Source organism: Streptomyces sp. NPDC058812 (assembly GCF_042744565.1).
GTDB classification, from domain to species: domain Bacteria; phylum Actinomycetota; class Actinomycetes; order Streptomycetales; family Streptomycetaceae; genus Streptomyces; species Streptomyces thinghirensis.
Genome location: NZ_JBHYOB010000010.1, coordinates 142,554 through 199,187 on the forward strand (window position 1 = coordinate 142,554; position 56,634 = coordinate 199,187).

The 56,634-nt window shown below is 73.1% G+C and carries 48 protein-coding genes, 2 pseudogenes and 1 riboswitch (1 of these 51 cut by a window edge); of the genes and pseudogenes, 30 read left to right on the top strand and 20 right to left on the bottom strand.

Annotated elements, in window-relative coordinates:
* Positions 1–1,077, top strand: the 3' portion of a protein-coding gene (locus ACFW48_RS22150; RefSeq protein WP_386317071.1) for an MFS transporter. The gene continues 540 nt to the left of window position 1, outside the view; only the last 1,077 of its 1,617 coding nucleotides appear in the window; its start codon lies off the left edge, out of view; its stop codon occupies positions 1,075–1,077.
* 36 nt (positions 1,078–1,113) lie between these two features.
* On the opposite strand, the gene ACFW48_RS22155 is transcribed toward ACFW48_RS22150, so the two are convergent.
* From ACFW48_RS22155 to ACFW48_RS22180, 6 genes are all read right to left on the bottom strand, one after another.
* Positions 1,114–1,947 carry an ATP-binding cassette domain-containing protein gene (locus ACFW48_RS22155; RefSeq protein ID WP_386317346.1) on the bottom strand — a complete coding sequence of 278 codons (834 nt, stop codon included), beginning with the start codon at positions 1,945–1,947 and terminating at the stop codon, positions 1,114–1,116.
* A gap of 5 nt (positions 1,948–1,952) precedes the next feature.
* Positions 1,953–2,702: a cobalt ECF transporter T component CbiQ gene (gene cbiQ, locus ACFW48_RS22160; RefSeq protein ID WP_386317074.1), complete on the bottom strand. Its 750-nt coding sequence runs from the start codon at positions 2,700–2,702 to the stop codon at positions 1,953–1,955.
* Positions 2,703–3,041: an energy-coupling factor ABC transporter substrate-binding protein gene (locus ACFW48_RS22165; RefSeq protein WP_310870628.1), complete on the bottom strand. Its 339-nt coding sequence runs from the start codon at positions 3,039–3,041 to the stop codon at positions 2,703–2,705.
* Positions 3,038–3,733 carry an energy-coupling factor ABC transporter permease gene (locus ACFW48_RS22170; RefSeq protein WP_386317077.1) on the bottom strand — a complete coding sequence of 232 codons (696 nt, stop codon included), beginning with the start codon at positions 3,731–3,733 and terminating at the stop codon, positions 3,038–3,040. Before ACFW48_RS22170 ends, ACFW48_RS22165 begins: the two co-directional genes overlap by 4 nt.
* Before the next feature lie 29 nt (positions 3,734–3,762).
* Positions 3,763–3,948: riboswitch (cobalamin riboswitch) on the bottom strand.
* 104 nt (positions 3,949–4,052) lie between these two features.
* Positions 4,053–4,526 carry a potassium channel family protein gene (locus ACFW48_RS22175; RefSeq protein ID WP_386317348.1) on the bottom strand — a complete coding sequence of 158 codons (474 nt, stop codon included), beginning with the start codon at positions 4,524–4,526 and terminating at the stop codon, positions 4,053–4,055.
* A gap of 89 nt (positions 4,527–4,615) precedes the next feature.
* Complete coding sequence (locus tag ACFW48_RS22180; protein WP_386317078.1) at positions 4,616–5,980, bottom strand: chloride channel protein; 1,365 nt, start codon at positions 5,978–5,980, stop codon at positions 4,616–4,618.
* Positions 5,981–6,237: 257 nt separating this feature from the next.
* Here ACFW48_RS22180 and ACFW48_RS22185 point away from each other — a divergent pair, with 257 nt between their 5' ends.
* The gene (locus tag ACFW48_RS22185; protein ID WP_386317080.1) at positions 6,238–6,687 is read left to right on the top strand and encodes a hypothetical protein; all 450 of its coding nucleotides are present in this window, start codon (positions 6,238–6,240) and stop codon (positions 6,685–6,687) included.
* A 40-nt stretch (positions 6,688–6,727) separates the two neighbouring features.
* Here ACFW48_RS22185 and ACFW48_RS22190 read toward each other — a convergent pair whose 3' ends face one another.
* Positions 6,728–9,859 (bottom strand): FAD-binding and (Fe-S)-binding domain-containing protein, encoded by a 3,132-nt coding sequence (locus ACFW48_RS22190; protein WP_386317081.1) that lies wholly within the window; start codon positions 9,857–9,859, stop codon positions 6,728–6,730.
* Positions 9,860–10,054: 195 nt separating this feature from the next.
* Between ACFW48_RS22190 and ACFW48_RS22195 the strand changes: the two genes are divergently transcribed.
* The 4 genes from ACFW48_RS22195 to ACFW48_RS22210 all read left to right on the top strand — a co-directional run bounded on the left by ACFW48_RS22195 (position 10,055) and on the right by ACFW48_RS22210 (position 12,768).
* On the top strand, positions 10,055–10,447 hold the full coding sequence (locus ACFW48_RS22195; protein WP_386317083.1) for a cell division protein SepF: 393 nt from the start codon (positions 10,055–10,057) through the stop codon (positions 10,445–10,447).
* Between the two features lie 156 nt (positions 10,448–10,603).
* Positions 10,604–11,767 (top strand): ATP-binding protein, encoded by a 1,164-nt coding sequence (locus ACFW48_RS22200; RefSeq protein WP_386317085.1) that lies wholly within the window; start codon positions 10,604–10,606, stop codon positions 11,765–11,767.
* Positions 11,764–12,117: a nucleotide pyrophosphohydrolase gene (locus ACFW48_RS22205; RefSeq protein WP_386317087.1), complete on the top strand. Its 354-nt coding sequence runs from the start codon at positions 11,764–11,766 to the stop codon at positions 12,115–12,117. Before ACFW48_RS22200 ends, ACFW48_RS22205 begins: the two co-directional genes overlap by 4 nt.
* Positions 12,118–12,297: 180 nt before the next feature.
* Positions 12,298–12,768, top strand: a complete 471-nt coding sequence (locus tag ACFW48_RS22210; RefSeq protein WP_386317089.1) for a DUF6099 family protein — start codon at positions 12,298–12,300, stop codon at positions 12,766–12,768.
* Between the two features lie 40 nt (positions 12,769–12,808).
* Here the strand turns inward: ACFW48_RS22210 and ACFW48_RS22215 are convergent, their stop codons facing one another.
* Entirely contained in the window at positions 12,809–12,985 is a 177-nt protein-coding gene (locus ACFW48_RS22215; protein WP_386317091.1) for a hypothetical protein, read from the bottom strand.
* A 252-nt stretch (positions 12,986–13,237) separates the two neighbouring features.
* Between ACFW48_RS22215 and ACFW48_RS22220 the strand changes: the two genes are divergently transcribed.
* The 6 genes from ACFW48_RS22220 to fxsT all read left to right on the top strand — a co-directional run bounded on the left by ACFW48_RS22220 (position 13,238) and on the right by fxsT (position 25,844).
* Positions 13,238–14,161 (top strand): LLM class F420-dependent oxidoreductase, encoded by a 924-nt coding sequence (locus tag ACFW48_RS22220; RefSeq protein WP_386317093.1) that lies wholly within the window; start codon positions 13,238–13,240, stop codon positions 14,159–14,161.
* A 157-nt stretch (positions 14,162–14,318) separates the two neighbouring features.
* Entirely contained in the window at positions 14,319–15,809 is a 1,491-nt protein-coding gene (locus ACFW48_RS22225) for a 3' terminal RNA ribose 2'-O-methyltransferase Hen1 (RefSeq protein ID WP_386317096.1), read from the top strand.
* The gene (locus ACFW48_RS22230; protein ID WP_386317098.1) at positions 15,806–18,355 is read left to right on the top strand and encodes a polynucleotide kinase-phosphatase; all 2,550 of its coding nucleotides are present in this window, start codon (positions 15,806–15,808) and stop codon (positions 18,353–18,355) included. The genes ACFW48_RS22225 and ACFW48_RS22230 overlap by 4 nt, the downstream gene beginning before the upstream one ends.
* A 146-nt stretch (positions 18,356–18,501) precedes the next feature.
* Entirely contained in the window at positions 18,502–20,052 is a 1,551-nt protein-coding gene (locus tag ACFW48_RS22235; protein WP_386317101.1) for a hypothetical protein, read from the top strand.
* Positions 20,049–21,173 (top strand): MoxR family ATPase, encoded by a 1,125-nt coding sequence (locus ACFW48_RS22240; RefSeq protein ID WP_386317104.1) that lies wholly within the window; start codon positions 20,049–20,051, stop codon positions 21,171–21,173. Before ACFW48_RS22235 ends, ACFW48_RS22240 begins: the two co-directional genes overlap by 4 nt.
* On the top strand, positions 21,174–25,844 hold the full coding sequence (gene fxsT / locus ACFW48_RS22245; RefSeq protein ID WP_386317106.1) for an FxSxx-COOH system tetratricopeptide repeat protein: 4,671 nt from the start codon (positions 21,174–21,176) through the stop codon (positions 25,842–25,844).
* Positions 25,845–25,974: 130 nt separating this feature from the next.
* On the opposite strand, the gene ACFW48_RS22250 is transcribed toward fxsT, so the two are convergent.
* Positions 25,975–27,294: a cation:proton antiporter gene (locus ACFW48_RS22250; protein ID WP_386317107.1), complete on the bottom strand. Its 1,320-nt coding sequence runs from the start codon at positions 27,292–27,294 to the stop codon at positions 25,975–25,977.
* 180 nt (positions 27,295–27,474) lie between these two features.
* Here ACFW48_RS22250 and ACFW48_RS22255 point away from each other — a divergent pair, with 180 nt between their 5' ends.
* The 7 genes from ACFW48_RS22255 (at position 27,475) to ACFW48_RS22285 (ending at position 36,462) form a co-directional block, all read left to right on the top strand.
* A complete protein-coding gene (locus ACFW48_RS22255; protein ID WP_386317110.1) occupies positions 27,475–28,638 on the top strand; it encodes a hypothetical protein in 1,164 nt (387 codons plus the stop codon).
* Positions 28,635–29,768, top strand: a complete 1,134-nt coding sequence (locus ACFW48_RS22260) for a caspase family protein (protein WP_386317113.1) — start codon at positions 28,635–28,637, stop codon at positions 29,766–29,768. The genes ACFW48_RS22255 and ACFW48_RS22260 overlap by 4 nt, the downstream gene beginning before the upstream one ends.
* Before the next feature lie 99 nt (positions 29,769–29,867).
* Positions 29,868–30,107, top strand: coding sequence for a hypothetical protein (locus tag ACFW48_RS22265; RefSeq protein ID WP_386317115.1), 240 nt, complete (start codon positions 29,868–29,870; stop codon positions 30,105–30,107).
* A gap of 107 nt (positions 30,108–30,214) precedes the next feature.
* Positions 30,215–32,479, top strand: a complete 2,265-nt coding sequence (locus ACFW48_RS22270; RefSeq protein ID WP_386317118.1) for an aKG-HExxH-type peptide beta-hydroxylase — start codon at positions 30,215–30,217, stop codon at positions 32,477–32,479.
* Between the two features lie 64 nt (positions 32,480–32,543).
* Positions 32,544–33,767 (top strand): arginine deiminase, encoded by a 1,224-nt coding sequence (locus ACFW48_RS22275; RefSeq protein WP_386317120.1) that lies wholly within the window; start codon positions 32,544–32,546, stop codon positions 33,765–33,767.
* A 106-nt stretch (positions 33,768–33,873) separates the two neighbouring features.
* A complete protein-coding gene (gene argF, locus ACFW48_RS22280) occupies positions 33,874–34,881 on the top strand; it encodes an ornithine carbamoyltransferase (RefSeq protein WP_386317123.1) in 1,008 nt (335 codons plus the stop codon).
* Between the two features lie 135 nt (positions 34,882–35,016).
* Complete coding sequence (locus tag ACFW48_RS22285; protein ID WP_386317124.1) at positions 35,017–36,462, top strand: amino acid permease; 1,446 nt, start codon at positions 35,017–35,019, stop codon at positions 36,460–36,462.
* Here ACFW48_RS22285 and ACFW48_RS22290 read toward each other — a convergent pair.
* On the bottom strand, positions 36,419–36,904 hold the full coding sequence (locus ACFW48_RS22290; protein ID WP_386317126.1) for an ATP-binding protein: 486 nt from the start codon (positions 36,902–36,904) through the stop codon (positions 36,419–36,421). The two genes, ACFW48_RS22285 and ACFW48_RS22290, sit on opposite strands and share 44 nt — an antisense overlap.
* A 206-nt stretch (positions 36,905–37,110) precedes the next feature.
* Between ACFW48_RS22290 and ACFW48_RS22295 the strand changes: the two genes are divergently transcribed.
* Complete coding sequence (locus ACFW48_RS22295; RefSeq protein ID WP_386317128.1) at positions 37,111–37,938, top strand: enoyl-CoA hydratase family protein; 828 nt, start codon at positions 37,111–37,113, stop codon at positions 37,936–37,938.
* A 3-nt stretch (positions 37,939–37,941) separates the two neighbouring features.
* A complete protein-coding gene (locus tag ACFW48_RS22300) occupies positions 37,942–40,347 on the top strand; it encodes a bifunctional salicylyl-CoA 5-hydroxylase/oxidoreductase (RefSeq protein WP_386317131.1) in 2,406 nt (801 codons plus the stop codon).
* On the opposite strand, the gene ACFW48_RS22305 is transcribed toward ACFW48_RS22300, so the two are convergent.
* The 3 genes from ACFW48_RS22305 to ACFW48_RS22315 all read right to left on the bottom strand — a co-directional run bounded on the left by ACFW48_RS22305 (position 40,335) and on the right by ACFW48_RS22315 (position 43,876).
* Positions 40,335–41,225, bottom strand: coding sequence for a sulfotransferase family protein (locus ACFW48_RS22305; protein ID WP_386317134.1), 891 nt, complete (start codon positions 41,223–41,225; stop codon positions 40,335–40,337). The two genes, ACFW48_RS22300 and ACFW48_RS22305, sit on opposite strands and share 13 nt — an antisense overlap.
* 83 nt (positions 41,226–41,308) lie before the next feature.
* Positions 41,309–42,154: a PaaX family transcriptional regulator C-terminal domain-containing protein gene (locus ACFW48_RS22310; protein WP_386317137.1), complete on the bottom strand. Its 846-nt coding sequence runs from the start codon at positions 42,152–42,154 to the stop codon at positions 41,309–41,311.
* 15 nt (positions 42,155–42,169) lie between these two features.
* Entirely contained in the window at positions 42,170–43,876 is a 1,707-nt protein-coding gene (locus ACFW48_RS22315) for an AMP-binding protein (protein ID WP_386317350.1), read from the bottom strand.
* 89 nt (positions 43,877–43,965) lie between these two features.
* Between ACFW48_RS22315 and ACFW48_RS22320 the strand changes: the two genes are divergently transcribed.
* From ACFW48_RS22320 to ACFW48_RS22330, 3 genes and pseudogenes are all read left to right on the top strand, one after another.
* Positions 43,966–45,123 (top strand): acyl-CoA dehydrogenase family protein, encoded by a 1,158-nt coding sequence (locus ACFW48_RS22320; protein ID WP_386317140.1) that lies wholly within the window; start codon positions 43,966–43,968, stop codon positions 45,121–45,123.
* Positions 45,120–45,518, top strand: a complete 399-nt coding sequence (locus ACFW48_RS22325) for a RidA family protein (RefSeq protein WP_386317143.1) — start codon at positions 45,120–45,122, stop codon at positions 45,516–45,518. The genes ACFW48_RS22320 and ACFW48_RS22325 overlap by 4 nt, the downstream gene beginning before the upstream one ends.
* Positions 45,519–45,615: 97 nt before the next feature.
* Positions 45,616–46,064, top strand: a pseudogene (locus ACFW48_RS22330) (alpha/beta fold hydrolase); the annotation flags it as partial.
* Positions 46,065–46,082: 18 nt separating this feature from the next.
* Here the strand turns inward: ACFW48_RS22330 and ACFW48_RS22335 are convergent.
* Positions 46,083–46,292 carry a DUF5999 family protein gene (locus tag ACFW48_RS22335; protein ID WP_386317145.1) on the bottom strand — a complete coding sequence of 70 codons (210 nt, stop codon included), beginning with the start codon at positions 46,290–46,292 and terminating at the stop codon, positions 46,083–46,085.
* Positions 46,293–46,532: 240 nt separating this feature from the next.
* Between ACFW48_RS22335 and ACFW48_RS22340 the strand changes: the two genes are divergently transcribed.
* Positions 46,533–46,976: a DUF6299 family protein gene (locus ACFW48_RS22340; RefSeq protein ID WP_386317148.1), complete on the top strand. Its 444-nt coding sequence runs from the start codon at positions 46,533–46,535 to the stop codon at positions 46,974–46,976.
* 67 nt (positions 46,977–47,043) lie between these two features.
* Here the strand turns inward: ACFW48_RS22340 and ACFW48_RS22345 are convergent, their stop codons facing one another.
* The gene (locus ACFW48_RS22345) at positions 47,044–47,898 is read right to left on the bottom strand and encodes a hypothetical protein (protein WP_386317352.1); all 855 of its coding nucleotides are present in this window, start codon (positions 47,896–47,898) and stop codon (positions 47,044–47,046) included.
* Positions 47,899–48,411: 513 nt separating this feature from the next.
* Between ACFW48_RS22345 and ACFW48_RS22350 the strand changes: the two genes are divergently transcribed.
* Positions 48,412–48,717 carry a PadR family transcriptional regulator gene (locus ACFW48_RS22350; protein WP_386317150.1) on the top strand — a complete coding sequence of 102 codons (306 nt, stop codon included), beginning with the start codon at positions 48,412–48,414 and terminating at the stop codon, positions 48,715–48,717.
* Positions 48,718–48,816: 99 nt separating this feature from the next.
* Here ACFW48_RS22350 and ACFW48_RS22355 read toward each other — a convergent pair whose 3' ends face one another.
* Together ACFW48_RS22355 and ACFW48_RS22360 are read right to left on the bottom strand one after the other, a co-directional pair.
* Positions 48,817–50,091, bottom strand: coding sequence for an APC family permease (locus tag ACFW48_RS22355; RefSeq protein ID WP_386317153.1), 1,275 nt, complete (start codon positions 50,089–50,091; stop codon positions 48,817–48,819).
* 141 nt (positions 50,092–50,232) lie between these two features.
* The gene (locus ACFW48_RS22360) at positions 50,233–50,757 is read right to left on the bottom strand and encodes a hypothetical protein (protein WP_386317155.1); all 525 of its coding nucleotides are present in this window, start codon (positions 50,755–50,757) and stop codon (positions 50,233–50,235) included.
* A 137-nt stretch (positions 50,758–50,894) separates the two neighbouring features.
* On the opposite strand from ACFW48_RS22360, the pseudogene ACFW48_RS22365 reads away from it, so the two are divergent.
* Positions 50,895–51,545 (top strand): annotated as a pseudogene (locus ACFW48_RS22365) (ABC transporter ATP-binding protein); the annotation flags it as partial.
* A 95-nt stretch (positions 51,546–51,640) separates the two neighbouring features.
* Here ACFW48_RS22365 and ACFW48_RS22370 read toward each other — a convergent pair.
* Positions 51,641–52,357 carry a spermidine synthase gene (locus ACFW48_RS22370; protein WP_386317156.1) on the bottom strand — a complete coding sequence of 239 codons (717 nt, stop codon included), beginning with the start codon at positions 52,355–52,357 and terminating at the stop codon, positions 51,641–51,643.
* Positions 52,358–52,447: 90 nt separating this feature from the next.
* Complete coding sequence (locus ACFW48_RS22375; protein WP_386317158.1) at positions 52,448–54,133, bottom strand: ribonuclease J; 1,686 nt, start codon at positions 54,131–54,133, stop codon at positions 52,448–52,450.
* Between the two features lie 227 nt (positions 54,134–54,360).
* Here ACFW48_RS22375 and ACFW48_RS22380 point away from each other — a divergent pair, with 227 nt between their 5' ends.
* The 3 genes from ACFW48_RS22380 to ACFW48_RS22390 all read left to right on the top strand — a co-directional run bounded on the left by ACFW48_RS22380 (position 54,361) and on the right by ACFW48_RS22390 (position 55,876).
* Entirely contained in the window at positions 54,361–54,804 is a 444-nt protein-coding gene (locus tag ACFW48_RS22380) for a MerR family transcriptional regulator (RefSeq protein WP_386317160.1), read from the top strand.
* Between the two features lie 9 nt (positions 54,805–54,813).
* Positions 54,814–54,954, top strand: coding sequence for a hypothetical protein (locus tag ACFW48_RS22385; protein ID WP_386317162.1), 141 nt, complete (start codon positions 54,814–54,816; stop codon positions 54,952–54,954).
* A 139-nt stretch (positions 54,955–55,093) separates the two neighbouring features.
* Positions 55,094–55,876, top strand: coding sequence for a hypothetical protein (locus ACFW48_RS22390; protein WP_386317164.1), 783 nt, complete (start codon positions 55,094–55,096; stop codon positions 55,874–55,876).
* Positions 55,877–56,009: 133 nt separating this feature from the next.
* Here ACFW48_RS22390 and ACFW48_RS22395 read toward each other — a convergent pair whose 3' ends face one another.
* Positions 56,010–56,435 carry a MerR family transcriptional regulator gene (locus tag ACFW48_RS22395; RefSeq protein ID WP_386317166.1) on the bottom strand — a complete coding sequence of 142 codons (426 nt, stop codon included), beginning with the start codon at positions 56,433–56,435 and terminating at the stop codon, positions 56,010–56,012.
* Between the last annotated feature and the right edge of the window lie 199 nt (positions 56,436–56,634).

Sequence of the window (56,634 nt, forward strand, 5' to 3'; positions counted from 1 at the left end):
AACGTCCCCATCGCGGTCGCCGCCGTTGTGGGCGCGCTGATCCTCGTACCGCCGTCCAAGGCGGCCGGCATGGGCCGGATCGACTACGTCGGCGGCCTGCTCTCCATCGTCTCCGTCGGCAGCCTGGTCTACGCGTCCATCGAGGGCCCGCACTTCGGCTGGGGCGCCGGCCCGGTCGCCGCGGCCGTCGCCGCGGGCCTCGGCCTGGTGGCCTTCGTGTGGTGGGAGCTGCGCCACCCGCACCCCATGCTGGACGTGCGCAGGTTCCTGCTGCGGCCCTTCAGCGGCTCGATGCTGGCGGTGCTGTTCTTCTTCTTCGGCACCTACGGCGCCATCTACTACGCCACGCAGTTCCTGCAGTTCGTGCTCGGCTACGGGGCCCTGGAGACCGGCGTGCGCCTGCTGCCGCTGGCCGGGGCCGTGTTCGTCGGCGCCGCGGCGACCGGGAAGCTGACCCCGAAGCTGGGCGTGAAGGCGATGGTGGGGTCCGGCATGGTGATCGGCACCGTCGGCGTCTTCCTCCTGGTCCTCATCGAGAAGGACTCGACGTACGCCGACTTCCTGGCCCCGATGCTGCTGCTCGGCCTCGCGATCGGGCTGAGCGTGTCCCCGGCCACCGACACCATCATGGGCTCCTTCCCGGAGAGCGAGCTGGGCGTCGGCGGCGGCGCCAACGACACCGCGCTGGAACTCGGCGGCTCGCTCGGCATCGCCGTGCTGGGCTCCCTGCTCGGCACCGCCTACCGGGACGAACTCGCCGACCTGGTGGGCAACCGGCTCCCGGCCGCCGCGCTGGACACCGCCCAGGACTCCGTGGGCGGCGGGCTGGCCGTCGCCGAGCGCCTCGCGACGGACCCCGCCGCCGGACCCCAGCAGGCGCAGGCCCTGGCCGACGCCGTGAACCAGTCCTTCGCCCACGGCGTCGCCACGACCAGCCTCGTCGGCGGGATCATCATGGCCGCCGGCACCCTGATCGTCCTCGCCGTCCTCCCCGGCCGCCGCGGTACCCGGCAGCAGCCCGAGGAGAAGACGGCCGAGGCGGCCCGGAGCGCGGAGTACAGCGACTCGGCGCGCTGAGTCCGAGCCGCCCGCCCGGCACCCCGGCCCCCACCGTCAGTCGGTCAGGGCGGCCAGCTCCTCCGCAGTACGGGGGCCCGCCGCCGAGTCCGTCAACAGGCCCTGCGCGCGCAGCAGCCGGGCCGCCGCGACGCCCCACGGCAGACGCAGCCCGGCCTGCCGCAGCAGCTCGGCGCGGGCCAGCGTCGGGGCCGTCGGACCGGTGTGCACGCCGGCCGGGGTGAGCAGGGCGGCGTCGTCGGACCAGCGCAGGGCGAGGTCCACGTCGTGGGTGGCCATCACCACGGTGGTGCCGCCCGCGCGGAGCCGGTCCAGGGTGGCGAGCAGCCGCTCCTGGCCGTCCGGATCGAGCCCGGCGGTCGGCTCGTCGAGGATCAGCACCCGGGGTCGCATCGCGACGGCCCCGGCGATCGCGGTCCGCTTGCGCTGCCCGTAGGAGAGCAGGTGGGTGGGCCGGTCGGCGAGTGCGGCGATGTCCAGCGCGGCGAGCGACTCCTCGACCCGGGAGCGGACCTCCGCGTCGGACAGGCCCAGGTTCAGCGGCCCGAAGGACACGTCCTGCGACACCGACGCCGCGAACAGCTGGTCGTCCGGGTCCTGCACCACCAGTTGCACCGTGGTCCGCAGCCGGGTCAGCCCCTTGCGGTCGTACGTCACCGGCTCCCCGTCGACCGCCAACGTCCCCGCGTGCGGCCTGAGTCCGCCGCTGAGCAGCCGCATCAGCGTGGTCTTGCCGCTGCCGTTGCGGCCCAGCAGCGCGAGCGCACGCCCCTCGCGCACCGCGAAATCCAGGCCGGTGAGCACGGCCGGGCCCTCCTCGTACGCGAAGGACGCGCCCCGCAGGGCGACCAGTGCCGGTGACTCCGTCAACTCGCTCACGACAGCGGCCTTTCCAGTACGAGGGTGAGGGCGACCAGCGCCGCCAGCAGCGCGACGCTCGCCGCCGTGAAGGGCGCGGAGACGCGGGCCTCGGGCACCAGGACGCGCAGGGTGCCGTCGTAGCCGCGCCCGGCGAGACCCGACTGGAGCCGCGCCGCCCGGTCGAAGGCCCGCACGAACGCCGTGGCGCCGAGCCCGCCGAGCGACCGCCAGGCGGCGGCCCGGGTGGTGTGGCCCAGCCGCGCGGCCTGCGCCTCCCGCACCCGGCGCACGGAGTCCAGCAGCAGGAAGCTCATGCGGTACGTCACCAGCGCCACGTCGACCACCGGCGCGGGCACCCCGGCCCGCACCAGGCGGGGCAGCAGGTCGGACATCGGCGTGGTGAACGCGAAGAGCAGCACCCCGAGGGAGGCCGCCGAGGTGCGCAGCAGCAGCTCACCGGCGCGCGCCGGGCCGCCGTCCGCCGCTGTCAGGAACCCGTCCGGGCCCCCGACCTGCACCAGGAGCGGCAGCGCCCCGGTCACGCAGAAGCCCAACGGCACGCGGTACGCCCGCCACAGCCGGCGCCCGGGCACACCCGCCGGGCCGAGCAGCACGGCGAGCGCCGTCACCAGCACCAGCGCCGCGCCGGGCCACGGCGGCAGCGAGATCGCGAGGACGGTCAGCCCCAGCCCGAGCACGGCCTTGTCCACGGGATGGCGGCGGCGCCAGCGACTGCTGTGCGCCGCCGCGTCGATCGGCAGCACTCAGTCCCCTTCGGGAGCGTCCCGCAGTGCCGCCGCCGTCCGCTCCTCGCCCTGCCGCCGGCCCCGGCGCAGCCCGAAGTAGTAGGCCAGCACACCCGCGCCGATCGCGGCCTGCACGGCGAACAGCGCCGACTCGATCTCCCCGGACGGCGGCTCGTACAGCGGCGAGAACCACGGCTCGTAATCCGGCTCGATCTCCGTGATCGCCGTCTCCGCCTCGGCGTCGGCACCGGCGAACGGCTCCTCCTTGTGGTCGCCGAGCCCCAGCACCAGCGGTAGCACCGCGAGCGCGGCCACGGCGAGCAGCAGCAGGGCGTTGATCTTCGCGTTGCGGCTCATCGGGCCACCGCCTGCCTCTCCGTCCGGGTCCCCGTCAACAGCACGCCCAGTCGGGTGAGTTCGCCCTTGCTGGACTGCACCAGCAGCCGCATCACGATGACCGTGAGCAGGCCCTCGCTCACCGCGAGCGGGATCTGCGTGACGGCGAAGATGGACCCGAACTTGCCGAGCGCGCCCAGGAACCCGCTGCTCGGGTCCGGGAACGCCAGCGCCAGCTGCACACTGGTGACGCAGTAGGTCGACAGGTCGGCGACGAACGCCCCGAAGAAGACCGTGACCATCAGCGGCACGTCGTAGCGGCGCAGCAGCCGGTAGACGCCGTACCCGGCCCAGGGGCCCACGATCGCCATCGAGAAGACGTTGGCGCCGAGCGTGGTCAGCCCGCCGTGCGCCAGCAGCAGCGCCTGGAAGAGCAGGGTGATGGTGCCCAGCACCGCCATGATCGGCGGACGGAAGAGAATGGCACCCAGACCGGTTCCGGTCGGGTGCGAGCAACTGCCGGTGACGGACGGCAGTTTCAGGGCCGACAGAACGAACGTGAAGGCTCCGGAGGCGCCGAGGAGCAAGGTGCTCTCCGGGTGCTCCCTGACCTCACGGGTGAGTGACCGTACTCCGTGGACGACGAACGGCGCGGACGCGACACCCCAGGCGATCGCGTGCGCCGGTGGCAGAAAGCCCTCGGCTATGTGCATGGCTCAGCAGACCCTCTCCAGCACCTCGTGGATGGACGACGCGCCTTGGCCGGTCTCCTGGCTTACGGGTACCACCGCCCGCGCTCCGCCTTCCCGGATCGCTACGATCCAGTGGCTGCCCGCGAGGGCCGGAGCCGGACTTCCCGATTCACAGTGGCGAGGGCCGCACCGGCATCACACCGGATTTCCCGTTCACCAAGGCGTGGCGACAGTAGTGCTCCCACCGGGGTGGTGACAAGCGGGCCTCCGGGCCGGCCGGTCCGGCGAACAGGCCTCGGTGCTGCGGAAACAGCCGCCGGCACCGCGCCTTCGTCCGCCGTCAGCCGGGCCGGTCCCGTTCGGTCCGCCGGACCACCATGTCGCGTGCCCGTGTGGTCAGCGCGGTCGCGGCGGCGGTGAGGAACACGAAGCTGTAGGCGATCTGCAGAACGGTCACGACCCGGGCGGCCTGGCCCCGCGGTGTGATGTCCCCGTAGCCGACGGTGGCGAGCGTGACCACGGTGAAGTACAGCGCGTCGACGCGGGTGCGCAGGCCGGTGAACTCGCCCGGCTGCTTGGCGAGGGCGTAGTACGTGGCCGAGAAGACGTGTACGGACAGGATGATCAGCAGGGGGATGACCACACCGGGCCGGGTCTCCGGGCGGTCGACGAGGACATGACGGATCTGGCGGAGCAGCATCGCGGCCACGAAGGTCAGCACCAGGGCGAACAGCAGCCAGCTCAGTACGGGACGCCGCGGGCCCAGGTGGTCGAGGGGGAGGAGGAAGTAGGCCGCGACCGTGCCCGCCGCGATGCCGGCCCGCGCGAGCCAGGGCCGGGCCGTGCGCCAGGCGGCACGCGGTCGGGCGCCGCCCGTCCCCGTGGTGGTGGCCCGGCGCTCCGTCACCGTGCCGTCTCCGGCGCCGCTTCCGGCGGTTCCGCTTCCGCTCCCGGTTCTGATCGGCGTACCAGTTGGGTGACGGCGAAGGCGACCACCGACGCGGTGACGATCAGCGGCATCTGGTCGTACGCGTCCCCGCCCACCAGCAGCACCGCCAGCACCGCGCTGGCCAGCGGCAGCCCGGTCACCGCGGCCGCCGCGGCGGAGACGCCGAGGGCGAGGGCCGGGGTCGCGCCGAAGCCGGGCAGGCCGGAGCAGGCCATGGCCGTCGCCGTGCCCAGTAGTACGGCCGGGAAGATCGGGCCGCCGCGCAGACTGCCCAGCGCGATGCCCCAGGCCAGCCCCTTGCAGGCGACGAGCGCGACCAGCGCGCCCACGGACCAGGCGTGCGGGTGCGCGGCGAGCTGGGCGAGGGTCGCCTGACCGGACAGCGCCGCCTCCGCCGGGGAACGGCCGGTGATCAGGGCGTACGCGGCGAGGCAGACGCCGACCGCCGTGGCGCAGGCGACGGTGCGCAGGGCCGTGCGGTGCCGCGTCCAGGAGACGGTCCGGTGGCCCAGCTCGCGGGCCAGCGTGATCAGCACCGCGATCAGCGCCGCCGTCGGGACGCCCCACAGGAAGTCGCCCGCGTCCGGGTTGGCGCCCGGCGGCACGTCGTGCAGGGCCAGCGCGCCGATCTTCAGGCCGGTCCACTGACCGAACCCCGTGAAGACCAGGGCGCCCGCCGCGCTGGCCAGCAGACAGGGCAGCAGCAGGGCGACCAGCTGGGCGCCACCGAGCCCCGCCCCCTCGATGAGCAGGACGGCCGCGGCCACCGGCCCACCGAGGATGGTGGAGATCGCGGCGGTGGAGCCGGCCGTGGCCAGGATCGCGCTCGCCCTCGGGTCCCCCGCGGCCCCCGCCCGCCGCACCGCCAGCAGGGCGAGCCCGCTGCCGACGGCCATCAGCGGTGCCTCGGGGCCCAGCACCACGCCGAGCGGCAGCGTGGCGAGCGCCGCCAGGACGGCGCCCGGCAGCGCGCGGGGGCCGACGGGCGCGCCGCCCAGCCCGTTCACCGGCAGATGGCCGCCGCCGCCCGGCATCCGGGTCACGATCGGCGCCAGGACCAGCCCGGCGAGCACCAGCGCGGGCAGCGGCCACCACCAGGGCGGGGCGTCGTACCCGGCGGCCTCGGGCAGCGACGTCCACACCCAGTGCTGGAACTGGTGCTGGAGACCGACGAAGAAGAAGCAGGCCAGCGCGATGGGAACGCCCAGCAGTACGCACAGCAGCAGCAGCCGCGGATAGCCAGGGCTGAGCAGGGTGCGCCGCAGTGACTGCTCGGCCCGGGCCGGCACCGCGTTCGCCGGCCCGGGCTGAGTCGTCACGGGCCCTCCTGGTCCGACGGTCCGTCGCGCGCGTTCGCATGTGCGCTTCAGTAAACGCGAGGCGGGGGAGGGCCGCACGCGCACGCTTCCGTTCCGGGGACCGGGCAGCGCGGCACGCGGTCGAACCCGGTTCACCCGTGCGGCGGACCCGTCTGGCCGCGGGGGTCGGGTGGCCGCAGGCTCGGAGTGACCTGTCGGCGCCCCGGGGCGCCGGTGGGGGCAGGCCCGTACGGGGGACAACGGAAAGGACTCCGCTCATGAGCCAGCACGCCGCACCTTCTCCCGGCAGGCCGACGCACGGCGCCGGGGCCCCGCGGCCGGCGGACCGCACCAGCGGCTGGGTGACCGGCGGCGTCGTCTTCGCGGGCGTACTGATGTTGCTGAACGGCGCTCTCGCCGTCCTGCAGGGCATCGCGGCCATCGCCGAGGACGACGTCTACGCCCGCGTCGGCAGCTACGTCTACGAGTTCAGCCTCACCGGCTGGGGCATCATCCACGTCATCCTGGGCGCGGTCGTGCTCGTCACCGGCTTCGGCCTGCTCAAGGGCATGGCCTGGGCGCGCTTCGCGGGCATCTTCCTGGCCTCGCTGAGCCTGGTCGCCCAGTTCCTCTTCCTGCCGTACGCACCCGTCTGGGCCGTGATCATGATGGCGATCGACGTGTTCGTGATCTGGGCGCTGGCCAGCCGGCAGGACCAGGCTGCCTGAACCCTCGCGGCCGGGTGCCCGCTCCCCGGCGTGTGCGGGCTCAGCGGCGGTGCAGGCCTCGCGCCAGTGCCGCCGCCGCGCCGGCGGCGGCCAGTCCCGTGCCCGCGAGGGCCAGGGCCTTGGCCCGGCGCCCCGGGGCCACCGGCCGGGCGCCCGGCGCCGTGCCGTACGCGCTGCCGGGGACGTCCGTGTCGCCCGCGGCGCCGGGGAGCGCCGAGGCCAGCAGCTCCGCCAGGTGCACGCCCTCGTGGCCGCCGCTGTCGAACTCGTGGATCTGCGTCCGGCAGCTGAAGCCGTCGGCGAGCACGACGGTCGCCTCGTCCTCCTCCCGCAGCCGCGGCAGCAGCACCCGCTCCGCGCAGGCCTCGCTGACGTCCAGGTGGCCGCGCTCGAAGCCGAAGTTGCCGGCCAGCCCGCAGCAGCCGGAGTCCAGCCGCTCGGCGTCCACCCCGGCCCGGCGCAGCAGTTCCCGGTCGGCCTCCCAGCCCATGATCGCGTGCTGGTGGCAGTGCACCTGGGCCAGCGCCCGCGCGGACCGGTCGGGCACCCGCGGTGGCTCGTAGCCGGGGGAGTGCTCGGTGAGCAGTTCCGACAGCGTCACCGTCTGCTCGCCCAGCCGGCGCACGTCCTGGTCCCCGGGGAACATCTCCCCCGCGTCCGCCCGGAACACGGCCGTGCAGCTCGGCTCCAGCGCCACCACCAGGCCGCCCGCCCGCACATGCGCGGCGAGGCTGCGCACGGTGCGGGTCAGGACCTTCTCCGCCGTCCCGAGCTGCCCGGTGGAGATCCAGGTGAGACCGCAGCACAGCGGCTCGGACGGCAGTTCCACCCGCCAGCCGGCGTGCTCCAGCACCCGTACCGCCGCCCGCCCGATGTGCGGATGGAAATGGTTGGTGAAGGTGTCCGGCCACAGCAGCACGGTCCCGCGCCGCCCGTCGCCGTGCGGCTCGTGGCGGGCGAACCACTGCTCGAAGGTCTGTTCCGCGAACAGCGGCACCTCACGGTCCGCCACCCCCGCGACGGCCGCGGCGGCCCGCGACAGCAGCGGAGCGTGCGTGAACGCGTTGACCACCGGCGCGAGGCGGGTGCGCCCCACGACCTGGGCGAGCGCGGGCAGCCAGCCCATCGACCAGTCGGAGCGCGGCCTGCGCCACGGCCGCCCCTCGTAGTGGTGGGACAGGAACTCCGCCTTGTACGTGGCCATGTCCACGTCCGCCGGACAGTCCTTCTTGCATCCCTTGCAGGCCAGGCAGAGATCGAGGGCGTCCTTGACCGCCTCCGAGCGCCAGCCGTCCCGGATCGCGCCGTCCCCGTGCCCGTCGAGCATCTCGAACAGCAGCCTGGCCCGGCCCCGGGTGGAGTGCTCCTCCTCCCGCGTCACCTGGTAGGACGGACACATCACCGTGCCGTCACTGGTGTGCTGCCGGCACTTTCCGACGCCCACGCACCGATTGGCCGCCTGGGAGAACGACCCGCCGTCGTGCGGGAACCGGAAGCGCAGGTCGCGGGGCTCGTACGGGGCCCAGTCACCGCCCAGTCGCAGGTTCTCGTCCAGCCCGTACGGCGCGACGACCTTCCCCGGGTTCATCCGGTCCAGCGGATCGAAGACGGTCTTCAGCCGCCCGAACGCCCCCACCAGCTCCTCCCCGAACATGCGCGGCAGCAGCTCGCCCCGGCTCTGCCCGTCCCCGTGCTCACCGGACAGCGACCCGCCGAACTCGACGACGAGGTCGGCCGCCCGCTCCATGAACCTCCGGTACGTCGCCACCCCGCCCGCGGTGTACAGGTCGAAGGGGATCCGGGTGTGCACGCAGCCCTGCCCGAAGTGGCCGTACAGGCTGGGGCCGGTGTCGCTCAGATAGCCGAACTCCTCGAACAGCGCGCGCAGCCGCCGCAGGTAGTCGCCCAGCTTCTCCGGGGCGACCGCCGAGTCCTCCCAGCCCTCGAAGGTGTCGGGCTTGCCCGGGATGTGCGCGGTGGCGCCGAGACCGGCCTCGCGGACCTGCCACAGATCCTGTTCGTGTGCCGGGTCGTCCATGAAGGCGCAGTCCGCGTCGTGCTCGGAGCGGTGCACCGCCTCCAGCATCCGGTGGGCCCGCGCGCCCGCCTCCTCGACGGTGTCGCCGCCGAACTGCGCCATCAGGTAGGCGTTCCCGTCGGGCAGCTCGGCGAGTGCCTTCTCGTTGAGGTGTTTGATCCGCTCGTCGCGGACCAGCCGTGCGTCCACGCCCTCCAGCGCGATCGGCTCGTGCGGCAGGATGTCGGGCACGGCGTCGGCGGCCTTGTCGATGACGTCGAACCCGAGGACCACCAGCACCCGTTCCTTCACCACCGGCACCAGTTCCAGCTCCGCCCGCAGGACGGTGACCAGCGTCGACTCGCTGCCCACCAGCAGCCCGGCGACGTCGAAGCCGTACTCCGGCAGCAGTGAGTCCAGGTTGTAGCCGGAGACCCGGCGCGGGACGTCCGGGAACCGGCGGCGGATCTCGTCCCCGTAGGTGTCGCGCAGGGCACGCAGCCGCCGGTAGACGGTCGCCCGCAGGTCGCCCTGGCGCTCGATCTCGGCGTACTCCTCGTCGCTCGTCTCGCCGCACCAGAAGCGGGTCCCGTCGTAGAGCAGCACCTCCAGGCGGGCGATGTTGTCGACGACCTTGCCGTGCGCCTGTGCGGTGGCGCCGCAGGAGTTGTTGCCGATCATGCCGCCGATGGTGCAGTTGGCGTGGGTGGCGGGCTCGGGCCCGTAGCGCAGGCCGTGCGGCGCGAGCTGCCGGTTCAGGTCGTCCAGTACGATCCCCGGCTGCACGACGCAGGTGCGGGCATCGGTGTCCACCGACTCCACGCGCGTGCAGTACTTCGACCAGTCGAGCACCACACCCGCGTTGGTGCACTGTCCGGCCAGGCTCGTCCCGCCGCCCCGCGACAGCACCGGCGCACCGAACTCCCGCGCCACGGCCACCGCCTCGGCGCCGGCCTCGGGGGTGCGCGGGACGACCACACCGATGGGCGTCTGCCGGAAGTTCGAGGCGTCCGTGGAGTACGCTGCCCGGCTCCCGGCGTCGAAGCGGACCTCACCGTCGACCCGCTCGCGCAGGGCGGCTTGGAGCGAGACGGTGTCGACCGGCGGCGGCGCCCCCTCGCGCGTGACGGGTTCGGGCAGGTCCAGCGCACCCATGGGCTCTCCTTCGGGTGTCGGCACGGCTACGGCGCCCGCGCGTGCGGAGCGGCCGTCGCTGAGTACCCCGGTGTCCGCGGTGGCAATCACCGGACACGGAGCGTCGCGAACCGTGTCGCTGTTGGGCCGAACGGGTGACTTGGCGTAAGAATTGGCTGGTGCAGGCAATGAAGGCGAGTGAAATCGGGGGAGCCGGTGAACAGCCACGACGTCACCGATGAACAGTGGGAAGGGCTCGCCCAGGTCGTTCCGTTGCGCGGGCGCGACGCATGGCCGTCCGCGGTCGGCCACCGGGCGATGCCGGAGGCGGAGACGGAGACGCGTCGCCGTTTCGTCGTTCTGCGGGTCAATGTGTTCGCGGACGCCCGCGAGGTCGCCGAGATCCTCATGGCGGGCATTCCGGTCCTGCTGGACCTGACCAGCGCCGAGACCGAGGTCGCCAAGCGGGTACTGGACTTCAGCACGGGCGTCGTCTTCGGCCTGGCCAGCGGCATGCACCGCGTCGACCGCAACGTCTTCCTGCTGACGCCGGCCGGGACCGAGGTGAACGGGCTGATGGAGAGCGCGGCGGAGGTTCCCGGGGGGTGACGGGGCCGGGGGGTGCGCGCGGTGGCGTTCGTCGGGACGCCTTGCGAACCCCCAGGTGTGACGGGCGCCCCTGGCCCTGACGGTGCCGTCCCCCGATCGTAGGAACGTCCTTGGGGCGGAACGGTTCGCCATGAGCCGGACTTCTACGGTCCGCATATGGCCGTGTCAACTGCGTCAACGGTGCCCGCCACTCCCGCCCCGCCCCACCCGGACCGGCCCCGCATCACGGAGCTGCGGCTGTCCGCCTTCGCCGGGCACCGGCGCGCCGTACTGCGGCTCGGGCCGCTCACCGTGCTCGCCGGGCCCAGTGGCAGCGGCAAGACCAGTGCGCTCCGGGCGTACGACGCGCTGGCGCGGCTCGGGGGCGGCGCCCAGCTCGGCGCGGTGTTCCCCGACCCGGTCGCCTGCGTGCCCGAGCGTGCCCGGCCGGACGCCCAGCACCGCCGCGGCTTCCGCATCGGCTGCACGGCCGACGGCGCCGCGGGCCCGGTGCACCTGGACGTCGCCGTACAGGCCGAACCCGAACTGCGCATCGTGGGAGAGCGGTTGACGGCGGACGGCGTCGTACTGCTGCAGACGGCCCTGCGTGACCCCGGCAGGCGTGCCGTGCAGGCGGCCTGGCACACGGCCGGGTCCGCGCCCGTGACCCGCGCCCCGCTGCCGGACGACCGGCTCGGCACCCCGTTGCTGCCGCTCCGGGTGGCCGGCAAGACGGACGGGCAGCGCAGGGTGCTGGCCGCGGCCGAGCAGATGGTCGTCGCCCTGCGTTCCGTCTTCCCCTGCGATCCGCGGCCCGGCCGGATGCGGGAGCCCGTGCCCACCGGCTCCGGGCGCCTGCTCGGCGGCTGCGACAACCTGGCCGACGTGCTGTGGCGTACCCGCGCCGAGTGCGGGAGGCGGCACGCGCAGTTCGTCGCGGCGGTACGCGCCGGATGCGCGGGCCCCGTCGCGGACGTCCTGGCCGAGCCCGTCGTCGGGGGCGTGGTGCGCGCGCTGCTGGACCGGGGCGACGGCACCCGCACCGGCCTCGCGCGCCTCGGCTACGGAGAGCTGCGCTACCTCGCCCTCGCCCTGGTGCTGTTCACCGGCCCCGGTGTGCTGGAGGTCGACCCGGCCGGCGAGGTGCCCGCGGCGTTGCAGACGCTCACCGTCCTCGCCGACGGCCTCGACCGCGGCCTGGACGTGCGGCAGCGTGCGGAACTGCTCCGGCTGGCGGCCCGGATGTGCGACCGCGGGCACATCCGCCTCGTCGCGGCCGTCGCCGATGCCACATGGGCGGCCGGGACGGAGGGCGTCACGGTGGTAGACCTGGTCACGTGACCGATCACCCGCACCCTTCCCAGGACCTCGTGGCGTTGCAGCGCAGGCTGGCCGAATTCGCGGCGGCGCGGCACTGGCAGCCGTACCACACGCCCAAGAACCTCGTCACCGCGCTCAGCGTGGAGGCCTCCGAACTCGTCGAGATCTTCCAGTGGTTGACGCCCGAGCAGTCGGCCCGGGTCATGACCGACCCGGACACCGCGCACCGGGTCCGGGACGAGGTCGCCGACGTGCTGGCGTATCTGCTCCAGTTCTGCGAGGTGCTCGACGTTGACCCGCTGGCCGCGCTGGAGGCGAAGATCGAGCGGAACGAGCTCCGGTTCCCGGTGCGGAAAGACCGGGAGGGCTGAGGGGAGCCGTGCACTCCGTTATTACTCTCCGCAGTCGGGAACCGGCCAGAAATCAATTTGTTGTCCGAAGATTTCCGTCTTCCTCTGGCTTTTCGTCCCACACACCCTCACTCTGGGTAGTGGACAACGGAGTTCGGGCGGACGCGCCATGAGCGCGTCGGAAACAGACGGGGGCAGCGCATGGACGCTGTGCGGCTCATCGTGACGAGTGGGCGCGCCCTGGCAGCCGGCGGCGAGGTGCCGGACATCCTGACGGAGGTGTGGCAGGTGCAGGCCCTGGCGCAGGCGATCGGCAGCCGGCTGGCGGTCTCCGGACCACCCGAACTGCGCGGCGAGGCACTGGGGTTGACCGAGTTGGCGGGCCGCGGCTGCGGAGTGCTGCGCACCCCCGACCTGGCCCCGGGCGAGCTGCGCGCCGCCCAGCTCACCGAACTGGGCGACGCCCGCCAGGCCCTGATGCGCCTCGGCACCCTGCTGGGCGAGACCGGCATCGCCCTCGTCGGCATCGCCTGCGCCGCCGACGACGAGGCCACGTACTGGCAGTGCATGGAGGCGATCGACGCGGCGGACGAGTCGCGGGACCGGGTCATGGAGATGCTGCGCAGACTGGCGGATCGCGACGCCGAGTTACCGGAGCGGGAGGCCGGCTAGCCATGACACCGCGAGCCACCGACCGCACCCCCCGCACGCCTCAGTCGGCGCGCCCCTCCACCCCCGCCGGCCGCCCCTGGTCCCCGGCCGACTGGAGGTCGGCGTCCAGCGCCGACAGGTCCGCGTTCAGCGCCGCCATGAGTTCCTCCATCTGCTGGAGCAGCCCGTTCGGCCGGGCATCCGCCCCGCCCCGCTGCGGCACGGTCTCTTCGGACATGACGGCCTCCTCGGCCCCAAGGCCCCCCACGGGGAGGCCTGCACTGGTGACGCGCCGGCGCACACCGGCCGGCGCGGACGCCGGACGATCCGGCTCCGCCCCGGCAAACGATCCCCGTCCGGCCCGGTCACTGGCCGGGCCCCGCACCGGGCCCGGGGTTGACGCGAATTCACCCGCCGGGGGCCGGGAACGCGCCGGGCCGATGGGAGGAGCCTGTACGACGCTCCCTCGCCGAGCAGGCAGGATGGAGACATGGATCTCCGTATCTTCACCGAGCCCCAGCAGGGGGCCACATACGACACCTTGCTCACCGTGGCGAAGGCCACCGAGGACCTCGGCTTCGACGCCTTCTTCCGCTCGGACCACTATCTCCGCATGGGTTCCGTGGACGGCCTCCCCGGACCCACCGACGCCTGGATCACCCTCGCCGGCCTCGCCCGCGAGACCAACCGCATCCGGCTCGGCACCCTCATGACCGCCGGCACCTTCCGGCTGCCCGGCGTCCTCGCCATCCAGGTCGCACAGGTCGACCAGATGTCGGGCGGCCGGGTCGAACTGGGCCTGGGCGCCGGATGGTTCGAGGAGGAGCACAAGGCGTACGGCATTCCCTTCCCGAAGGAGAAGTTCGCCCGCCTCGAAGAACAGCTGGAGATCGTCACCGGTCTGTGGGCCACGGAGGCCGGCAAGTCCTTCGACTTCCACGGCAGGTTCTACGACCTCACCGAGTCGCCCGCGCTGCCCAAGCCCGAGCAGGCGAAGGTCCCCGTGCTCATCGGCGGCCACGGCGCCACCCGCACCCCGCGGCTGGCCGCCCGGTACGCCGACGAGTTCAACATCCCCTTCGCCTCGGTCGAGGACACCGAGCGCCAGTTCGGCCGGGTCCGGGCCGCCGCCGAGGAGGCGGGCCGCGGGGCGGACGCGCTGACCTACTCCAACGCCCTCGTCGCCTGCGTCGGCAAGGACGACGCCGATGTCGCCCGCCGGGCCGCCGTGATCGGCCGCGAGGTCGAGGAGCTGAAGGCCAACGGCCTGGCCGGCTCCCCGGCCGAGGTCGTCGAGAAGATCGGCCGCTATGCCGAGGCCGGCGCGCAGCGGATCTACCTCCAGATCCTCGACCTCGACGACCTGGACCACCTGGAGCTGATCTCCTCCCAGGTCCAGTCGCAGCTGTCGTGACGCGGTGACGCCGCCCCTCGAATAACCGAAGGCGCCGGTCACCCGCCCTGTGCGATGGTGTGACCGTCGTCCTGCCGGAGCCCCCGGGAACAACCCCCTGGGGGCTCTCGCACGTACGGCACCTCGTAAGCATCCGCCGGCCGGAGAGGCCCTCCGCATGTTCCTGACCATCACCACCACCGGTACTCCCGAGCGCCCCGCGACCGACCTCGGCTTCCTGCTGCACAAGCATCCCGACAAGGCGCAGGCGTTCTCCACCTCCTTCGGCACGGCCCACGTGCTCTACCCGGAGGCGGAGGAACAGCGCTGCACGGCGGCGCTGCTGCTGGAGGTCGACGCGGTGGCGCTGGTGAGGCGCGGCAAGGGCAAGGGCCGGGGCGGCGCCCCGGACGCGGCCCTCGCGCAGTACGTCAACGACCGCCCCTACGCGGCCTCCTCACTCCTCGCCGTCGCACTGAGCAACGTCTTCTCCAGCGCGATGCGCGGCGTGTGCAAGACCCGTCCCGAGCGGGCGGCCGAGCCGCTGCCGCTGCGCGTCGAGGTCCCGGCGCTGCCCGCCCGCGGCGGCCCCGACCTCGTACGCCGCCTCTTCGAGCCGCTCGGCTGGGCGGTCACCGTCGAGGCCGTCCCGCTGGACACCGAGTTCCCCGAGTGGGGCGACTCGCGCTACGTCCGCCTCGAACTGGAGTCCGCGGCCCGCACCCTCGCCGAGGCCCTGCGCCACCTCTACGTGCTCCTCCCGGTACTCGACGACGCCAAGCACTACTGGGTCTCTCCCGACGAGGTCGACAAGCTGCTGCGGGCCGGCGAGGGCTGGCTGCCCGGCCACCCGGAGCAGAAGCTGATCACCAGCCGCTACCTGTCCCGCCGCTGGTCGCTGACCCGCGAGGCGATGGACCGGCTGGAGCTGATCCGGCTGGCCGAGACCGACGACAGCGACGTCGAGGAGATCGACAACGCGGTCGGGGCGGAGGCCGAGCAGGAGGAGAAGCCCACGCCGCTGGCCGTGCACCGCCGCGAGGCGATCCTCACCGCCCTCCGGGACAACGCCGCCGCCCGCGTCCTCGACCTCGGCTGCGGCGAGGGGCACCTGGTGCGGGAACTCCTCAAGGAGCCGCGGTTCACCGAGATCGTCGGCGTGGACGTGTCGGTGCGCGCGCTCACCATCGCGTCCCGACGCCTCAAGCTGGACCGCATGGGCGAGCGGCAGGCCGCGCGCGTGAACCTCTTCCAGGGTTCCCTCGCCTACACCGACAAGCGGCTGGGGGGCTACGACGCCGCCGTGCTCAGCGAGGTGATCGAGCACCTCGACGTGCCCAGGCTGCCGGCCCTGGAGTACGCCGTCTTCGGTTCGGCCCGCCCCCGCACCGTCGTCGTCACCACGCCCAACGTCGAGTACAACGTGCGCTGGGAGACCCTCCCGGCCGGCCACGTCCGCCACCGCGACCACCGCTTCGAGTGGACCCGCGAGGAGTTCCGCGGCTGGGCGGAGGCGGTCGCCGAACGGCACGGGTACGGCGTGGAGTACCGCCCCGTCGGCCCCGACGACCCCGAGGTGGGCCCGCCCACCCAGATGGCCGTGTTCACCCTGGCCACGAACGACCCGAAGACCGCGAACGAGAACGAGAAGGGGGCGAAGGCCGCATGAGCGCCACCGACACCACCGTGCGGGCCCGCGCCCTGCCCGTCACCGACCTCTCCCTCGTCGTCCTGATCGGCGCCTCCGGCTCCGGCAAGTCCACCTTCGCGCGGCGACACTTCAAGCCCACCGAGGTCATCTCCTCCGACTTCTGCCGGGGTCTGGTGGCCGACGACGAGAACGACCAGAGCGCGAGCCGGGACGCCTTCGACGTCCTGCACTACATCGCCGGCAAGCGGCTCGCCGCCGGCCGCCGCACCGTCGTCGACGCGACCAACGTGCAGCAGGACGCCCGGCGTCAGCTGATCGACCTGGCCAGGAAGCACGACGTGCTGCCCATCGCCATCGTCCTCGACGTGCCCGAGGAGGTGTGCGCCGAGCGCAACGCCACCCGCACCGACCGGGCCGACATGCCCCGCCGGGTCATCCAGCGCCACACCCGCGAACTCCGCCGCTCCCTGCGCCACCTGGAACGCGAGGGCTTCCGCAAGGTGCACGTCCTGCGCGGCACGGAACAGGTCGAGCAGGCCACCGTCGTCACCGAGAAGCGGTACAACGACCTCACCCACCTCACCGGCCCCTTCGACATCATCGGCGACATCCACGGCTGCGCCGCCGAACTGGAGACCCTGCTCGGCAAGCTGGGCTACACCGACGGCGTCCACCCCGAGGGCCGCACCGCCGTCTTCGTCGGCGACCTCGTCGACCGAGGCCCGGACAGCCCCGGGGTACTGCGCCGCGTGATGTCGATGGTGAAGTCGGGCAACGCCCTGTGCGTGCCCGGCAACCACGAGAACAAGTACGGCCGCCACCTCAAGGGCCGCAAGGTCCAGCACACCCACGGTCTCGCCGAGACCGTCGAGCAGATGGACGGCGAGAGCGAGGAGTTCCGCGCCGAGGTGCGGGAGTTCATCGACGGCCTGGTCAGCCACTACGTCCTCGACGGCGGCCGGCTCGTGGTCTGCCACGCCGGTCTGCCGGAGAAGTACCACGGCCGCACCTCCGGCCGGGTCCGCTCGCACGCCCTCTACGGCGACACCACCGGCGAGACCGACGAGTTCGGGCTGCCGGTGCGCTACCCGTGGGCCGAGGACTACCGGGGCCGCGCCGCCGTCGTCTACGGGCACACCCCGGTCCCCGAGGCAACCTGGCTCAACAACACCATCTGCCTGGACACCGGCGCCGTCTTCGGCGGCAAGCTCACCGCGCTGCGCTGGCCCGAGCGCGAACTGGTCGACGTACCGGCCGAGCGGGTCTGGTACGAGCCGGCCAAGCCGCTGCGCACCGAGGCGCCCGGCGGACACGACGGCCGGCCGCTGGACCTGGCCGACGTGCACGGACGCCGGGTGGTGGAGACCCGGCACGCCGGGCGGATCACCGTGCGCGAGGAGAACGCAGCGGCCGCCCTGGAGGTCATGAGCCGCTTCGCGACCGACCCCCGGCTGCTGCCGTACCTCCCGCCGACCATGGCACCGACCGCCACCTCGGGGGTGGACGGCTACCTGGAGCACCCGAAGGAGGCGTTCGCGCAGTACGCGGCGGACGGCGTGGCGCGGGTGGTGTGCGAGGAGAAGCACATGGGTTCGCGGGCGGTGGTCCTGGTCTGCCGCGATGCGGAGGCGGCCCGGGCCCGCTTCGGGGTGGACGGGCCCACCGGCTCCCTCTACACCCGCACCGGCCGCCCGTTCCTCGACGACGCGAGCGTCTCGGAGGCGGTCCTCGACCGGCTGCGCACCGCGATCGGCGAGGCCGGCCTGTGGGACGAACTGGCCACCGACTGGCTGCTGCTGGACGCCGAGCTGATGCCGTGGTCCCTCAAGGCCTCCGGGCTGCTGCGCTCCCAGTACGCCGCCGTGGGCGCCGCCTCCGGCGCGGTGTTCCCGGGCGCGCTGGCAGCACTGGAGGGCGCCGCGGCGCGTGGCGTCGAGGTCGGGGACCTCCTCGACCGCCAGCGTGCCAGGTCCACCGACGCCGCCGCGTTCACGGCCGCCTACCGCCGGTACTGCTGGCCCACCGACGGCCTGGACGGCGTCCGCCTGGCTCCGTTCCAGCTCCTGGCCGCCCAGGGCCGTAGCCTGGCCGCGCTGCCGCACGACGAGCAGCTCGCCCTCATCGACCGGCTCGTCGAGCACGACGGCAGCGGCCTGCTCCAGACCACCCGGAGGCTGTACGTCGACACCGGTGACCCCGAGTCGGTGTCGGCGGGCACCGACTGGTGGCTGGAGATGACCGGCCGCGGCGGGGAGGGCATGGTGGTCAAGCCCATCGGTGCCCTGGTCCGCGACGACAGGGGCCGCCTGGTGCAGCCCGGCATCAAGTGCCGCGGGCGCGAGTACCTGCGGATCATCTACGGTCCCGAGTACACGCGCCCCGACAACCTCGCCCGGCTGCGCGGGCGGTTCCTGAACCACAAGCGGTCCCTGGCGACCCGCGAGTACGCCCTCGGCCTGGAGGCCCTGGACCGGCTGGCGGACGGCGAGCCGCTGTGGCGGGTGCACGAGGCGGTGTTCGGCGTCCTCGCACTGGAGTCCGAGCCGGTGGACCCCCGGCTCTAGCCGTTGTTTCCGGCCGAGTTGCCCCTTGGAGGCAGCTCGGCCGGACTTCGTGTCCCCGCACCCCACACGTCCCTGGTTAACCGTCAGTTCCCGTGCTAACTTCGCAGGTCGGTCAGGCAGACGTACCGACTCATGGGGGACAGTCGGTGGAGACAGGCGCGGGATTCGGCGGAGCCGAGGGCGATTCCGGGCATGCGCGAGGGCTGGCACTGCTGCTGGAGCTGACCGAGGCGCTGTGCGGTCTCAGCTGCACGGAGGACCCGCAGGGGCGGGGCCAGTTCGCCGCGGTGCTCGGGGACCAGCTGGGCCGCCCCGTCGACCTGCGCGGTGTCAAACAGCGCGAGGACGTGGTCACCCTGGTCCGCACCGCCCTGAACGTGGAGGGCGGGGAGCACGTACTCGTCGCGGTGGTGCGCATCCTCGAAGGGCCCCTCGCCGGCGACGAACTGGACCGGCTCATCACCCCCGACCCGCCCGCCGCGCCCGAGGCACCGCCGGGCCCGCTCGGCCGGGACGACGAGACCGGCGCGCGCGCCGTCCTCGCCAGGGGCGACCTCCCCGCCGGCCGGCTGCGTGACGACCTCGCCGAGGAACTCAACGGCCTCGACCTGCCCACCGGGCTCTTACCCGACCAGCTCTTCCTCCACGTCCTCGCGTGGAACGCCCAGCCGGACGGGCTGCCGCCCGCCGTCCTCCTCCTCGACCGGGCGGCCCCCCTCGCCGCCACGCGCGGCCACCGCGCCGCCCTGACCGACTGGGCCGACGACTGGGCGAAACGGGCCGGCCTCGCCACGGAGCTGAAACGGCGCCGGGAGGCCCGCACCCACGTCGTGCGGGACCCCGACATCCCCCGCTGCCTGATCGTCGCCGTCGAGCCCGCCCGGGACGGCTCCGACGACGTCGTCGTACGCCCCTGGCTCAACACCGTGCCGGGCCACTGGGATCCGCAGCCCGGCGCACCGGCCGTGACCACCCTGGACGCGCTGGGCCCGGCCGTCGACGACGCGCTGCGGCAGGGCGCCCGGCTGTGGGCCGGGCCGGGGGAGCCGGCCTCCTCCGGTGGACACAGGCAGCCGTCGGCGTACGTGGAGTTCGTCCTTCCGTACGACCTCCTCAACCACGATGTGGCGAGTTTGACGTACCGGATCGGCGACGGGCGACCGATGCCGCTCGGGCTGAAGTACGGGGTGCACCTACGGAGTCTGGAGCGGATGCGCACCGACGACGCGCTGGTGCGACACCAGTGGCAGGAGCGCTGGCACGCGCTGCGGCAGCACGGGGTCGGCGTGCACGCCTGGAGCGAGCCGGACGGGCGGCGGCTCGACGCGTGGCAGGCGACACTCGCGGGGGACACCAGGCACACGGCCGTGGTGCTGGACGCCCCGGCCCGTGTCTCCGCCATGGAGGCACTCAAGGCCGCCATAGCGGAAGGCATCGGGCTGGCGGTGTGGGACCGCAGAGGAGCCTTCCCCGAGGAGCGGCGCGAGGTGGTGACGGCCGTGTTCGCCGCTGTCCCGACACCCGGTCAGATCCCGCTCGCCATCCACCGGTTGCGTCAGAACGCCGAACTGAACCAGCAGGGCCCCGGCCGGCTCCTGGGGCGCCACATCGGATTCTTCTGGGACGATCCCACTCGAATCGTCGACATGCACACAAGCGACCCCGGCGATCTCGCCGGCGAGGAGGCACCGGCATGAACGCGCAGGAACAGACGTCCCCGAACGGCTGGCGCGTGTTCCACGGCACCGGCCGGCCGCCGGTCGTCCCGCCCCCGCTGCCCCAGGCGCCGCCCTGGCGCCGGTTCCTCGGCGCACCGTCCCAGCCCGCCCCGCCGGACGAGCCGGAGGCCGCGGTGCGCCGGCTGGGTCCCGGCGACGTCACCCCGCAGCTCGGCCCCGACGAGATCGACACCGTCAACGCCGCACTGCTGCTGCGCCGGCCGCTGCTGATCACCGGACCGCCCGGAATCGGCAAGTCCACGCTCGCCTACGTGATCTCCCGGGAACTGGGCCTCGGCAGGGTCCTGGAGTGGAGCATCGTCAGCCGGACCACGCTGCGGGACGGGCTGTACGTCCACGACGCCATGGGCCGCGCACAGGCCATCGCCGCCTGGCAGGCCGGACTGCGCGGCACCGCGGCCCCGGAACCGGACGTGCCCGAACCGGCGACGGCCCACGAGGACGGCGTGGCGCCGGTACCGGGCGACGCCAAGCCGGCGGTCGTATCAACACACAGTCAACTCCCGCCCGTTCTCGGAGACTTCATCACCCTCGGCGCCCTGGGCACCGCCCTGCTGCCCTACGATCGACCCCGGGTACTCCTTGTCGACGAACTCGACAAGAGTGACATCGACCTGCCGAACGACCTGCTGCACGTCCTGGAGAACGGAAGTTATGACGTCCCGGAACTGGTGCGCGACGCCGTGGACACCGCACGCGTCCACACCAGCGACCCCGCCGGCCGGGCGCTGGTGCGGGGCGGGCGCGTCGAGTGCCGGGAGTTCCCGGTCGTGGTGATCACCAGCAACGGAGAACGCGAGTTCCCCGCCGCCTTCCGCCGGCGCTGCCTGCCGCTGGAACTGCGTACCCCCAGCCGCGAGCAGCTCCTCGCCCTGGTGGAAGGCCACCTGGGCGTCCGGCCAGAGGGCACCGAGCGCCTGGTGGACGAGTTCGTGGGGCGGATCCGGTCCGGCGGCACCCACTCCCTGGACCAGCTACTCAATGCTGTCCAGATGACTACCGCGGGTGGTTTCCAGGCGCACGGTGACGGGCGTAAGCTCGTGGAAATGCTGCTCCGCGACCTCGCGAAGGGCCGCTGAATGACCGGCTTTCCCAGGGAGCGCGCATCCGGACCGGGCGACGGTGATCCCGTATCAGGGACGTCGCCTCCGTCGGCGTTTCCCGAGTCCGTCGAAGGCGCGAGTGGGCACGGAGCGGCGGTCACCGCTGCCCCGGCCCAAGAAGCGACCGTCCGCGACCAGCCGCCGTCGGACGGGCCGGAGCCGTCCGACGCGCACTGGCGGGAGGTCGCCGAAGCGGTCTGGCTCGCCGCGTACTGGAACCGCCACGGCGGCCCGGGCAGCGACCACCCGGTACCGGCGCAGGGCCCCGCCCCCGCGCACCCGCGGCCCACCCACCCGACCGGGACGGAGAGGGAGACCGGGGCCGAGACCGGGGCCGAGACCGGGGCCGAGACCGGGGCCGAGAGCGAGGCCGAGGACGTACGGCCGTGGGAAGCGTCGTCGGCCGACGACGGCACACCCGCCGCCGATCCCGCACCGGACCCGCGGCCGACCGTCCCCGACACCGGCTCCCACGCCGCGCCCGCACCACCGCACGACCCCGCGGACCGGCCCACGCCCACCGGCCCGCCGGACGGCACGCCCGCCGAACCGGCCATCCGCCGACGGTTGTTACCCGACGCCGAGGGCACCTTCGCACTGCACGTCGGGCGGCCGCTGCTGCCCACCGAGGAGCGCCCGCAGCCCGGCCCCGGCCGCACCACCGCGCTGCTCGCCCGAGCCCTGCACCAACTGGCCCGGCGCATCCCCTCCCGCCACACCCTGGAGCTCGACGAGGAGGCCACCGCCGAGCAGGGCCTGTCCGACGGCCTCTGGCTGCCCTTCCTGCGGCCCGCCCGGGCAACCGCGTTCGACCTCGTCCTGCTCGTCGACGACGCACCGACCATGCGGATCTGGCAGGAGACCTGTGCCCGCCTCACCGAGGCCGCCGAGCACAGCGGCGCCTTCCGCGGTGTCCGGGCCGTCCGGGTGCACGTGCCGCGCACCGGCACCGCCACCCTGCGCCGGCCCGCCGACCGCGCCGCGGCCGACCCCGCCGAACTCCTGGACGGCCGCGGCGGCCGGGTCTTCCTCGTCGTCACCGACGGGCTCGCCCACGGCTGGGCGGCCACGGCCGCCGACGACCTGCTCGGCCGGCTGGGCCACGCCGGCCCCACGGCCCTCGTCCACCTGCTGCCGCCGCACCTGCGTCACCGCACCTCCCTCTACCCGTACCAGGCGGTCCTGGAGGCCGGCGGGTTCGGCGCCCCCAACGACGGCCTCGGACACTGGGCGCCGCCCGGCGGCCCCGACCCGCTGCGCCCGCTGCCCGAGGCCGGCGACGGCTCCGTACCGGTGCCCGTGCTGTCCCTCAAGCCCGGCTCCCTCGGCACCTGGGCCGACCTCGTCACCGGTGAGCGGGGCGTGCGCCGGTCCCTGCCCGTCGTCCTCGCCGGTGCCCTCGCCAAGGGCGCGCCCGCGCCCGGACTGCGCGCCCCGCGCCTGCCGCGCGCCGCCACCGCCGCCGTACGCCGCTTCTTCACCCTCGCCACCCCCGCCGCCCGCCGGCTCGCCACCCAACTGGCGGCCATCCCCTTCGAGTTCGACCTCGTGGAGCAGATGCGGCGGCGCACCATGCCGGAGACCGGCCCCGACCACCTCGCCGAGATCCTCATGGGCGGGCTGATCGACTGGAACAGCGGCGGCGAAGGCCGCCCCGAGTTCGCCGACGGGGTCCGCGAGGCACTGCTCGCCACCACGACCCGCAGCCAACTGGCGCGCACGGTCAGCATGGTGGGCGAGCTGCCGGCCGCCGGACCGCGGGGCGTCGCCCTGCGCGCCGCCCTGCACGACCCGGCCGGAGCAGCCCTGCCCGACCCGGCCGAAGGCGCCTGGGTACGCAGCGAACTGGCCGTGATGCGCGCCCTCTCGGGGCCCTACTCCGAACGGGCCAGGCGCATCGAACCCCAACTCTCCGGGCGCGTGCCGCCCGGTGCGGCCGAACGGGTGGGTGCCGGTTTGCCCGCGGGTACACCCACTGAGGTGAACCCTGCGGGCGGCGGGGGATCATCCGGCGGCCGAGCAGGCAGTGATCCAGCGTCGAGCAACCCCGACGAACCTGGAGACCACGTGCCGCCCCTGGTAACCGACGCGACCCCACCCGAAGCCCCGGAGGCTGAGCAGCTCATGCAGAGCACCACGACCGCGACGCCCGCCCTACTGGTGAACGTTCCCCTGCGGAACACCTCGTTCGTCGGCCGGCAGGGGCTGCTGAGGGCCGTGGAGGAGCAACTGAGTGCCCAGGACACGGCCGCGGTGCTGCCGCACGCGCTGCACGGCCTGGGCGGCGTCGGCAAGTCCCAGCTCGCCCTGGAGTACATCTACACCCACCAGCACGAGTACAAGGTGATCTGCTGGATCCCCGCCGAGCGGGAGAGCCTCATCCTGGCCGCGCTGGGCACCCTCGCCGCCCAGCTGGGCGTCGCGCCCTCCAGCCAGGACCGCCTGGGCGCCCCCGCCGCCAACACCGCCGTGCCCGCCGTGCTGGAGGCGCTGCGCAACGGCGCGCCGTACAACGACTGGCTGCTCGTCTTCGACAACGCCGAGGACGTCGAGGCGGTACGCCAGTACTTCCCCACCAACGGGCCGGGCAAGGTCATCGTCACCTCCCGGAACCGGGCCTGGGAGCGAGTGGCCACCCCCCTGCCCGTGAACGTCTTCGAGCGGTCCGAGTCCATCGAACTGCTCCAGCGGCGCTCGCCCGACCTGAGCACCGAGGACGCCGACCGGCTCGCCGACGCCCTCGGCGACCTGCCGCTCGCCGTCGAGCAGGCCGGTGCCTGGCGCGCGGTCACCGGCATGCTCGTCGACGAGTACCTCGACCTGCTCGCCCAGCGCAGCCCCGAGATCCTGGAACTCGACCCGACGCCCGACTACCCGGTCTCCGTCGCCGCCGCGTGGGACCTCTCGCTGGAGCGCATCCAGCGGAACAACCCGGGCGCCCGGCAGCTCCTCGACATCTGCGCCAGCATGGCCCCCGAGCCCATTCCGCGCTCGATCCTGCGGGGCAGCCGGGGCGTGAGCATCACGCCCGAGGTCGACCCGCTGCTGCGTCAGTCGATCCGGCTGAACCGCGCGGTGCGCGACCTGAGCCAGTTCTCCCTGATCAGGGTCGACCCGCGCGCCGACACCCTGCAGATGCACCGCCTGCTGCAGACCGTGCTCCTGGCCAAGCTGGGCGAGAGCGAACGCGAGCGGATGCGCGGCGCCGCGCACCAGCTGCTGTCGGCGGCCAAGCCGGGCGCCTACGGCTCGTCCCTGGAATGGCCCGACTACCAGGCGCTGCTGCCCCACGTACTGGCCTCGCGGTCCGTGACCAGCTCCGACACCTGGGTGCGGGACCTGGTCGCCGACACCATCTGGTTCCTCTACTACTGGGGCGACCACCAGGGCGCCGCGGACTACGCGCGAGAGGCCTGGAGCCGCTGGCTCGCGGCCTCCGGCGAGGAGGACATCCACGTCATCCGCATGACGAAGAGCTTCTCGTTCCTGCTGCGGCAGACCGGGCAGGTGGCCGAGTCGATCCCACTGATCGAGAAGGCGCTGGAGACGTCCCGCCGGCTGGAGGTGGAACCCGAGGAACTGATCGACTCCCTGTGCGAGATGGCCGACGCCCGCCGCTACCAGGGCCGGATGGAGGAGGCGCGGAGCGTGAGCCGGGAGGCCACCGAGCTGGCCCGGTCCCTGTTCGGCTCCGACGACCCCGCCACCCTGCGTGCGACGCACTCGTGGGGCGTCGACCTCAGACTGGTCGGTGAGTTCCGCGAGGCCCTGCCGCTGGACCAGGAGAACGCCCGGCTGCGCGACCTGCTCTTCGGCCCGGCGAGCTTCTTCACCCTGAACACGCTCAACGGCCTGGCCATCGACATGCGCGAGAGCGGTGACTACCCGGGCGCCCGCGACTTCCAGGAGGACGTGTACCGCCGGGCGCGCACCGCGTTCGGCGACGAGCACCCGCTCACCCTGCGCATCGCCCGCAATCTCGCGGTGTGCCGGCGCCGCGACGGCGCGCTCGCCGAGGCGGCCAAGCTCACCGAGGAGACGCTGCGGCGCTTCGTCAACCGCTATGACAGCGACCACTCGGACTCGTTGGCGACGGCGACCAACCTCTCGGTCGACCGGCGCCTGGCCGGAGACCTCGAAAGCTCCCGGCAACTGGCCGAGGACACCGTGCGGCGTTACGAGCAGCGGCTCGGTGCGGATCACCTGTACACCCTGTTGACCCGGGCCAACCTGGCGGCCACACTGCGGACGCTCGGGGCGCTGGACAGCGCGCAGGAGGAGGAGGACGAGGCGGCGCGCCGCCTGGCCGAGACGGTGGGGGAGCGGCACGTGACCACGCTGACCACCGCCATCGGACAGGCCAACACGGCCTACGCCCGGCTGGACTTCGACCGGGCCCGCGAGATCGACGAGGCCAACCTGCCGCTGCTCGCGGAGGTCGCCGGCGAAAGCCACCCGCTCACCCTGTCCTGCACCGCCAACCTCTCCCTCGACCTGCGCGGCCTGGGCCGCGGTGCGGAGGCGGACGAGCTGCAGCGCAGGGCCGTCGAGGGCTTCACCGGCGCCGTCCGCGCCGACCACCCCTGGCTCGCCGCGGCACGCCAGCGCCGCCGCATCGAGTGCGACATGGCCCCGATGCCGCTGTAGCCGCGGGCGGCCGGGCGGGGCGCGGGGCGCCTTGCCCGGCGGGGGGCCTGCCGGAGTCGCGGCACCGCGTCGGCGCGGACGGGCATGCCGGCCCGCCCCCGCGCCTGCGGCACGGTCCGCCGGACAGGCCTCAGCCCACGTCCGCCGGTGCCGTCGTCGTCCCGTCCTGGGAGGGCGGGGGTGCGAAGGGGGCGGAGGAGGGCCGTGACGCCCGGTCCCGTTCGGCCAGGCGACGGGTGAGGAGCAGGAGCGGCTGGGTGAACAGGGTCGTGGCGAGGGCCATGAACACGAGCACCGTGTAGAGCGGGGCGCTCAATAGGCCCGCCTGAAGGCCCGCGTTGAGGGCGATCAGCTCGGTGAGGCCGCGCGCGCTGAGCAGTACGCCGACGGTCCGCGCGTCGTGCCGGTCCAGACCGCCGAGCCGGGCCGCGAGGGTCCCGCTGCCGATCTTCGTCGCGACGGCGAGCACGGTCACCACCAGCAGGACGGTCCAGCCCGTGGCGTCCATGCCGTTCAGCGCCACGGACTGACCCGAGACCACGAAGAAGAACGGCAGCAGCAGCGAGCTGACGTCGTGCAGCGGCCGCAGCAGGTCCGGGTCGAGCGTGCCGCCCTCCTCGCGCGGGACCACCACCCCGGCGAGCAGCGCACCGAAGATCACGTGCAGCCCGAGGGAGTGCGTGACCCACGCCGACCCGAGGGCGAAGCCGATGAGCAGCGCCAGCCGCAGCGAGGGCTCCATCCGCGTCCGCCACAGCAGCCGGCGCAGCACCGGCCGGGCCGCGACCGCCATCACGGTGACGAAGCCGACGGCGAGCGCGACCCGCCACGGCCAGTCCAGCGCCGTCCCGGAGCCGCCGCTGTCCATCAGCGCCACGGCCAGCACGGTCCAGCAGACCGCGTCCAGCACCCCGGCCGCGGAGACCGCCACCACACCGGGCACGGACCGGGACAACCCGTTCTCCCGCACGATGGCCGTCAGCACGGGCACCGCCGTTATCGTCAGGGCGACCCCGGCGAACACCACCATCGCGGGGGACAGGTCCCGCGGCATGCCCAGGCCGTGCAACTGCTCCCGGAACAGCAGCGCGCCCCCGCAGCCCGCGGCCATCGGCACCACGAACGAGGCCAGCGCCACGGTCAGCGAGGTGCGGGCACGGTCACCGAGGATCTTCAGATCCAGTTCGTAGCCCACCGCGAACAGGAACACCACCAGCGCGAACTGTGCGAAGCCGGTCAGCGCCGGGCCGATCTCCTCCGGGAACAGCGACGCGTACGCGTCCGGCGCCAGCGCTCCGAGCAGGGAGGGGCCGAGGGCGATGCCCGCCGACAACTGGCCCACGATGTAGGGCTGTTTCAGCCGACGGGCCAGCCAGCCGGCCGCGTGGGCGACGACCAGGACGAGAGCCGAGGCACCCACGAAGTGCGTGATCATCGCGTCAGGACTCATGGTGTCTCCCCCGTTGGTCCGGTGGTCATCCGGTGGCAGGCCTGTTCGAACGGTCCCCTGTCCGGCGGCTCCGTGTTCGGATCGTTCGCCGCGGTACAGCCTCAACCTCCATAGAATAGTAATAATTTGACGGTGCATCGAAAGTCGTACACGAACTTTCACCAGGGTCACGGGGGGCACATGACGGCGGTCGTCTTCATCCACGGCACAGGGGTTCGCGAACCGGGCTTCTCTGCGCTCGCGGGGCGCTTCTCCGCCGGAGTGACGGCCCTGCGCGGCGGACTGCGCGTCGTGCCGTACTACTGGGGCGGCGAGCACGGGGCCACGCTCGCCGCCGGCGGAGCGAGCCTGCCGCCGGCCTCCGGTACCAGCCGGGGCCCCGCCGCACCGGACGCCGACGGTGACGACACGGCAGTCTGGGCCGCCCTCTACGCCGACCCGTACGCCGAACTCGCCCTCGCCGCCGCCGGATCCGCCCCGGCGGCCGAACTGCCACCGGGCTCCCTGCCACCGGACCAGCGGATCCGGGCACGGCTGGCCGCGCTCGCCGCCGAGGGCGACGTACCGGCGGCCGACCTGGGACCCGGACTGGCCCGCGCAGCCACCGACCTGGCCGCCCACCCGCTGCTCGGCGCCGCGGCCGCCGGCCTCGCCCCGGACGACCTGCCCGACCTCGTCGCCCGCAGCCTGACCGCACAGGTCGTCGCCGGCGTCCTCGACTCCGACGTGCCCCTGGTGCCGGTCGGCGCGACCCGGGACGCCGTCACCGACCGGCTCGCCGGCGCCCTCGGCGCACCGGCTCCGGGCACGGCACGGGGCGTGCGCTCGCTGGCACTGAGGGTCGCGGGCTCGGCCGCCTCCCGTGCCGTCGTACGCCGTCGCCGCGCGCTCACCGAAGCCGCCCACCCGGCCGCCGCGGACGTCCTGCGCTACCTCAGCCGCGGCGAGGCGGTCCGCGCCGGACTGCGCGCCCTGCTGGCCGGGCTGGAGCCACCCGTCGCGATCGTCGCCCACAGCCTCGGCGGCATCATCGCCCTGGACACCCTGATCCTCACTCCGCTGCCCCAGGTCCGGCTGCTGGCCACCGCCGGTTCCCAGGGGCCGTTCCTGTACGAGTCCGGGTCCTTGCCCTCCCTCGAACACCCCGCGCCCCTGCCGGCCCACTTCCCCGACTGGCTGAACCTGTACGACCCCCGCGACCTGCTCGGCTACCTGGGCGGCGACCTGTTCCCGGGCCGCGTCACCGACATCGCCGTCGACAGCCGCCAGCCGTTCCCGGCCGCACACAGCGCCTACTGGACCAACCCCGCGGTCTACCGGCACATCGTGGACCGGCTCCCGTGACCGGCCGGCCCCCCGCCCCGGGCGTGGACCCGGCGCGCGTGCACGCCCTCGTCGTCGGAGTCGAGGCCTACGACGCCGGCACCGGCTGGGACCTGCCCGGGCCCGCCCGGGACGCCGTCCGCTTCCACCGCGTGCTGCGCGCCGCCGGCGTGCCGGAGGCCAACATCCGGCTGCACCTGGCCCCGTTGCCGCCGTACGTCCCCGAAGTGCCGTACGCGCCCGCCGACCACGCCACGCTGCGCCGGGTGCTCGTCCGTGAACTCCCCGCCGCCCGGGGCGATGTGCTCTGGGTGTGGTGGGGCGGCCACGGCGTCCTCGACCGGTCCGGGCACCTGCGGCTGTTCTGCGCGGACGCCACCACGGACGACAAGCTCGGCATCGACCTGGACTCCGCGCTCGAACGGTACGCCGGGGACGCCGTGCCCGGGTTCGCCGACCAACTGTGGATCGTGGACGCCTGCGAGACCTTCGAGGAGGCGCTAGCATTCCGGGAGCCGCTGCCGCCGGACGCGCTGCCCGTCGGGCGGCGCAGCACGGCACACCGGCAGACCCTGCTCCGGGCCGCCGGACGGGGCCGGGCCGCCGCCAACGACCCGGTGCGTGCCACGGGCCTGTTCTCCGACGTCCTGCTCGCCCTGCTGGCCGACCGGACGGCCGTACTGCCGGCCCCGCCCGATGCGGAGGAACTGTTTCCGGCCGTACGAGCACGTATCGCTGCCCACAGGGACGCGGGTCGTACTCTGCAGTATCCCGAGATCCGGCTGCAGAGCCCCGAACGCACCGAGATCCTCGCCCCGGCCGCGCCGAACGCCCGGGAACGGCAGGTCTCCCCGCTGCTGCGGGCCGTGGACGCGCTCCTCGCCTATCCGCTGATGAGCGACCCGACCGAGCGGCAGACGGTGGTCGCCACGCTGGACCCAGGTGTCACGGGGACACTGTCCCGTCACACCAAGGCGCGCACGGACGCGACGGGGATTCTCAACGGGCTCGCCCGGCACCGTCCGCAGGCGTTGTGGGAACTGTTCGACGCCGTGGTGTCCATCGACGACGACCCGGAGCGCGGTGGTGAGCTTGAGGCGGCGTTACGGGAGCTGGTGAACTCCGCAGGGCGCTCGCGCCGCCGCGGATGATCGGGTGGCGTGATCGTACGGTTTTCGACCTGGGTCGAAATGGCCATGATGGAAAGGACACGGGGCATCGAGTGCCACCGTGCGAGAAGGGGGAGCATCTTGGACCAGCCGCCCGCTCTGCGCCATGCCGAAGCCGCCGCCCGAGAACGGCCGGTCGCCCTCGGGCGTGCCGATGTCTGGGAGTCGGATCTGGCGGACGTCGCGGCGCTGCCCCTGACCGCCGTGGACGGTCTCGCGCCGCTCCGCCCCACCGCCCGCCTTCTCGAAGAGGTCCTGCGCGCACGCGGCAGCATCAGAGGCGGCGGCGAGGGCGGCGGGGGCGGCGCCCGGGCCGAATAGCCGCCGCCCGTACCCGACGACAGAGCCGCCCCGACGACGGAGCCCCGTCGAGGCCGCGCGCCCGCCGGGGCACCCGCATGCCCGCCCCCGACCGGAGGTCCCCGCCCATGACCAGCGAGCCGCGCCCCGCCCCGTTCCGCGTGCCGGACCGGCTCTTTTCGGAACTGGCCGCCGGAGGCGGTTCCGCGGAGGCCGTCGCCTTCCTGGAACGGGGCGAGCGGGCGCGGCGGCTGCTCCTGCTGCGGACGCTGCTGGACCGGCTCGCGGAGCTGCCCACGCCCCTCACGCCGGTCGCCGACGCCTGGAACACGTTCAAGGAGGCCGCCGAGCGGGCGCCCGAGGCGGTCGACCGGCTGCTGCTCGCGCCGACGACCGGCGGCTGGATCGCCCACATGCTGCGCCGGGTGCACGGCACCGCCACCGGGCCGCCGCTGTGGGCGGAGGCGGGCCGGCTGAACGTCCTGGCGATCACCGCGGCCCTGCACGCCGGTACGGACACGTCCCTCACGGTCCCGCTGGCCGACGGCGGTCTCCAACTGCCGGAACTGGGCCTGCTCCGCCTCCCGGTCACGCCACCGGGACCGACCGTCGCACGGGCGACGACGAGAGCGGGCGAACTGACCCTCTCCGCCCCTCCGGGACACGACGGCTCCCATCCCACCGTGACGTGCCACCCGACGACGGCACCGGCGAACGGGGAAGGGGCAGGGGGGCGTTGGGTGGGGGGACTCCGGCGGGAGGGGCCCTGGCCGGAGGGATCCGGGCGGGAGGGGCCCTGGCCGGAGGGATCCGGGCTGGAGGGGTCCCGGCCGGGGGTACCCCGTCCGGCTGGGACCCTTCCGGACGGCACCCCGCCCGACCCGGCAGCGGCGCTGGCCTCTGTAGGCGCAGCCGCTTCCGGAGCGGTACCCGCCTCGGGACCGCCCACTTCTGCAGCGGCGCCCGCTTCCGGAGCGGCACCTTCCTCCGTAGGCGCGCCCGCCTCGGGTGCGGCGCCTGGGTCCGCGTCGGTCTCGGGTGCGGCGCCCGCGGCCGCGCCCGCCTCGGAAGTGGCGCCTGCGTCTGCTTCGGGTGCGGCGCCTGCGTCGGCGTCGGTCTCGGGTGCGGCGCCCGCGGCCGTGCCCGCCTCGGAAGTGGCGCCTGCGTCTGCTTCGGGTGCGGCGCATGCGTCCGCTTCGGGTGCGGCGCCCGCGTCCGCGCCCGCATCAGGAGCGGCACCCACGGTCGCACCCGCCTCCGTAGAGGTCCCCGCCCCCACGGCCGCACCCCCCTCCATAGCGGCTCCCGCCCCCTGGCTCCCCTTGCGCACGCTCACCCACACCACCCCCGCCGGCCCCGTCGCCATACCCCTCGACGACCTCGACCCCTACCGCGACCTCGACGACCCGGTCCCGCCCGCCCGGCTCGACGCCGACGAGGCGGCGGAGTGGCAGCGGGTCTTCGACGGCGCCGTCGCGATACTCGCCGGGGCGGGCAACGGCCAGGGCCCGGGGCGGCTCGACCCGGCACTGATACGTGCCGTCGTGCCCTGCGGCCGTACCGCCCTCACCCCACCCGCTCCACCGGAGGTGGCCGTCTCCGCCTCCAGCGGCGACTCGTTCGGCGCCATGCTGATATCCCGCCCCGGATCCGCGCTCGCCCTCGCCGAGACCCTGGTCCACGAGTTCCAGCACAGCAAGCTCGCCGCACTCCTCCACCTCTTCCCCCTCCTCGACGACGACCGCGAGGAGCGCTTCTACGCCCCCTGGCGCGCCGACCCGCGCCACCTCACCGGGCTGCTGCACGGCGCGTACGCCTTCACCGGCGTCACCGGCTTCTGGCGGGACCGGCTGGCCGAGCCGGAGCACGCGGAGACAGCCGCCTATCACTTCGCGCTGCGCCGGCTGCAGAGCCGGCTGGTCGTGCGGACCCTGCTGACCAGTGCCCGGCTCACCGCGCCGGGACGCCGGCTCGTCGAGGGCCTGGCGCGGACCCTGGACGGCTGGCTGCGCGTACCCGTCGACCCGGCCGCCCTGTCCCGGGCCCGTACGGCCGCCGCCCTGCACCGCACCCAGTGGCGGCTGCGCAACGTAGCCACGCCGGCCGACCCGGACGGCATCCTCCGGTTCCGCCCGGACCGCGGCTTCTGGCCCGACCCCCGTACCCACGCCTTCGCCACCCGCCCCGCCGCTCCCCGTACCCCCGACGAGCACCTCGCCGCCGGTGACCCGGCCACCGCGCTGGACGGCTACGCCGAGGACCTCGCCCGTGACCCGGCCGACCCCCGGGCGCTGTCCGGCTGGATAGTCGCCCGCGCGACCCTGGACCCGGGCCACGCCACCCGCCGCCCGCTCGCCCGCCCGGAACTGCTCCAGCCGCGGCCCGGCGGCTGAACCCGGGCGCACGGGTCTGCCCAAGCAGGGGGTGAACAGGCGCCCGAATGGTCAGGATGGAGGCATGGGATTCCAAGTCGACTCCGAAGCCGGGCGGCTCACCCGCGTCATCCTGCACCGGCCGGATCTCGAGCTCAAAAGGCTCACCCCCAGCAACAAGGACGCCCTTCTCTTCGACGACGTGCTGTGGGTGCGCCGGGCGCGCGCCGAGCACGACGGGTTCGCCGACGTGCTCCGCGACCGCGGAGTCGCCGTGCACCTCTTCGGCGACCTGCTCACCGAGACCCTCGACGTCCCGGAGGCCCGGCGGCTCGTCCTGGACCGGGTCTTCGACGAGAAGGAGTACGGAGTGCTGGCCACGGACCATCTCCGGGCCGCCTTCGAGTCCCTGCCCGCCGGTGAACTCGCCGAGGCACTGGTCGGCGGCATGACCAAGCGGGAGTTCCTCGACGCGCACCCGGAGCCGACCTCCGTGCGCTTCCACGCCATGGAGCTGGACGACTTCCTGCTCGGGCCGCTGCCCAACCACCTCTTCACCCGGGACACCTCGGCCTGGATCTACGACGGCGTCTCCATCAACGCCATGCGCTGGCCCGCCCGGCAGCGCGAGACGGTCCACTTCGAGGCGATCTACCGGCACCATCCGCTGTTCCGCGACGAGACGTTCCACCTCTGGTCCGAGGGGCAGGCCGACTACCCCTCCACCATCGAGGGCGGCGACGTCCTCGTCATCGGCAACGGCGCCGTACTCATCGGCATGAGCGAGCGCACCACGCCCCAGGCCGTCGAGATGCTCGCGTACAAACTGTTCTCGGCGGGCTCCGCACGCACGATCGTGGCCCTCGACATGCCCAAGCGGCGGGCCGTCATGCATCTGGACACCGTGATGACCATGGTGGACGGCGCCACCTTCACGCAGTACGCCGGGCTCGGCATGCTCCGCTCGTACACCATCGAGCCGGGCGCGGGGGAGAAGGACCTGAAGGTCACCGACCATCCGCCGGAGCACATGCACCGCGCGATCGCCGCGGCCCTCGGCCGGGGCGAGATCCGGGTCCTGACCGCGACCCAGGACGTCCACGCCGCCGAACGCGAGCAGTGGGACGACGGCTGCAACGTGCTGGCCGTCGAGCCGGGCGTCGTCGTCGCCTACGAGCGGAACTCCACCACCAACACCCACCTGCGCAAGCAGGGCATCGAGGTGATCGAGATCCCGGGCAGCGAGCTGGGGCGGGGCCGGGGCGGGCCGCGCTGCATGAGCTGCCCGGTGGAGCGGGGGCCCGTATAGAGGGTTGCAGGGTAGTGGGCTGCACAGTGGTGAGCTGTATAGAAATTCGTAAGTTCGTATAGACTTCCAAGAGTCAGTCCCCGTCCCCGCATCTCTGGAGCGCCCCATGGCGACAGTCCCGACCGCCCTCGCCGGCCGCCACTTCCTCAAGGAGACCGACTTCACCGCGGACGAGTTCCGCGGTCTGGTCGACCTGGCCGCGGAGCTGAAGGCCGCCAAGAAGGCCGGGGCCGAGACACGGTACCTGCGGGGGAGGAACATCGCGCTGATCTTCGAGAAGACCTCGACGCGCACGCGCTGCGCGTTCGAGGTCGCCGCCGCCGACCAGGGCGCCTCGACGACGTACCTCGACCCCGTCGGCTCGCAGATCGGCCACAAGGAGTCCGTGAAGGACACCGCACGCGTGCTGGGGCGCATGTTCGACGGCATCGAGTACCGGGGCGACAGCCAGCAGAAGGTCGAGGAGCTGGCGGCCTTCGCCGGCGTCCCCGTCTACAACGGCCTGACCGACGACTGGCACCCCACCCAGATGCTCGCCGACGTGCTGACCATGACCGAGCACAGCGACAAGCCGCTGCACGAGATCACCTTCGCCTACCTCGGCGACGCCCGCCTCAACATGGGCAACTCCTACCTGGTCACCGGCGCCCTGCTCGGCATGGACGTGCGCGTCGTCGCCCCGAAGCCCTACTGGCCCGCCCAGGAGGTCGTCGACCGGGCGAGGGCGCTCGCCGAGTCGAGCGGGGCGCGCATCACCCTCACCGAGACCGTGGACGAGGGCGTGCGCGGCGCCGACTTCGTCGTCACCGACGTCTGGGTCTCCATGGGCGAGCCCAAGGACGTCTGGGCCGAGCGGATCAAGTCCCTCGCCCCGTACGCGGTGACCATGGACGTGCTGCGCGCCACCGGAAACCCGGACGTCAAGTTCCTGCACTGCCTGCCCTCCTTCCACGACCTGGGCACCAAGGTCGGCCAGGAGATCTTCGAGGCCCACGGTCTCGACTCCCTGGAGGTCACGGACGAGGTCTTCGAGTCCGCGCACTCGGTCGTCTTCGACGAGGCGGAGAACCGGCTGCACACCATCAAGGCGGTCCTGGTCGCCACGCTGGCCTGACCGGACGGCCGGCCGGGACCGATGCGTCCGCCGAGCCCGTTATTCTGACCGGCGGCCCCGGAGCCACCCCTTCCGGTGCCGCCGGCCGCGACCACCGTCGCGCCCCCGCACCACCAGAAACGAGCACCACCCGCAATGCCCGCTTCCCGCGTCAAGTCCCCCCACCTCCTCGTCGCCGAATCCGGCGCCGACCGCGAAGGCCACGGCCTGAAGCGCACGATGGGGCTGTTCCAGCTCGTCTGCTTCGGCGTCGGAGCGATCGTCGGCACCGGCATCTTCGTCGGCCTGTCCGACTCGGTCGCCGAGGCCGGCCCGGCCGTCGTCGTCTCCTTCGTGCTGGCCGCGATCACCTGCGTCTTCACCGCGTTCGCCTTCGCCGAGCTGGGCGGCGCGATCCCGGTCTCCGGCTCCTCGTACTCCTTCGCCTACGCCGGACTCGGCGAGCGGACCGCCTTCCTGGTCGGCTGGTGCCTGCTCCTGGAGTACGGCGTGTCCGTCTCCGCGGTCGCGGTCGGCTGGAGCCAGTACGTCAACGAACTGCTCGACAGCGTCCTCGGCATCCAGCTGCCGCACGCGCTCTCCGCGGGCCCCGGCGACGGTGGCGCGGTGAACCTGCCCGCGGTGATCGTCATCGCCCTGGCCTGCGTGCTGCTGGTGCGCGGCGTGCGGGAGAGCGCCCGCGCCACGGCCGCGATGGCCGTCCTCAAGCTGGCCGTCCTGGTCGCCTTCTGCGCCATCGGCTTCCACGCCTTCAAGGACGGCAACCTCAGCCCGTTCTCCCCGGCCGGCCTCGGCGGCATCGGCGCCGGCACCACGGCCGCCTTCTTCTCGTACATCGGCTTCGACGCGATCACCACGGCCGGTGAGGAGGCCAAGAACCCGCGCCGGGACATCCCCATCGCGATCCTGGTCTGCATCGGTCTGGTCACCCTGCTCTACTGCGCGGTCGCCGTCGCCGCGATCGGCGCCGTCGGCGGCGACGCGGTCGGCGACCGGCCCGCCGCCCTCTCGTACGTCGTGAACGAGGTCACCGGCTCCACCGTCGGCGGCGGCGTGGTCGCCTTCGGCGCGGTCGTCGCCATCGCCTCGGTGGTGCTCGCCGTGATGTACGGCCAGACCCGCATCCTGATGTCCATGTCCCGCGACGGTCTGATCCCGCGCGTCTTCGAGAAGGTCTCGCCGCGCACCGCCACGCCCGTCGCCGGCACGCTCATCGTCGGCGTGGTCTTCGCCCTCCCGGCGGCCTTCGCCCCACTGGACGCGGTGGTCAACCTGTGCACCATCGGCACCCTCGCCACCATGGCCGCCGTCAACGTCTCGGTGATCGCGCTGCGCCGCCGCGAGCCGGGCCTCGCCCGTACCTTCCGCGTGCCGCTCTACCCGGTGACGCCGCTGCTCGGGGTCGCCTTCTGCCTGTACCTGATCTACGAGACGGGTGCGGCGACCTGGCTCCAGTTCGCGGTGTTCCTCGCGGTGGGCCTGCTGGTGTACACCGCCTACGGGCGCCGGCACTCCCGCCTCGCCCGGACCGGGGAGGTCACTCCGAAGGACGACGCTGAGCGGGTACCGCAGGAAGCCTGAACCAGACGGCCTTGCCGGACCCGGTGGGCCGGTGGCCGCAGGACGAGCTGAGGGCGCGGATCAACAGCAGACCGCGCCCGTGCTCCTGCCAGGGGTCGGGCGGCTCCACACCGGGGCGGGTGAGGTCACCGGGCGGTACCGGGTCCGGATCGTGCACCTCGACCTGGCAGCCGGTCGGCATCAGCTCCACGACCAGCTCGATCGGCGACCCGCCGGCGGTGTGCTCGACGGCGTTGGCGACCAGTTCCGCCGTGAGCAGCTCCGCGGTGTCGCCGTCGGCCGTGTGCTCCAGCTCGGCCAGCGCCGTACGGACCAGGGCACGCGCGACCGGCACGGCCGCGGCGGAGTGCGGCAGTGCGATGCGCCAGGAGGCGGGGGCGTGGGAGCGATCGTGCACGGCTAGTCCGTTCCGGAGCAGGCTGTCGTCCTGTCCTGCCTTCAACCTTACGAATGGTACGGCGCCGCCCGGCAGAGCCGTTCGACGGGCACCTCGCGGGACCTTCGGCCCCGGTACGGGGCGGCCCCATGACTTTCGGCGGACCGGGCTATCGCGCGCTCGTGACGACAGTCACGGATAAGTGATAGCTTCGAGACGTATCGAGACGTAGCGCTCAGTGAGGCCGCACCCGCCCTAGGAGGCCGCCCGTCATGAGTCCCTTCACCGGCTCCGCCGCCCCCACCCCCGACTGGCGGCACCTGCGCGTCGATCTCACCGACGGCGTCGCCACCGTCACCCTCGCCCGGCCCGACAAGCTCAACGCGCTGACCTTCGAGGCCTACGCCGACCTGCGGGACCTGCTCGCCGAGCTGTCCCGGGAGCGGTCCGTGCGGGCGCTGGTGCTGGCCGGGGAGGGACGCGGCTTCTGCTCCGGCGGCGACGTCGACGAGATCATCGGCGCGACCCTGTCCATGGACTCCGCCCAGCTGCTGGACTTCAACCGGATGACGGGCCAGGTGGTGCGGGCCGTACGGGAATGCCCGTTCCCGGTGATCGCCGCCCTGCACGGCGTCGCGGCAGGTGCGGGCGCGGTCCTCGCCCTGGCCGCCGACTTCCGGGTCGCCGACCCGTCCGCCCGCTTCGCCTTCCTCTTCACCCGCGTCGGCCTGTCCGGCGGCGACATGGGCGCCGCCTACCTGCTGCCCCGCGTCGTCGGCCTCGGCCACGCCACCCGGCTGCTGATGCTCGGCGAACCGGTGCGGGCGCCCGAGGCCGAGCGGATCGGCCTGATCAGCGAGCTGACCGACGAGGGCCACGCCGACGAGGCCGCCCAGTCACTCGCCCGCCGCCTGGCCGACGGCCCGGCCCTGGCGTACGCCCAGACCAAGGCGCTCCTCACCGCGGAACTGGACATGCCGCTCGCGGCGTCGGTGGAACTGGACGCCTCCACCCAGGCCCTGCTGATGACCGGCGAGGACTACGCGGAGTTCCACGCGGCCTTCACGGAGAAGCGCCCGCCGAAGTGGCGGGGGAGGTAGGGCATGTCTTCGACTCAGGGGAGCATGCCAACTCCAGGGGCGCGGGGCAGCGTCGATATGCGGCTCCGCCGCGGGGCGCGAGCAACCACAACGACGCCGCACCCGCCCGCGACGACAAGCCACCCCCTACGCGCCGCGATCGTCGGCGGCGGCCCCGGCGGCCTCTACACCGCCGCCCTCCTCAAACGCCTCGACCCCGACCGCCAGGTCACCGTCTGGGAACGCAACGCCACCGACGACACCTTCGGCTTCGGCGTAGTCCTCTCCGACGAGACCCTGGGCGGCATCGAACACGCCGACCCGGCGGTCTACGCGGCCCTGCGGGCCGACTTCGTCCGCTGGGACGACATCCACATCGTCCACCGAGGCACCCGCCACACCTCCGGAGGACACGGCTTCGCCGCCCTCGGCCGCCGTCGCCTCCTGGAGATCCTGCACGAGCGCTGCCACGCCCTCGGCGTCGAGCTGCGCTTCGGCACCGAGGCCCCGGACCCGGCCCGGCTCGCGGAGGCGTACGACCTCGTCGTCGCGGCCGACGGGGTGCACAGCACCACCCGCGAGGCCCATCGCGAGGTGTTCCGGCCCACCCTCACCGGCCACCGCTGCCGCTACATCTGGCTGGCCGCCGACTTCGCCTTCGACGCCTTCCGCTTCGAGATCGCCGAGACCGAGCACGGCGTGATGCAGCTGCACGGCTACCCGTACGCGGCCGACGCGTCGACCGTCATCGTGGAGATGCGCGAGGAGGTCTGGCGGGCGGCCGGATTCGACGAACTGGACGAAACCGAGTCCACCGCCCGCTGCGCCAAGATCTTCGCCGACGCCCTCGGCGGCCGGCCGCTGAGGTCCAACAAGTCGGCCTGGACCACCTTCCGCACGGTGGTCAACGAACGCTGGTCGCACGGCAACACCGTCCTGGTCGGCGACGCCGCCCACACCGCCCACTTCTCCATCGGCTCCGGCACCAAGCTCGCCGTGGAGGACGCCCTCGCGCTCGCCGCCTGCCTGGAGGAACAGCCGTCGCTGCCCGCGGCACTCGCCGCCTACGAGGCGGAGCGGCGCCCCGTCGTCGCCTCCACGCAGCGGGCGGCCCGGGCCAGCCTGGAGTGGTTCGAGGACCTGTCCCGGTACCTCGGCCAGCCGCCCCGCCAGTTCGCCTTCAACCTGCTCACCCGGAGCCGCCGCGTCACCCACGAGAACCTGCGGCTGCGCGACGCACGCTTCACCGGCTCCGTCGAGCGCGAGTTCGGCTGCCCGCCCGGCACACCCCCGATGTTCACCCCGTTCCGGCTGCGCGGCCTGACCCTGCGCAACCGCGTCGTCGTCTCCCCGATGGACATGTACTCGGCCACCGACGGCGTGCCCGGCGACTTCCACCTGGTCCACCTGGGGGCCAGGGCCCTCGGGGGCGCCGGGCTGGTCATGACCGAGATGGTGTGCGTCAGCGAGGAGGGCCGGATCACCCCCGGCTGTGCGGGCCTGTACACCGGTCGGCAGGCCGAGGCGTGGCGACGGATCACGGACTTCGTGCACGCGCAGGCGCCCGGCACCGCGATCGGCGTGCAGCTCGGGCACAGCGGACGCAAGGGTTCGACCCGGCTGATGTGGGAGGGCATGGACGAACCGCTCCCCGACGGCAACTGGCCCCTGGTCGCCGCCTCCCCGCTGCCGTACAAGCCCGGCGGCCAGATCCCGCGCGAGCTGTCCCGGGCGCAGCTGACGGACATCCGGGAGCAGTTCACGGCCGCCGCGACGCGGGCCGCCCGGGCCGGTTTCGACCTGCTCGAACTGCACTGCGCCCACGGCTATCTGCTCTCCGGCTTCCTCTCCCCGCTCACCAACCACCGCACCGACGCCTACGGCGGCTCACCGGAGAAGCGGCTCCGCTTCCCGCTGGAGGTCTTCGACGCCGTACGCGGGGTCTGGCCGCAGGAGCGGCCGATGACGGTCCGTGTCTCCGCCACCGACTGGGCCGAGGGCGGCACCAGCGCCGAGGAGGCCGTGGCGATCGCCCGCGCCTTCGCGGCGCACGGCGCCGACGCCGTCGACGTGTCCACGGGACAGGTGGTGGCCGAGGAGCGGCCGGAGTTCGGGCGGTCGTACCAGACGCCGTACGCGGACCGCATCCGGCACGAGGCGGGCGTCCCGGTGATCGCGGTCGGCGCGATCTCGTCCTGGGACGACGTCAACTCGCTGATTCTGGCCGGCCGCACCGACCTGTGCGCCCTCGCCCGCCCCCACCTCTACGATCCGCACTGGACCCTGCACGCGGCGGCCGAGCAGGGCTACGAGGGGCCGGGCGTCGCGTGGCCGGCCCCGTACCGGGCGGGCAGCCGCCGTCCGGTGACCGGACGCACCGACGTCCCCAAGCCCAGGCTCACGCTGCACGGCCCGCGTCAGGACGTGTAGCCCCAGGCCGCGCACATCGCGCGCAACCGCTCGGGGACCTCGTCCTCGTTCGGCAGCGCGCGCCCCGGCTGCGCGGTGCCGGTGCGGATGTTGTCGCGCCAGTCGCCGAGTCCGCGGACCAGCTCGCGGCCGGTCCTCTTGCCGTAGTCCAGCATCGCCGGCGTGTAGTCCACGCCGAGGAACTCGCACAGGCGGCGCATCTCGCGCTCGGGGTCGTCGGTGATGTCCTCGTAGCGCACGGTGAAGCCGTCGGCGTCCGCCGCGCGGGCCTCCTCGACGGCCGTCATGTAGCGCAGCACGTCGGTGACGGCGGTGTCGAGCGGCCGCTTGACGGGGTCGGTCTCGTGCCAGGAACGGGCGATCGACTCGGGGTGGCGCAGCAGGAAGACGAAGCGCGCGTCGGGCCAGCAGTCCTTGAGGCGCTGGTACATGTACGCGTTGGCCGGGGTCTTCTCCACGATGAAGTCCTTGCCCGCCTTGACCAGTTCTCGGTGCATGAGGCGGTCCCACAGCAGGTGCTCCAGGTCACCGCGCTCCAGACCGAGGGCGCCCGTCGCGCGCTCGGAGAACCAGTTGGTGCAGGTGACCTCCAGCCGGCCGATGTGCAGCTCGTGCGGGGCGTGCAGCCGCGGGTGGGCGCCCAGCATCATGCGCAGCAGGGTGGAGCCGGAGCGGATGGACGAGATGATGAAGACGGGCCGCCGCAGCAGCCGGTCGGTCGCCAGTTCCTCGGCCGACGGACACCGGTACGTGGCCGCCGGCCGCTTCGCGGGGGCCGGCGGGGCGGACTTCTTCCCCTTCGCCGTCCGGGGGGCTCTCCGCACCTGGAGGCCGGTGGTGGCGGTGAGGGCCCGGTTCAAGTTGCGCGCGAGACTCATGCGTCCGCACGGTAGGTGAGAAATCTGAGAAGAGGGTCTGAGAAGGCTGAGGGTTCCCTGATCGCGGAGAAGTGTGACGCGAGTCACTCGCCAGGGTTCATGGGCGCCCTGGGCGCCGCGTAGACCGCGCCCGCGTCGCGCAGCCGCTCGTGCAGGGCCCGGAAGACGGCCGCCGAGCGCCTGCCCGGCCAGTCCTCGGGCAGCAGCCGGTCGGGCAGCCCCGGGTCGGCGTAGGGCAGGTGGCGCCAGGAGTCCAGGGCGAGGAGGTAGTCGCGGTAGGCCGCCTCGGGCGGAGTGTCGGCCCGGCGCTCCCAGTCGTGCAGCACGCGCGCGTGACGGTCGAGGAACGCCTCGTGCTCCTTGGCGATCGCGGCCAGGTCCCACCAGCGTGCCGCCGCCTCGGCGGTCGGCGTGAAGCCCAGGTGCTCACCCCGGAAGAAGTCCACGTAGGAGTCCAGGCCCAGGCGGCCCAGCGCGTGCCGGGTCTCCTCGTACAGACGGGCCGGGGCGATCCACACGCCGGGGGCCGCGGTGCCGAAACCGAGGCCGGCCAGACGGGAGCGCAGCACGTGCCGCTTCTGCCGCTCCGACTCGGGCACGGAGAAGACGGCGAGCACCCAGCCCTCGTCCTCGTAGGGTGCCGTGGCGTAGATGCGCCGGTCGCCGTCCTCCAGCAACTGCCGTGCCTCGGTGGAGATCTCGTAACCGGCCGCGCCCTCGGCCGTACGAGCGGGCAGGAGCAGCCCGCGCCGCTTCAGCCGGGACACCGACGAGCGCACGGAGGGGGCGTCCACCCCGACCGCGGCCAGCAGCCGGATCAGCTCGGCGACGGGCACCGGGCCCGGCGCGAAACGGCCGTACGCGCCGTAGAGCGTGACGATCAGGGATCTCGGGGCGTGCTGCGCGTGCTGGTCGGACACGTTGATCATCTTATGTCCTCGGTATTACGCCTGGTCACTCCCGGGATGATCGGGAGGGGCCAGGAGCCGGTAACGCTGGAGCTTTCCCGTCGCCGTGCGCGGCAGCGCCTCCAGGAAGACGATCTCGCGCGGGCACTTGTACGGCGCCAGTTCGGAGCGGAGGAACGCGCGCAGCGCGTCGGCGTCCCGCTCGGCGCCCTCCTTCAGTACGGCGTGGGCCACCACGACCTGTCCGCGGTTCGCGTCGGGCCGGCCCACCACGGCCGCTTCCACCACGTCCGGATGCCGCAGCAGCGCGTCCTCCACCTCCGGTCCGGCGATGTTGTACCCGGCGGAGATGATCATGTCGTCGGCGCGCGCCACGTACCGGAAGTACCCGTCGGGCTCGCGGACGTAGGTGTCGCCGGTGATGTTCCAGCCGCCGCGCACGTACTCCCGCTGCCGCGGATCGGCGAGATACCGGCAGCCCACCGGCCCGCGCACCGCCAGCAGCCCGGGTTCCCCGTCGGCCACCGGCACGCCGTTCTCGTCCTGCACGCGCGCGTGCCAGCCCGGCACCGGAACACCCGTCGTGCCGGGCCTGATGTCCCCGTCGGCCGCGGAGACGAAGATGTGCAGCAACTCGGTGGCGCCGATGCCGTTGATGATGGACAGGCCGGTGCGCTCGTGCCAGGCCCGCCAGGTGGCCGCGGGCAGGTTCTCGCCCGCCGAGACGCAGCGGCGCAGGCATGTCACGTCGTACGCGTCCAGTTCGTCGAGCATCGCGCGGTACGCCGTCGGCGCGGTGAACAGCACCGACACCCGGTGCTCGGCGACGGCGGGCAACAGCTGCCGGGGGCCCGCCTGTTCGAGGAGCAGCGCGCTCGCCCCGGCCCGCATCGGGAAGACCACCAGCCCGCCGAGCCCGAAGGTGAAGCCGAGCGGCGGGCTGCCCGCGAAGAGGTCGTCGGGGTGCGGCTTCAGCACGTGCTTGGAGAAGGTGTCGGCGATCGCCAGCACGTCGCGATGGAAGTGCATGCAGCCCTTGGGGCGCCCGGTGGTGCCCGAGGTGAAGGCGATCAGCGCCACGTCGTCGGCCGCGGTGTCCACGGCCGGGTACGGCGCGCCGGGCACCGTGCCGGCCTGCGTACGCGTCAGCAGGTCGTCGGGCGCGTCCCCGCCGTACGTCGTGATCCGCAGCCCCGGAATCTCCGCCTTGGCGAGATCGTCGACGGCCCGGACGTCGCACAGGGCATGGCGCACCCGGGCGATCTCGCAGATGGCGCGCAGCTCGTGCGGGCGCTGCTGGGCCAGCACGGTGACCGCCACCGCGCCCGCCTTCAGCACCGCCAGCCAGCAGGCGGCCAGCCACGGGGTGGTGGGCCCGCGCAGCAGCACCCGGTTGCCCGGGACGACACCGAGGTCGCCGGTGAGGAGATGGGCGAGCCGGTCGACGCGGGCCCGCAGCCGGCCGTAGGTCCAGTCGTCGCCGGACGCGGTGCGGAAGACCGGGCGGTCGTCGGGCGGGCCGGTGAGCAGCTCGGCGGCGCAGTTCAGCCGGGCGGGGTAGCGCAGTTCCGGCAGGTCGAAGCGGAGCTTTGGCCACTGGTCCGGGGGAGGGAGGTGCTCGCGCGTGAAGGTGTCGACGTGGGCGGAACGGTGCGGCTCCGCGCGGCGCGGATCTGCCATGGCGGTTCGCCCCCTTTGTCGTGGTGGGCTCGCGCAACGAGCGTATCGTGTTGGTGACGACAGTCAACGGGGCGCGATAGCCTCGGGTGTGGCCCGGCGGCAGAGGCGCAGGGCAGCGGAGCTGGGCAGGGGAGCAGGGGAAGGGATCGGCGATGACCGCATTCTCGCTCGAACCGGCACAACTCACCTGGTGCGCCGAGCTGCGCGCCCTGGCCGCCGAACGGCTGCGCCCGTTGGCCGAGAAGGGCGAACCGGGCCGCGTCGACCGCGCCCTCCTCGCCGAACTCGGCGTGCTCGGCCTGCTGCCCCGCCTGTTCACCTCGGGCGCGCTCGACCTGTGCCTGATGCGTGAGTCCCTCGCCCACGCCTGCACCGAGGCCGAGACCGCCCTCGCCCTCCAGGGCCTCGGCGCCCACCCGGTGCACGCCCACGGCACCGAGGCCCAGCGCGCCCGCTGGCTGCCCCGGGTGAGCGACGGCAGCGCGGTGGCCGCATTCGCCCTCAGCGAGCCCGACGCCGGTTCGGACGCGGCGGCGCTGACACTGGCCGCCCGCCCCGACAGCCGTGCCGACGGCGGCTCCGGCTGGCGGCTCACCGGTGAGAAGTGCTGGATCTCCAACGCCCCCGAGGCCGACTTCTACACCGTCTTCGCCCGCACCACCCCGGGCGCCGGCGCCCGCGGCGTCACCGCCTTCCTCGTGCCCGCCGACCGCCCCGGCCTCACCGGCACCCCCCTCGACATGCTCTCCCCGCACCCCATCGGCGCCCTCGACTTCGACGCCGTGCCCGTCACCGCGGACGACGTGCTCGGCGAGCCCGACCGCGGCTTCCGGGTCGCCATGGACACCCTCAACCTGTTCCGCCCCAGCGTCGGCGCCTTCGCCGTCGGCATGGCACAGGCCGCCCTGGACGCCACCCTCGCGCACACCACCGCCCGCGACGCCTTCGGCGGCAAGCTGCGCGACCTCCAGACCGTCTCCCACCAGGTCGCCGAGATGGCCCTGCGCACCGAGGCGGCCCGCCTGATGGTGTACGCGGCGGCGACGGCGTACGACGAGGGCGCACCGGACGTCCCGCGGCGCGCCGCGATGGCGAAGCTCCTCGCCACCGAGACCGCCCAGTACGTCGTCGACAAGGCCGTCCAACTGCACGGCGCCCGCGCCCTGCGCCGAGGCCACCTCCTCGAACACCTCTACCGCGAGGTGCGCGCCCCCCGCGTCTACGAGGGCGCGAGCGAGGTGCAACGCGGCATCATCGCCAAGGAGCTGTACCGAACACTGGACGCGACGACGCAGGAGGCCGGGACATGACCGCCGAACGGGTGAACCCGCCCGAACTCTCCCCGCCCACCGGCTTCTCCCACGCCGTCGTCGCCACCGGCACCCGCGTCGTGTTCCTGGCCGGCCAGACCGCCCTCGACACCCACGGCAAGGTCACGGGAGACACCCTCCACGCCCAGTTCGAGCTGGCCCTCACCAACCTCCTGACCGCCCTGCGCGCCGCCGGCGGCACCCCCGCCGACCTCGCCCGCGTCACCGTCTACGCCACGGACGTCGCCGCCTACCGCACCCACGCCGCCGACCTCGGCCGCACCTGGCGCGAGCTGGCGGGCCGCGACTACCCGGCGATGGCGGTCGTGGAGGTCGTACGCCTGTGGGACGAACGGGCGCTGGTGGAACTCGACGGATTCGCCGTCCTGCCGTAGCCGTACTGCCGTAAGCCCCGTGCTCCCCCTGGAGTTCCGCCTGCCGGCATCCAACTGGCCGCGGGAACCATCGAGTACGACGACACCGGCGGCGACGGCCCGGCATCCCGAACGCCTCGCGCGGCTGGCGCTCGTCGCGTGCGAGGCGTTGGACAACTACCCGCCGGGACTGCCCGGGAAGATGATCGGTCTCGCCTGCCGGGTACCCGGCGGAGTACCCCTACTGGTACGCGCCCTGGGCCTGAACCGCTGCGCCGCCTGCCCGTCGGCATCGGCGCGCTCACCAAGCGGCCGGTGCCGGACGCGGTCGTCGACGGCCGGCGGCGGCCGCTGCGCACCGACCCGGCGATCCGGCGCGACTTCCGGTACTACGGCACGCACGTCCGCCGCGATGAACTGCTGGAAGCCGCCCACGGCCGGCGCCTGGCCGAACTCCTCCCGCAGGGCCGGCTGGTGGAGGTCGAGGACGCCCGGACGCTGATCGCCGAGGACCAGCCGGAGCTGCTCGCCACCCTGCTGCGGGAGTTCGTCGCCGGGAAGGCCTGAGCGCCGCCCCAGGGGCGCTCAGGCCGCCATCGCCAGGCGCCCCGCGGACACCCGGTGCGGCGCGACGACCCGGCCGTCGGGCCGCAGCTCGCCGGTGTCGTCGAAGACGATCGTGCCGTCGCACAGCAGGTTCCACCCCTGCTCGGGGTGGGCGGCGACGACGTGTACGGTCACGCTCCGCGCGGCGGGGGAGCCGGCTGCGGGGCAGGAAGGCCGGTGGGTACACATGGCGCACCTCCACGTCGGGAGACCGTCCCGTCCTCGGGACCGTCGCATGTACAGACCGTGCGCCCGGCGGGAAGTCATCGCCAAGGGCCGGGCGGCAAGCGTGACAACACCCGGACAACCCGGCGACGGTTCCACGACGGCCGACGCGGACTCGCCACCGAAGGGGTGATGGTCACCGCCGTCGGCCCGTCCGCCCGGTACCAGTGGAACCCCCCATTCCGACCGACCGGGAGGTTCCCCATGCCCGTACGATCCGCGGCCCTCGCCACGGCCGCCGGCGCCGCCCTGCTTCTGCTGGCCGCCCCCGCCGCGACCGCGGCCCCCCACGACGCCCGTCTTGTCACGGAGTCGGTGACGGTCGACCCGACCGGACGTCTCGCCGCGGACGGCACCGTCACCCTCTCCGGCACCTACCGGTGCACCGCCGGCACCGGCCCCGTCTTCGTCAGCTCCACCGTGAGCCAGAGCGACCCGTCCGTCCGGCACGGCATCGGCGGTACCCGCGCGGTCTGCGACGGCCTGGAGCACCGCTGGGTCAACACGGGCACGCCCTCCGCGAACGCCCTGAAGCCCGGCGCGGCCCACGTGGAGGCCACCCTGATGGAACTGCGGCCCATGGGCGGTCTGCCGCTCCCGAGCTTCCACGCACGGCACGGCCAGGACGTGACCCTGACCGAGGGCTGACCGGCCGAAGCCGATGTGCCCCGGGTCCCGCACCGACCGACCGTCGGAGCGGGACCCACCCGTGTACTCAGGGCCGCTTCGGGGCCCCGGTGTCGGACCGCGGCGAGTGCGGGGGGTGCCGCCGCTGGTGGGGCAGGGGCACCGCCTCCGGGGCCGCGGCGTTCCCCGCGTCGTCGCCCGGTTCCGGTGCGGACGGGGGGCGCTGGCGGTGGCGCGGCACCGCTCGCCGGGGCGGACGGGTGAGCGTGATCTGGCGGACGATCTGCTGGAAGCAGACCAGCGACGCCAGCCCCGGCAGCGCCGCGGCCGCACCGTCGCTGAGTGTTCTGGGCGCCTGGACGATGCACAGCATCATCGCGATGGCGGAGAACAGCAGGACCACGGCCCACGAGTGGACAGCGCGGCGTTGGTGCAACGCGGACCGCAGGACGGCCAGCGACGCCACCAGCCAGGGCCCGTACACCAGCAGCGGCCACCAGGACACGGCGCTGCCGCGCGTGCGGGTCACGGCTGCCAGGCGCAGCGGTTCGTAGGCCACCATGCCGCCGAACAGGCTCACGGAGGCAGCGATGACCGCGGCGAGCGCCGCGACGAAAAGGCTCGCGGCGCGCAGCCGGCTCACCTTCGTCCTGCGGACTCTGCGGTGGCTCGCGGGGGATTCTCGCAACGGTGGAAGTTCCGCCGTGATTTCCTGCAGATTACTCAGCGGCGTGCCCGGCACGGGGGCGATCGCCGACGTGTCCGTCGTCCCGTGAACAATGGTGGTCTGCTGTTCCATCGCGTCCTGGAGCAGGAACGCGAGCTCTTCGGCCGGGTCCCAGCCGGGTTCCGGGGGGACCAGGGTCTCCTGGAACGCGTCCTCGGGCGCCCGGTGCCGGCCGGGGCCGCCCGCGGACCCGAACGAGCCGTCGCCGTAGGGCATGTGGTGGTGGGTCTGTTCCTCGTGCACGACGCCCGGGTCACTCCGCCCGGGTGCAGGTCAGGGACGCCTGGGACCGCCTCCACCGCTCGGCGAGGCTGGTCTCCAGTTCGGTCATGACATCCAGGAACCGTTGCAGTACGGGCTCGGTCACGCGGAGCGGGACGGGGAGCCCGCCTCTGGTCAGAGTTCCGTCGCTCGGTGACGGACAGTGGTTTCTGCCGGGCCTGTAGATGTATGGGCCAAGCGTCACCAATTCCCCGTATTCCTCTGTCATATCCGAAGTAACGTCTGCCTACTCCGTCGGATGCGCGGCAGTCGAGTGAACGGTTTCTGCGATACTTACCCAATCTCGAATTCACACCGGGTGGAATGTAGCGCTGTACGAAAAGCGGGAAATGCCGCGTGAGGGTCGCGGTCGCCACCGATGTCGCCCACGACGGCCGTGTCCCAGACGGCGCCGGGCGTAGAATCGGGCCCCGATATCGGATTCGTCACTGCCGGAGGTTGGCCAGAGTGCGGGAGTTCCAGCGGGGCGCGGTGCGGCTGCACATGCTTCACCACGCGTCCGAGGAGGAGATCCACGGCGCGTGGATGACCGAGGAACTGGCCCGTCATGGCTACCGGATCAGCCCCGGCACGCTGTATCCGACACTGCACCGGCTGGAGGCCGACGGGCTTCTGGTCTCCGAGCAACGCGTCGTCGACGGGCGGGCCAGACGGGTCTACCGCGCCACGGAGGCCGGGAAGCGGGCCCTCGCCGAGGACCGCAAGGCCCTGGCGGAGCTGGCCCGGGAAGTCCTCGGCGCGGAGATGCCGTAGGAGCCCAGCCGACAGCCGACAGCCGACAGCCGACAGCCGACAGCCGACAGCCGACAGCGCGCGGTCTCGGCCGCGCCCTTCTGGGGGTGGGAGCCCCGCCTACGGCCTGCGGGCGGCGATCGACCGGCGTACCCAGTAGGCGGCGCCACCGACCGCCAGCACCGCGGCCCCGGAGACGACCGAGGCCGACGGCAGGGCGAAGGCCAGGACCAGGCAGCCGGTCAGACCGACAGCGGGGACCAGGCGGTGCGGGCGTCCCTCGCCGGGGCCGAGGGTCCAGGCGGAGGCGTTGGCGACGGCGTAGTAGGCCAGAACGCCGAAGGACGAGAACCCGATCGCGTCGCGCACGTCCACCGTCGCCGCGACCACGGCCACCACGGCGCCGACTGCCAGCTCGGCCCGGTGCGGCACCTTGAACCTCGGGTGGACCACGGCGAGCGCGTGCGGCAGGTGCCGGTCGCGGGCCATGGCCAGGGTGGTGCGGGACACGCCGAGGACCAGCGCGAGCAGCGAACCGAGCGCCGCGACGGCGGCACCGACCCGTACGACGGGCGCGAGCCAGCCGGCGCCCGCGGCCTCTGCCGCGTCCGACAGCGGTGCCGTGGCGTCCGCCAGTCCCTCGGTGCCGAGCACTGTCACAACGGCCATGGCGACGACGGCGTAGACGATCAGGGTGATGCCGAGTGCGAGCGGGATCGCCCGGGGGATGGTGCGGGCGGGGTCGCGGACCTCTTCCCCGAGCGTGGCGATGCGCGCGTACCCGGCGAAGGCGAAGAACAGCAGGCCCGCCGCCTGGAGCGCCCCGCCGAAGGAGGCGTCCGAGCCGATGTGCAACCGTCCGGCGTCCGACTCGCCCGAGGTGAGGGCGGCGACGACCACGGCGGCGAGCACGGCGAGGACGACCGCGACGATCGCGCGCGTGAGGAGGGCGGACTTCTGCACTCCCGCGTAGTTCACGGCCGTCAGCGCCACCACCGCCGCGACCGCGACCGCGTGTGCCTGGCCGGGCCACACGTAGGAGCCGACCGTGAGTGCCATCGCCGCGCAGGAGGCGGTCTTGCCGACCACGAACCCCCAGCCGGCCAGGTAGCCCCAGAAGTCGCCCAGGCGTTCACGGCCGTAGACGTAAGTGCCTCCGGAGGCCGGGTAGCGGGCGGCCAGACGGGCGGAGGAGGTCGCGTTGCAGTACGCGACCACGGCAGCCAGGGCCAGGCCCAGCAGCAGACCGGAGCCGGCCGCCTGTGCCGCCGGGGCGAGCGCGGCGAAGATCCCCGCGCCGATCATCGATCCGAGGCCGATCACCACGGCGTCGGGCACACCGAGCCTGCGCCGCAACTCGTCCGGTACACCGGTGGCGGACGATGACTTGCTCATGGGCACACTCCTCGGCGACCGAGCCCCGTACTTCACGGACTCCGATATCGGATGACGATATACGGGTCCCGGCGATTCTCGGGAACACCTGCACGGTGGCCGCCATGACGTGCGACCTCTCCGCCCGCACGTTGTCCGCGCTTACGCCCCGGCAGCCACAAGCTCCGATTCGTCGGCGTACGCGGCGGCGACCTGGTCGATCTGCTCGTAGCCGGTGCGCAGCAGGAAGGTGTTGAGGCGGCCGTAGGACTTGGCGCCCAGGATGAAGAAGTGCGGTTCGGGATTGCGCAGGGCGTCGATGCCGACGGACGGCTGGGCGAGGCAGTCGCCGCCCGCGGAGCCGAGGAGGGCGGCGGAGAGGTTCATGGGGGCGCCGGTGGCGTAGCACTCGTGGACCTGCAACTGCCGGTAGAGCGAGGCGTCGCCGGTGTACCCGGTCAGCGCCACGATGTGGTCGAAGACCACGTCGCGCGGGCCGCCGGTGGTGGCGAGAGCGACGCGGACCCGGTCGCCGGCGCCTTGCAGGGCCTGGACGTGGGCGCCGGTGTGGACGGTGACGCGGTCATTGGCGCCGTCGGCGAGGGCGCGGGAGGTGTCCACCAGATGCCGGCGGTCGGGCAGTGTGTCGTCCGGTACGGCGCCCCAGTCGGGTGCCGGGCTGCGCACCGCCCACTCGACGCGGGTGCCGGGCAGGGCGGCCAGGTCGCGGGCGGCGGTCTGGGCGGATTTTCCGGCACCGATGAGCAGAATGGTTCCGGCCCAGCGGTCGGGGTCGCGGGTGTCCGGGAGGGTGCGGGTGACGCGTCGCCATCGTCGGCCCCACGGGCGCCGGCAAGACCACCCTGGTCAACCTGTTACTGCGCTTCTACGAACCGACCACCGGCCGCATCACCCTCGACGGCACCGACATCGCCGCCCTGCCCCGCGCCGAACTGCGCTCCCGCATCGGCATGGTCCTGCAGGACACCTGGCTCTTCGAAGGCACCATCGCCGCCAACATCGCCTACGGCCGGGAAGGCGCCGCGCCCGACGAGATCGTGTCGGCGGCGAAGGCGGCCCGCGCCGACCACTTCATCCGTACGCTTCCCGACGGCTACGACACCCGCCTCGACGAGAACGGCGAGGGCCTCAGCGCAGGCGAACGCCAGTTGCTCACCATCGCCCGCGCCTTCCTCACCCGACCGTCCATCCTCGTCCTCGACGAGGCCACCTCCTCGGTCGACACCCGCACCGAGGTCCTCGTCCAGCACGCCATGTCCGACCTGCGCACCGGCCGCACCAGCTTCGTCATCGCCCACCGGCCGTCCACCATCCGCGACGCCGACACCATCCTCGTCATGGAGAAGGGCCGCATCGTCGAGCAGGGCACGCACGAGGAACTGCTGGCAGCCGACGGCGCGTACGCACGGCTGTACGCAGCCCAGTTCGCGCAGGCTGCCACGCAACCGGCCTAGAGGGCCGGTCCGGCGTGTACGGGGCGAGTCCCGACCAGAGGGCGGATGCGGAGGCCGAGGCAGCAGCCCCGCCCTGCTCGCCCCGGCCCACGCGGCTACCTCATGTGCGCCACATACACGGTGTTGGTTGCGGTGCCGCCCTGGAGGGGGTTGTCAAAAGTGACGACGTGGGCCTCCGGTGCGGCGAAGGCGTCCCCAAGCGTGGAGGTGAACTGTTCATCCGGTGGGTCGTTCGACCACAGGGCGAACACCCCGTCGGGTTGGAGATGCGCTGCCAGAGCGCGGAGCCCAGCAGGCTGGTAGAAAGCGGCATGGCCGGGGTTCAGCACATGGCGCGGCGAGTGGTCGATGTCCAGCAGGATGGCGTGGAAACGGCGGCCCGGCGTCCGCGGGTCCAGGCCGTCGGCAGCGGCGGCCATCGCGAAGAAGTCACCGTGCACCAGTCGGCAGCGCGCATCCGAGGTCAGCGCGGTGCCGAGGGGCACGAGGCCGCGCTGGTGCCAGTCGATGACCGCGGTGAGCGTGTCGATCACGGCGAGTGTGCGGACTCGGGGATCGTTCAACACCGCCTGGGCGGTGTACCCCAGTCCGAGACCGCCGACGGCCACGTCCAACTGGGTGTCCGGCAGCTTTGCCAGTCCCAGCTCGGCCAGCGCGATCTCGCCGGCGGTGAAGAGGCTGGACATCAAGAACTCGTCGCCGAGTTTGACCTCGAAGACGTCCTCTCCCGTCGCCGGATGGCGGCGCCTGCGCAGACTGATGTCACCGATTGGCGTCTCCTGCCAGTCGATATCCTCGAAACGCGAGCTCATTCGTTCACCTTTCTGACGTCTGGCGCCCTGGGAATGCCGCCCGGGCGGTGCTCGACACGGTCGCCCGGGGGCGGGTGGAACGCGGCCCGGTCAGGCGTCGACGATGACGGGAATGACCAGGGGCTTGCGGCGGTGAGTCCGGAACGCCCAGTTCGCCACGGCACGGGCGATGAGCTGTTCGAGCTGGTGCGCGTCACCGACGCCTTCCTGCGCCGCGGTGGCCAGGGTCTTCTCGATGACGGGGATGACGGGCTCGAAAGTGGTTTCGTCGTGGACGAAGCCGCGGGCGAGGAAGTCGGGGGGCTCGGTCAGCGCGCCGGTGTCGGCGTCGACGAGGGCCACGACGGTGACGACGCCCTCCTCGGCGAGGGTGAGGCGGTCCTTGAGGGATGCCTCGGTGGCGCCGCCGACTTCCATGCCGTCCACATAGACGTTGCCCGCGGGCACCTTGCCGGTGATGGAGGCGCGGCCGTCCACGAGGTCGACGACGACGCCGTCCTCGGCGATGACGACGCGGCCGGGGTCGACGCCGGTGCGGATGGCGAGGTCGGCGTTGGCCCGCAGATGGCGCCATTCGCCGTGGACGGGCATCACGTTGCGGGGCTTGACGATGTTGTAGCAGTAGACGAGTTCGCCGGCGCTGGCGTGGCCGGAGACATGCACCTTGGCGTTGCCCTTGTGGACGACGTGGGCGCCCCACCGGGTCAGCCCGTTGATCACCCGATAGATGGCGTTCTCATTGCCGGGGATCAGGGAGCTGGCGAGCAGGACGGTGTCGCCCTGGCCGATGCGGATCATGTGGTCGCGGTTGGCCATCCGCGACAGGGCGGCCATCGGCTCGCCCTGCGAGCCGGTGCACACGAGGGTGACCCGGTGGTCGGGGAGCTTCTCCAGTTCCTTCGTACTGACGACCAGGCCGGAGGGGACCTTGAGGTACCCCAGCTCGCGTGCGATGCCCATGTTGCGGACCATGGAGCGGCCCACGAACGCGACCTTGCGGCCGTGCTGGTGGGCGGCGTCCAGGACCTGCTGGATGCGGTGCACGTGGCTGGCGAAGCTGGAGACGATGACCCGCTTGGGCGCGGTACGCATCACCTGCTCGATCGCCGGGTTCAGCTCGCGTTCGGAAGTGGTGAAGCCGGGGACTTCGGCGTTGGTGGAGTCGGTGAGGAACAGATCGACGCCTTCTTCGCCGAGGCGGGCGAAGGCGCGCAGGTCGGTGATGCGCTCGTCCAGGGGGAACTGGTCCATCTTGAAGTCCCCGGTGTGCAGCACCAGCCCGGCTCCGGTACGGATCGCCACGGCCAGCCCGTCCGGGATGGAGTGGTTGACCGCCACGAACTCGCACTCGAAGGGGCCGAAACCCCGCCGGTCACCCTCGCGTACCCGCACGGTACGGGGCCGGATGCCGTGCTCCTTGAGCTTGGCTTCCAGGAACGCCAGCGTCAGCTTCGAGCCGACCACCGGGATGTCGCGCCGCTCCCGGAGGAGGTACGGCACGCCACCGATATGGTCCTCGTGCCCATGGGTGAGGACGACGGCCACGACGTCGTCCAGCCGGTCCCTGATCGAGGTGAAGTCGGGCAGGATCACGTCCACGCCGGGCTGGTTCTCTTCCGGAAACAGCACACCGCAGTCGACGATCAGCAGCTTGCCGGCATGCTCGAAGACGGTCATGTTGCGACCGATTTCGCCCAGGCCGCCCAAAGCGGTGATCCTCAGCCCACCTTCGGGGAGTGGCGGGGCGGCTTTCAGTTCGGGGTGTGGATGACTCATCCCCTGACGTTACCGAAGGGTCCGCCGAGGTCATTCACGGCCTGCCATGGCGGGGCGGTGTTTGTGCATCGCACACGTCCGGTGTCGGCATCGCCGACGAGCTGTCTCCTCACGAGGGCGACCTGTCCGGGGCCGCCCTCGCTCCACCCCCCTTGCGAACTTACCCTAACGAGAGGGTAACTTTGTCGGCGGCAATGGTGCCGGCACGTCGAGCGAGGCGGTGAGCCGTGGGCGGAAGGCTGATGCAGATCGGCGAGGTGTCCGAGCGGACGGGACTCTCCCTGCGCACCATCCGCCACTACGAGGAAGCCGGGGTGGTGGCGCCCAGCGAGCGAAGTGCCGGCGGGTTCCGCCTCTGCACCGAGGCCGAGGTGCGCCGCCTCGCGCTGGCTCGGCGCATGCGCCCGCTGGGCTTCTGCCTCGAAGGCGTCCGTGCCGTGCTGGACGTACTGGAACAGCTTCCGGACAACGGCAAGCCGTTGCCGGAGACCGACGAGCAAGTACCTGAGGTACTGGTGGCACGACTACGTACATACTGGGTGGAGGCCGACGCGCGGCGTGAGGACCTCCGGCGCCGGCTGGCGTCCGCCGAGGATTTCGCCCACTCCCTGCATGGTCACCTGGCCCGCCTGATGGACATCGACGCGGCCGGCGGGGAGGCGGCACGATGAGCCCGGGCGGTGAGTGGGCCGCCAGTGAGGCAGCGCGACGTCCGCGACAAGGCGCGGCTGGCCGTCTTCCCCGACCGCTGGCAGGCCAACTCCTTCCAGCGCGAGTTCCCCGACGCCCGTCTCGCCCACCACATCGCCGCGCACGACTAGGTCCTGCGCGTGGGGGTGGTGGCGCACCGTCTCGTTTCCTGAACGCCGGGGGCGACCGACTTACGCCCCCATCGCACCTTCAGGACTACCCTAACGTGAGAGTAGACTATGACGTCTGGTGGTGAGGAGGTGGATGAGCATGGCGAGCGTGACAGCCTGTCCCACCTGCGGGGAGGCGGAAGAACTGCGCGGGGCTCCTGTGGGCGACGACATCCGGGTCACGTGCCTGCGATGCGGCGAGCAGTGGATGCGGGGCGGTCTGCGATGTGTGAGCTGTGGCGGTCAGGAGATCGTTCACCGCCCACAGGCCATGACCCGGCACTCGCGCGGAACCCAACTGTCCATCATCGGCTGGCGCGAACTCCCCCTGTGCCGCACGTGCGACGCCGACGCACTGGAGGCGTCCATCTCCGAGAACGTCCCTGTGCCCGGCGACTACGTCGCGGCTTGCCTCGGGGCCGCCGCCGTCGAAGGCCCGGATGCCGCGACCGCGCCGCCCGCCTCGCCACCTGTCCAGCGGCCCGTGCCGCCACCGCAGTCCAAGCCGGTCGAGGCCCAGGGCGGGCCGGGCCGGCCGAGCGCTGCTCCGCGCCCGCGAGCCCCTCGGCCGAAGACCGCACCGTCTCCGTCGGCGGTGCCCACCGTCCGGCAGGCGATCGCGGCCTTCATGGGCGAAGCCTCCGGTCAGCCCGATGCCACCGCGATGCTGCTGCTGGGCACACATCTCGGCTCTCATGAACGGCTCGGTGTGCTGGAACAGGAAGGTGCCGCCGACCGCCTGGCCGACTGGTGCCAGGGGCACTGGAGCGGCGGGAGCGACCGCGACCGGCGCGCCCTGAGCACAGTCTGCAGGGCCGTCGACTTCTGGGGAGCCCGCGGCTGGCTCACATCCGATCCCGCCGCCCGCCTGCGCCGGCCGTGACGGACGACGACGGGGCGACAGTCCGTCCGGCCCGGACAGGGCGCGACAACCGCGTCAGCGCGTGCGACAACGGGTCCCGTCTGCGAAAACGGGCCCCGTCCGGGAGAGAGGGCGCGAGGCCCTCCTTCTCGCTCTATCGGCGCGGAGGCTCCCCGTCGAACTCGGACTCAAGCCGTTGCTGCAGTGTGGCGGCGAAGTCCTCGGCCATCGCCAGGCGGGCGCGCAGTGTCTCGCACCGCGCGTCGGCCACCTTCCGGTACGAGTCCAGACGCTCCCGCAACCGCTCCCTCTCCTCGCCGGTCGGTGCCCCGTCAGGCGTGGCAAGCCGGTCGGTGATGTCCAGCAGGTCCCGCATCTCTTCGAGGGAGAAGTCGAGCGGCTTCATGCGGCGGATCACCATCAGGCGCTCCACGTCGGACTCCGTGTACAGCCGGAAGCCGCCCTTGCTGCGGGCGGAGGGAATAACGAGGCCGACCTCTTCGTAGTGACGGATGGTGCGCAGCGACAAACCGGTCCGCTCGGCAACCTCGCCGATCTGCATCTGCCGCTGTCCCGTCATCGTCCTGCCATCTCCCTCTGTTCGCCCGGTGCCGAAACGGTTAAGTGAACTACTGTACGTGAGAACAATCACAAGGCATCCGGGGCTGTTTACCTGCGCTTCACAAGCCGCAACTCGCACTCTGCCTTCACGTCAGGGTAGACTGTTCGACGTACTCGCCTTCCAGTACACGGTAGAGGCGACGACCAGCCGCGGCGTC

Coding starts and splice junctions, on each gene's coding strand:
- ACFW48_RS22165 (WP_310870628.1), bottom strand. CDS start 3,041: ATGAGCCGCAACGCGAAGATCAACGCCCTGCTGCTGCTCGCCGTGGCC.
- ACFW48_RS22170 (WP_386317077.1), bottom strand. CDS start 3,733: ATGCACATAGCCGAGGGCTTTCTGCCACCGGCGCACGCGATCGCCTGG.
- ACFW48_RS22185 (WP_386317080.1), top strand. CDS start 6,238: ATGAGCCAGCACGCCGCACCTTCTCCCGGCAGGCCGACGCACGGCGCC.
- ACFW48_RS22190 (WP_386317081.1), bottom strand. CDS start 9,859: ATGGGTGCGCTGGACCTGCCCGAACCCGTCACGCGCGAGGGGGCGCCG.
- ACFW48_RS22200 (WP_386317085.1), top strand. CDS start 10,604: ATGGCCGTGTCAACTGCGTCAACGGTGCCCGCCACTCCCGCCCCGCCC.
- ACFW48_RS22210 (WP_386317089.1), top strand. CDS start 12,298: ATGGACGCTGTGCGGCTCATCGTGACGAGTGGGCGCGCCCTGGCAGCC.
- ACFW48_RS22215 (WP_386317091.1), bottom strand. CDS start 12,985: ATGTCCGAAGAGACCGTGCCGCAGCGGGGCGGGGCGGATGCCCGGCCG.
- ACFW48_RS22220 (WP_386317093.1), top strand. CDS start 13,238: ATGGATCTCCGTATCTTCACCGAGCCCCAGCAGGGGGCCACATACGAC.
- ACFW48_RS22225 (WP_386317096.1), top strand. CDS start 14,319: ATGTTCCTGACCATCACCACCACCGGTACTCCCGAGCGCCCCGCGACC.
- ACFW48_RS22230 (WP_386317098.1), top strand. CDS start 15,806: ATGAGCGCCACCGACACCACCGTGCGGGCCCGCGCCCTGCCCGTCACC.
- ACFW48_RS22240 (WP_386317104.1), top strand. CDS start 20,049: ATGAACGCGCAGGAACAGACGTCCCCGAACGGCTGGCGCGTGTTCCAC.
- fxsT (WP_386317106.1), top strand. CDS start 21,174: ATGACCGGCTTTCCCAGGGAGCGCGCATCCGGACCGGGCGACGGTGAT.
- ACFW48_RS22250 (WP_386317107.1), bottom strand. CDS start 27,294: ATGAGTCCTGACGCGATGATCACGCACTTCGTGGGTGCCTCGGCTCTC.
- ACFW48_RS22255 (WP_386317110.1), top strand. CDS start 27,475: ATGACGGCGGTCGTCTTCATCCACGGCACAGGGGTTCGCGAACCGGGC.
- ACFW48_RS22270 (WP_386317118.1), top strand. CDS start 30,215: ATGACCAGCGAGCCGCGCCCCGCCCCGTTCCGCGTGCCGGACCGGCTC.
- ACFW48_RS22275 (WP_386317120.1), top strand. CDS start 32,544: ATGGGATTCCAAGTCGACTCCGAAGCCGGGCGGCTCACCCGCGTCATC.
- argF (WP_386317123.1), top strand. CDS start 33,874: ATGGCGACAGTCCCGACCGCCCTCGCCGGCCGCCACTTCCTCAAGGAG.
- ACFW48_RS22285 (WP_386317124.1), top strand. CDS start 35,017: ATGCCCGCTTCCCGCGTCAAGTCCCCCCACCTCCTCGTCGCCGAATCC.
- ACFW48_RS22295 (WP_386317128.1), top strand. CDS start 37,111: ATGAGTCCCTTCACCGGCTCCGCCGCCCCCACCCCCGACTGGCGGCAC.
- ACFW48_RS22300 (WP_386317131.1), top strand. CDS start 37,942: ATGTCTTCGACTCAGGGGAGCATGCCAACTCCAGGGGCGCGGGGCAGC.
- ACFW48_RS22305 (WP_386317134.1), bottom strand. CDS start 41,225: ATGAGTCTCGCGCGCAACTTGAACCGGGCCCTCACCGCCACCACCGGC.
- ACFW48_RS22310 (WP_386317137.1), bottom strand. CDS start 42,154: ATGATCAACGTGTCCGACCAGCACGCGCAGCACGCCCCGAGATCCCTG.
- ACFW48_RS22320 (WP_386317140.1), top strand. CDS start 43,966: ATGACCGCATTCTCGCTCGAACCGGCACAACTCACCTGGTGCGCCGAG.
- ACFW48_RS22325 (WP_386317143.1), top strand. CDS start 45,120: ATGACCGCCGAACGGGTGAACCCGCCCGAACTCTCCCCGCCCACCGGC.
- ACFW48_RS22335 (WP_386317145.1), bottom strand. CDS start 46,292: ATGTGTACCCACCGGCCTTCCTGCCCCGCAGCCGGCTCCCCCGCCGCG.
- ACFW48_RS22340 (WP_386317148.1), top strand. CDS start 46,533: ATGCCCGTACGATCCGCGGCCCTCGCCACGGCCGCCGGCGCCGCCCTG.
- ACFW48_RS22345 (WP_386317352.1), bottom strand. CDS start 47,898: ATGCCCTACGGCGACGGCTCGTTCGGGTCCGCGGGCGGCCCCGGCCGG.
- ACFW48_RS22355 (WP_386317153.1), bottom strand. CDS start 50,091: ATGAGCAAGTCATCGTCCGCCACCGGTGTACCGGACGAGTTGCGGCGC.
- ACFW48_RS22370 (WP_386317156.1), bottom strand. CDS start 52,357: ATGAGCTCGCGTTTCGAGGATATCGACTGGCAGGAGACGCCAATCGGT.
- ACFW48_RS22375 (WP_386317158.1), bottom strand. CDS start 54,133: ATGAGTCATCCACACCCCGAACTGAAAGCCGCCCCGCCACTCCCCGAA.
- ACFW48_RS22390 (WP_386317164.1), top strand. CDS start 55,094: ATGGCGAGCGTGACAGCCTGTCCCACCTGCGGGGAGGCGGAAGAACTG.
- ACFW48_RS22395 (WP_386317166.1), bottom strand. CDS start 56,435: ATGACGGGACAGCGGCAGATGCAGATCGGCGAGGTTGCCGAGCGGACC.